Origin of the sequence: Roseateles sp. NT4, from assembly GCF_051857475.1 — a bacterium.
Taxonomy (GTDB): domain Bacteria; phylum Pseudomonadota; class Gammaproteobacteria; order Burkholderiales; family Burkholderiaceae_C; genus Pelomonas.
This window is the reverse complement of the sequence record NZ_JBPZGZ010000007.1, coordinates 110087-164688: the sequence shown is the minus strand read 5'-3', so window position 1 is coordinate 164688 and position 54602 is coordinate 110087. Positions and strand designations below refer to the sequence as shown.

The 54602-nt window shown below is 70.0% G+C and carries 52 protein-coding genes (1 of these 52 cut by a window edge); 24 read left to right on the top strand and 28 right to left on the bottom strand.

All coding sequences use genetic code 11. From position 1 onward, the window contains the following. Positions 1 to 443: the final stretch of a pirin family protein gene (locus tag ACS5PN_RS29460; protein ID WP_439467580.1), read on the top strand. The gene continues 457 nt to the left of window position 1, outside the view; 443 of the gene's 900 nt are visible here — the last part of the coding sequence; its start codon lies off the left edge, out of view; it ends in the stop codon at positions 441 to 443. Between the two features lie 6 nt (positions 444 to 449). Here ACS5PN_RS29460 and ACS5PN_RS29455 read toward each other — a convergent pair whose 3' ends face one another. Then, complete coding sequence (locus tag ACS5PN_RS29455; RefSeq protein ID WP_439467579.1) at positions 450 to 1202, bottom strand: hypothetical protein; 753 nt, start codon at positions 1200 to 1202, stop codon at positions 450 to 452. Then, the gene (locus ACS5PN_RS29450; RefSeq protein WP_439467578.1) at positions 1199 to 2218 is read right to left on the bottom strand and encodes an STAS-like domain-containing protein; all 1020 of its coding nucleotides are present in this window, start codon (positions 2216 to 2218) and stop codon (positions 1199 to 1201) included. The genes ACS5PN_RS29455 and ACS5PN_RS29450 overlap by 4 nt, the downstream gene beginning before the upstream one ends. 146 nt (positions 2219 to 2364) lie before the next feature. Between ACS5PN_RS29450 and fba the strand changes: the two genes are divergently transcribed. The 7 genes from fba to ACS5PN_RS29415 all read left to right on the top strand — a co-directional run bounded on the left by fba (position 2365) and on the right by ACS5PN_RS29415 (position 11576). Further along, positions 2365 to 3429: a class II fructose-bisphosphate aldolase gene (fba, locus tag ACS5PN_RS29445; RefSeq protein ID WP_439467577.1), complete on the top strand. Its 1065-nt coding sequence runs from the start codon at positions 2365 to 2367 to the stop codon at positions 3427 to 3429. A gap of 7 nt (positions 3430 to 3436) precedes the next feature. Beyond that, a complete protein-coding gene (locus ACS5PN_RS29440; RefSeq protein WP_439467576.1) occupies positions 3437 to 3865 on the top strand; it encodes a gamma-glutamylcyclotransferase family protein in 429 nt (142 codons plus the stop codon). An 86-nt stretch (positions 3866 to 3951) separates the two neighbouring features. Continuing rightward, positions 3952 to 7065: a PAS domain S-box protein gene (locus ACS5PN_RS29435; RefSeq protein WP_439467575.1), complete on the top strand. Its 3114-nt coding sequence runs from the start codon at positions 3952 to 3954 to the stop codon at positions 7063 to 7065. A 170-nt stretch (positions 7066 to 7235) separates the two neighbouring features. Next, positions 7236 to 7616, top strand: coding sequence for a response regulator (locus ACS5PN_RS29430; protein WP_439467574.1), 381 nt, complete (start codon positions 7236 to 7238; stop codon positions 7614 to 7616). Between the two features lie 31 nt (positions 7617 to 7647). Further along, a complete protein-coding gene (locus tag ACS5PN_RS29425) occupies positions 7648 to 8544 on the top strand; it encodes a phosphoribosylaminoimidazolesuccinocarboxamide synthase (protein ID WP_439467573.1) in 897 nt (298 codons plus the stop codon). Beyond that, a complete protein-coding gene (locus tag ACS5PN_RS29420) occupies positions 8541 to 9707 on the top strand; it encodes a hypothetical protein (RefSeq protein WP_439467572.1) in 1167 nt (388 codons plus the stop codon). The genes ACS5PN_RS29425 and ACS5PN_RS29420 overlap by 4 nt, the downstream gene beginning before the upstream one ends. Positions 9708 to 9761: 54 nt before the next feature. After that, positions 9762 to 11576, top strand: coding sequence for a serine/threonine protein kinase (locus ACS5PN_RS29415; RefSeq protein WP_439467571.1), 1815 nt, complete (start codon positions 9762 to 9764; stop codon positions 11574 to 11576). Positions 11577 to 11610: 34 nt separating this feature from the next. On the opposite strand, the gene ACS5PN_RS29410 is transcribed toward ACS5PN_RS29415, so the two are convergent. Beyond that, positions 11611 to 12561, bottom strand: a complete 951-nt coding sequence (locus ACS5PN_RS29410; protein ID WP_439467570.1) for a tetratricopeptide repeat protein — start codon at positions 12559 to 12561, stop codon at positions 11611 to 11613. A 113-nt stretch (positions 12562 to 12674) separates the two neighbouring features. Between ACS5PN_RS29410 and purE the strand changes: the two genes are divergently transcribed. From purE to ACS5PN_RS29390, 4 genes are read left to right on the top strand one after another with little or no spacing between them, the layout of a single operon-like run. Beyond that, entirely contained in the window at positions 12675 to 13139 is a 465-nt protein-coding gene (purE, locus tag ACS5PN_RS29405; RefSeq protein ID WP_439467696.1) for a 5-(carboxyamino)imidazole ribonucleotide mutase, read from the top strand. Beyond that, positions 13139 to 14302 (top strand): 5-(carboxyamino)imidazole ribonucleotide synthase, encoded by a 1164-nt coding sequence (locus ACS5PN_RS29400; protein ID WP_439467569.1) that lies wholly within the window; start codon positions 13139 to 13141, stop codon positions 14300 to 14302. The genes purE and ACS5PN_RS29400 overlap by 1 nt, the downstream gene beginning before the upstream one ends. Further along, complete coding sequence (locus ACS5PN_RS29395) at positions 14302 to 15288, top strand: L-threonylcarbamoyladenylate synthase (protein WP_439467568.1); 987 nt, start codon at positions 14302 to 14304, stop codon at positions 15286 to 15288. Before ACS5PN_RS29400 ends, ACS5PN_RS29395 begins: the two co-directional genes overlap by 1 nt. 34 nt (positions 15289 to 15322) lie before the next feature. Further along, on the top strand, positions 15323 to 16279 hold the full coding sequence (locus ACS5PN_RS29390) for an SGNH/GDSL hydrolase family protein (protein ID WP_439467567.1): 957 nt from the start codon (positions 15323 to 15325) through the stop codon (positions 16277 to 16279). Between the two features lie 25 nt (positions 16280 to 16304). On the opposite strand, the gene ACS5PN_RS29385 is transcribed toward ACS5PN_RS29390, so the two are convergent. Then, positions 16305 to 18038, bottom strand: a complete 1734-nt coding sequence (locus tag ACS5PN_RS29385) for a long-chain-fatty-acid--CoA ligase (protein WP_439467566.1) — start codon at positions 18036 to 18038, stop codon at positions 16305 to 16307. 65 nt (positions 18039 to 18103) lie between these two features. Next, positions 18104 to 18805, bottom strand: a complete 702-nt coding sequence (locus ACS5PN_RS29380; RefSeq protein ID WP_439467565.1) for an FFLEELY motif protein — start codon at positions 18803 to 18805, stop codon at positions 18104 to 18106. A gap of 36 nt (positions 18806 to 18841) precedes the next feature. On the opposite strand from ACS5PN_RS29380, the gene ACS5PN_RS29375 reads away from it, so the two are divergent. Beyond that, entirely contained in the window at positions 18842 to 19705 is an 864-nt protein-coding gene (locus ACS5PN_RS29375) for an esterase/lipase family protein (RefSeq protein WP_439467564.1), read from the top strand. On the opposite strand, the gene hppD is transcribed toward ACS5PN_RS29375, so the two are convergent. Further along, a complete protein-coding gene (gene hppD / locus ACS5PN_RS29370) occupies positions 19657 to 20796 on the bottom strand; it encodes a 4-hydroxyphenylpyruvate dioxygenase (RefSeq protein ID WP_439467563.1) in 1140 nt (379 codons plus the stop codon). The genes ACS5PN_RS29375 and hppD overlap by 49 nt on opposite strands. A 119-nt stretch (positions 20797 to 20915) precedes the next feature. On the opposite strand from hppD, the gene ACS5PN_RS29365 reads away from it, so the two are divergent. The 3 genes from ACS5PN_RS29365 (at position 20916) to ACS5PN_RS29355 (ending at position 22684) form a co-directional block, all read left to right on the top strand. Next, the gene (locus ACS5PN_RS29365) at positions 20916 to 21398 is read left to right on the top strand and encodes an Lrp/AsnC family transcriptional regulator (protein WP_439467562.1); all 483 of its coding nucleotides are present in this window, start codon (positions 20916 to 20918) and stop codon (positions 21396 to 21398) included. Positions 21399 to 21443: 45 nt separating this feature from the next. Continuing rightward, entirely contained in the window at positions 21444 to 21962 is a 519-nt protein-coding gene (locus ACS5PN_RS29360; RefSeq protein WP_439467561.1) for an RNA polymerase sigma factor, read from the top strand. A gap of 77 nt (positions 21963 to 22039) precedes the next feature. Further along, positions 22040 to 22684: a PEP-CTERM sorting domain-containing protein gene (locus ACS5PN_RS29355; RefSeq protein ID WP_439467560.1), complete on the top strand. Its 645-nt coding sequence runs from the start codon at positions 22040 to 22042 to the stop codon at positions 22682 to 22684. Here ACS5PN_RS29355 and ACS5PN_RS29350 read toward each other — a convergent pair. The 4 genes from ACS5PN_RS29350 to ACS5PN_RS29335 form a co-directional block, all read right to left on the bottom strand. Then, entirely contained in the window at positions 22669 to 23511 is an 843-nt protein-coding gene (locus ACS5PN_RS29350; protein ID WP_439467559.1) for an HDOD domain-containing protein, read from the bottom strand. The two genes, ACS5PN_RS29355 and ACS5PN_RS29350, sit on opposite strands and share 16 nt — an antisense overlap. 235 nt (positions 23512 to 23746) lie before the next feature. Further along, complete coding sequence (locus tag ACS5PN_RS29345) at positions 23747 to 23983, bottom strand: hypothetical protein (protein WP_439467558.1); 237 nt, start codon at positions 23981 to 23983, stop codon at positions 23747 to 23749. Positions 23984 to 24061: 78 nt separating this feature from the next. Next, on the bottom strand, positions 24062 to 24253 hold the full coding sequence (locus ACS5PN_RS29340) for a hypothetical protein (protein ID WP_439467557.1): 192 nt from the start codon (positions 24251 to 24253) through the stop codon (positions 24062 to 24064). 437 nt (positions 24254 to 24690) lie between these two features. Next, complete coding sequence (locus tag ACS5PN_RS29335; RefSeq protein ID WP_439467556.1) at positions 24691 to 25269, bottom strand: hypothetical protein; 579 nt, start codon at positions 25267 to 25269, stop codon at positions 24691 to 24693. Between the two features lie 142 nt (positions 25270 to 25411). Between ACS5PN_RS29335 and ACS5PN_RS29330 the strand changes: the two genes are divergently transcribed. Next, a complete protein-coding gene (locus tag ACS5PN_RS29330; RefSeq protein WP_439467555.1) occupies positions 25412 to 25846 on the top strand; it encodes a nuclear transport factor 2 family protein in 435 nt (144 codons plus the stop codon). A gap of 2 nt (positions 25847 to 25848) precedes the next feature. On the opposite strand, the gene fusA is transcribed toward ACS5PN_RS29330, so the two are convergent. Beyond that, positions 25849 to 27900 carry an elongation factor G gene (gene fusA, locus ACS5PN_RS29325; protein ID WP_439467554.1) on the bottom strand — a complete coding sequence of 684 codons (2052 nt, stop codon included), beginning with the start codon at positions 27898 to 27900 and terminating at the stop codon, positions 25849 to 25851. 70 nt (positions 27901 to 27970) lie between these two features. Here fusA and ACS5PN_RS29320 point away from each other — a divergent pair, with 70 nt between their 5' ends. Continuing rightward, a complete protein-coding gene (locus ACS5PN_RS29320) occupies positions 27971 to 29377 on the top strand; it encodes a M28 family metallopeptidase (protein WP_439467553.1) in 1407 nt (468 codons plus the stop codon). On the opposite strand, the gene ACS5PN_RS29315 is transcribed toward ACS5PN_RS29320, so the two are convergent. The 4 genes from ACS5PN_RS29315 to ACS5PN_RS29300 form a co-directional block, all read right to left on the bottom strand. Next, the gene (locus ACS5PN_RS29315; RefSeq protein WP_439467552.1) at positions 29374 to 30789 is read right to left on the bottom strand and encodes a DUF1501 domain-containing protein; all 1416 of its coding nucleotides are present in this window, start codon (positions 30787 to 30789) and stop codon (positions 29374 to 29376) included. The two genes, ACS5PN_RS29320 and ACS5PN_RS29315, sit on opposite strands and share 4 nt — an antisense overlap. 10 nt (positions 30790 to 30799) lie before the next feature. Then, a complete protein-coding gene (locus ACS5PN_RS29310; RefSeq protein WP_439467551.1) occupies positions 30800 to 32569 on the bottom strand; it encodes a DUF1800 domain-containing protein in 1770 nt (589 codons plus the stop codon). Positions 32570 to 32748: 179 nt separating this feature from the next. Then, positions 32749 to 34593, bottom strand: a complete 1845-nt coding sequence (locus ACS5PN_RS29305) for a hypothetical protein (protein WP_439467550.1) — start codon at positions 34591 to 34593, stop codon at positions 32749 to 32751. A gap of 523 nt (positions 34594 to 35116) precedes the next feature. Further along, positions 35117 to 35566 (bottom strand): hypothetical protein, encoded by a 450-nt coding sequence (locus tag ACS5PN_RS29300; RefSeq protein ID WP_439467549.1) that lies wholly within the window; start codon positions 35564 to 35566, stop codon positions 35117 to 35119. 212 nt (positions 35567 to 35778) lie between these two features. Here ACS5PN_RS29300 and ACS5PN_RS29295 point away from each other — a divergent pair, with 212 nt between their 5' ends. Beyond that, the gene (locus ACS5PN_RS29295; protein WP_439467548.1) at positions 35779 to 38334 is read left to right on the top strand and encodes an EAL domain-containing protein; all 2556 of its coding nucleotides are present in this window, start codon (positions 35779 to 35781) and stop codon (positions 38332 to 38334) included. A 3-nt stretch (positions 38335 to 38337) separates the two neighbouring features. On the opposite strand, the gene ACS5PN_RS29290 is transcribed toward ACS5PN_RS29295, so the two are convergent. From ACS5PN_RS29290 to ACS5PN_RS29275, 4 genes are all read right to left on the bottom strand, one after another. Continuing rightward, the gene (locus tag ACS5PN_RS29290) at positions 38338 to 38736 is read right to left on the bottom strand and encodes a hypothetical protein (protein ID WP_439467547.1); all 399 of its coding nucleotides are present in this window, start codon (positions 38734 to 38736) and stop codon (positions 38338 to 38340) included. 120 nt (positions 38737 to 38856) lie between these two features. After that, positions 38857 to 40326 (bottom strand): CHASE3 domain-containing protein, encoded by a 1470-nt coding sequence (locus ACS5PN_RS29285; RefSeq protein WP_439467546.1) that lies wholly within the window; start codon positions 40324 to 40326, stop codon positions 38857 to 38859. Further along, entirely contained in the window at positions 40289 to 40702 is a 414-nt protein-coding gene (locus ACS5PN_RS29280) for a response regulator transcription factor (RefSeq protein WP_439467695.1), read from the bottom strand. Before ACS5PN_RS29280 ends, ACS5PN_RS29285 begins: the two co-directional genes overlap by 38 nt. 132 nt (positions 40703 to 40834) lie before the next feature. Continuing rightward, complete coding sequence (locus ACS5PN_RS29275) at positions 40835 to 41164, bottom strand: BON domain-containing protein (RefSeq protein WP_439467545.1); 330 nt, start codon at positions 41162 to 41164, stop codon at positions 40835 to 40837. Positions 41165 to 41352: 188 nt separating this feature from the next. On the opposite strand from ACS5PN_RS29275, the gene ACS5PN_RS29270 reads away from it, so the two are divergent. Beyond that, positions 41353 to 42003, top strand: a complete 651-nt coding sequence (locus tag ACS5PN_RS29270) for a response regulator transcription factor (RefSeq protein ID WP_310265335.1) — start codon at positions 41353 to 41355, stop codon at positions 42001 to 42003. Between the two features lie 44 nt (positions 42004 to 42047). Here the strand turns inward: ACS5PN_RS29270 and ACS5PN_RS29265 are convergent, their stop codons facing one another. Further along, the gene (locus ACS5PN_RS29265; RefSeq protein ID WP_439467544.1) at positions 42048 to 42233 is read right to left on the bottom strand and encodes a hypothetical protein; all 186 of its coding nucleotides are present in this window, start codon (positions 42231 to 42233) and stop codon (positions 42048 to 42050) included. Positions 42234 to 42358: 125 nt separating this feature from the next. Here ACS5PN_RS29265 and ACS5PN_RS29260 point away from each other — a divergent pair, with 125 nt between their 5' ends. Further along, positions 42359 to 43123, top strand: a complete 765-nt coding sequence (locus ACS5PN_RS29260) for a substrate-binding periplasmic protein (protein ID WP_439467543.1) — start codon at positions 42359 to 42361, stop codon at positions 43121 to 43123. Here ACS5PN_RS29260 and ACS5PN_RS29255 read toward each other — a convergent pair. Genes ACS5PN_RS29255 through ACS5PN_RS29230 form a run of 6 tightly spaced genes read right to left on the bottom strand, consistent with a single transcriptional unit; the run spans position 43120 to position 49639 of the window. Then, complete coding sequence (locus tag ACS5PN_RS29255) at positions 43120 to 44706, bottom strand: acyl-CoA dehydrogenase family protein (RefSeq protein WP_439467542.1); 1587 nt, start codon at positions 44704 to 44706, stop codon at positions 43120 to 43122. The two genes, ACS5PN_RS29260 and ACS5PN_RS29255, sit on opposite strands and share 4 nt — an antisense overlap. Continuing rightward, a complete protein-coding gene (locus tag ACS5PN_RS29250; RefSeq protein WP_439467541.1) occupies positions 44706 to 45863 on the bottom strand; it encodes a GGDEF domain-containing protein in 1158 nt (385 codons plus the stop codon). Before ACS5PN_RS29250 ends, ACS5PN_RS29255 begins: the two co-directional genes overlap by 1 nt. After that, on the bottom strand, positions 45860 to 46324 hold the full coding sequence (locus ACS5PN_RS29245) for a CreA family protein (protein ID WP_439467540.1): 465 nt from the start codon (positions 46322 to 46324) through the stop codon (positions 45860 to 45862). The genes ACS5PN_RS29250 and ACS5PN_RS29245 overlap by 4 nt, the downstream gene beginning before the upstream one ends. A 9-nt stretch (positions 46325 to 46333) precedes the next feature. Then, entirely contained in the window at positions 46334 to 47449 is a 1116-nt protein-coding gene (locus tag ACS5PN_RS29240) for a lactonase family protein (RefSeq protein WP_439467539.1), read from the bottom strand. Then, positions 47449 to 48735, bottom strand: coding sequence for an alanine racemase (locus ACS5PN_RS29235; protein WP_439467538.1), 1287 nt, complete (start codon positions 48733 to 48735; stop codon positions 47449 to 47451). The genes ACS5PN_RS29240 and ACS5PN_RS29235 overlap by 1 nt, the downstream gene beginning before the upstream one ends. A 10-nt stretch (positions 48736 to 48745) precedes the next feature. After that, positions 48746 to 49639: a diacylglycerol/lipid kinase family protein gene (locus ACS5PN_RS29230; protein WP_439467537.1), complete on the bottom strand. Its 894-nt coding sequence runs from the start codon at positions 49637 to 49639 to the stop codon at positions 48746 to 48748. 111 nt (positions 49640 to 49750) lie between these two features. On the opposite strand from ACS5PN_RS29230, the gene ACS5PN_RS29225 reads away from it, so the two are divergent. Further along, positions 49751 to 50941, top strand: coding sequence for a GGDEF domain-containing protein (locus ACS5PN_RS29225; RefSeq protein WP_439467536.1), 1191 nt, complete (start codon positions 49751 to 49753; stop codon positions 50939 to 50941). A 118-nt stretch (positions 50942 to 51059) separates the two neighbouring features. Here the strand turns inward: ACS5PN_RS29225 and ACS5PN_RS29220 are convergent, their stop codons facing one another. Both ACS5PN_RS29220 and ACS5PN_RS29215 read right to left on the bottom strand, forming a co-directional pair. Further along, positions 51060 to 51656, bottom strand: coding sequence for a YdeI/OmpD-associated family protein (locus ACS5PN_RS29220; RefSeq protein WP_439467535.1), 597 nt, complete (start codon positions 51654 to 51656; stop codon positions 51060 to 51062). Positions 51657 to 51658: 2 nt separating this feature from the next. Continuing rightward, entirely contained in the window at positions 51659 to 52240 is a 582-nt protein-coding gene (locus ACS5PN_RS29215) for a TMEM175 family protein (protein ID WP_439467534.1), read from the bottom strand. Positions 52241 to 52288: 48 nt separating this feature from the next. Between ACS5PN_RS29215 and ACS5PN_RS29210 the strand changes: the two genes are divergently transcribed. Both ACS5PN_RS29210 and ACS5PN_RS29205 read left to right on the top strand, forming a co-directional pair. Then, complete coding sequence (locus ACS5PN_RS29210) at positions 52289 to 53272, top strand: transglycosylase SLT domain-containing protein (RefSeq protein WP_439467533.1); 984 nt, start codon at positions 52289 to 52291, stop codon at positions 53270 to 53272. Between the two features lie 103 nt (positions 53273 to 53375). Further along, positions 53376 to 54527: a GGDEF domain-containing protein gene (locus tag ACS5PN_RS29205; protein ID WP_439467532.1), complete on the top strand. Its 1152-nt coding sequence runs from the start codon at positions 53376 to 53378 to the stop codon at positions 54525 to 54527. The last annotated feature ends 75 nt before the right edge of the window (positions 54528 to 54602 follow it).

The following is a 54602-nucleotide window of genomic DNA, read 5'->3' as shown; positions in this document are numbered from 1 at the left end:
TCGGTGGCCTGCGCTCGCCGGTGCCCAGCTTCACGCCGCTGCTGGGCGTGGACCTCGTGGCCGACGGCCCGGCCGATGCGGTGCTGAAGCTGGATGCCGGATTCGAGCACGGGCTGATGCTGCTGGAAGGCGAGATCGAGGCCGCGCCGGCAGGCCATGATGCCGTTGAGACGATCGCGCCCGGCACCCTGCTCTACATCGGCCCGGGCTGCGAGTCCGTCGAGCTGCGCTGTTCGGCCGCGTCGCGCCTGCTGCTGCTGGGCGGCGAGCCCTGGGCGCAACCGCCGCTGCTGTGGTGGAACTTCGTCGCCCGCGAGCCTGCGGAGATGCAGGACTGGGCCATGGACTGGGCCCGCGAGGATGGCGGGCGCTTTGGCGTGGTTGAGGGCTACAACGGCCCGCGCATCGCAGTGCCGCCGGTGCCGGCGCTCAGGAAGCCCTGAGCGGGCTCACCAGCTCACCGCGCAGCAGTAGTTGCTCCAGAACGGCGCCGGGTCGGCGTTCAGGCGATAGGCCTTGCCGTCGTAGCGGTAGGTCCATCGGCGCGGCCGGCGGCTGGCACCTTCGTGGTCGTCGGTGTCGGTGACGACGATGTCGGCCCATCCCGCAGGGCCGGGTCGGCTCATGGCCAGGGAGAGTTGAGCGCCTTGCCATTCGTTCTCGTCGTTCTCGAGCCGGGCCCGGGCATGTGTCGCGACGCCAAACACCTGGCGCAAGCGGCCGCCGTCGGGCACGAACAGCATCAGCTCATTGCTCCAGATGGCCTCGGCGTACTGTGAGCCATGGACCGTGGAATGAAAGCGCAGCCCCAGCGCGCGCAGCTGTGGCGTCAACTGCCAGGCCGCGGTATCCAGTTTGAAGCTGTATTCGCCGACGCCGGTGAGCGCGTCCGAGTCGACATGGGTCCAGCGCATCTGCAGAGGGCGCAGTGTGCGGGCATCGAGCAAGGCGAGGACCACCTCCCAGGCGGCGTCGCCCTCGGGTGATTTGGCGGCGCTCTGGAAGGCCATCACGGCGGCGGAGATGCGGTCCGCGGCAGGCGGCCAGGGCTTGCAGTGCTGAGAGACCAGCTCGCCGAGCCCGACGGTGCGTGGCCGAGCCGCCCGCAGCGCCTGTTCGATCGCATCGCTGCAGCCCTGTCGGTCCTGGGCCTGTGCCAGGGTGCAGGCCATGCCCAGCGCAAGCAAGAGGGCCAGCTTCATCCGGCGCGAGCGCTCTTGACCAGGGCCTCAATGCGCGGCGTCGCGTTGATGGCCACCAGCTCGATCTGCGGATTGGCCTTGGCGAAGACGCGGAAGAGTTCGTCCGTGAAGCCGTGGCCGACGTCGGTGACGCCGTCGAAGTCGATCTCCGCGCGCCTGAAGGTCGACAGCCGCGAACCGACGCGCCGGGCCTGGGCACGTGAGTCCAGGGCCTGACCCTCGCCGGCCAGCAGGCGCAGCTGCACCCGGGTCTGGTCGAATTCGATGCCGTCGCCGCCGATGCTCCAGGCCTCCATGATGCCGTCCAGCGTGCGCGTCGTGTTCAGCGCGATGGCCATGTAGATGCTGCTGCCCTGGCGGGGCAGGGCGCGGCCCTTTTTCCAGCCCGCGCTTTCCCAGGCGCGGCGCTGGTAGGCGGTGTTGTTGGCGTGGATGTCGAAGACGTCGGCCAGCTGGCTGCTGAAGAACAGGCCCCGGCCGGTGTGGGCGTCGGGGGCGCTGGTCAGCCGCCCCTTGCTGAGCTCCAGCATGGCGTGCTGGGGGTCTTCCAGGGCGAAGGCGCTGCAGATCTTGTCGAAGACGCCGATGCCGTCGTCGCTGACGAGGAGCTGCACATGGGTGGGCGTCTGGCGCAGCGACACCGTGACGCTGCTGCCGCCGGAATGGTCGGCCGCGTTGTTGACCAGCTCGGTGAAGCCATGCTGCACCATGCGCTCGACATGTTTCGGCAACGCGAAGTGAGGCGCGAAGTCGCGCTGCCAGGGCAGGTCTTCCTGCAGGCCGTAGAGGGTGTAGCTGCGCGCCACCTGGCGCAGGGCGCCGGGGGCGAACACCGGGCGGCGGCTGGTGCCGGAGCGGGTCAGCCAGCCGGCGTCCACCAGGCGCTTCAGGGCCGCCAGCACGGCGCGGTGGCTGGCGCCCGTGCGCTCCTCGATGTGGGCCGGCAGCTCGTGCGAATGCTCGCTGGCCGCGGCGGTGATCCAGTTGGTGAGGTGGTCGAAGACGAGCCGGGTCATGGCGGGGCATTGTGAAGCGCCCGGCAAGCGAGGGGGGTGGGGCATCCCCGCGACTCCATAGAATCCCCAACCAGTTACGGCGCGGTTACAGCCTAGGGTGTGTGCCGCAGTCGGTCGAGATTTCTCAACTACACCGGGGACAACCCATGCCTCTCGTTTCCATGCGCCAGCTGCTGGACCACGCCGCCGAAAACGGCTACGGCATCCCAGCCTTCAACGTCAACAACCTGGAACAAGTGCAGGCCGTCATGGCCGCGGCCGACGAAGTCGGCGCACCGGTCATCCTGCAGGCCTCGGCCGGCGCCCGGAAATACGCCGGCGAACCCTTCATCAAGCACCTGATCCAGGCCGCTGCCGAGATGTACCCCCACATCCCCCTGGTCATGCACCAGGACCACGGCACCAGCGTCAAGGTCTGCGCCGGTGCCATCGACCTGGGCTTCGGCTCCGTCATGATGGACGGCTCGCTGATGGAAGACGGCAAGACGCCGGCCTCCTTCGACTACAACATGGACGTCACCCGCAAGGTCGTCGAGATGGCCCACCAGGTCGGCGTCACCGTCGAGGGCGAGCTGGGCTGCCTGGGCAACCTGGAAACCGGTGAAGCCGGCGAGGAAGACGGCATCGGCGCCGAGGGCAAGCTGGACCACAGCCAGATGCTGACCGACCCCGAGGAGGCCGCCGTCTTCGTCAAGGCCACGCAGCTGGACGCCCTGGCCATCGCCATCGGCACCAGCCACGGCGCCTACAAGTTCAGCCGCAAGCCCACGGGCGACATCCTGGCCATCGGCCGCGTCAAGGAAATCCACGCCCGCATCCCCAACACCCACCTGGTCATGCACGGCTCGTCCAGCGTGCCCGAGGAGTTGCTGGCCATCATCAACCAGTACGGCGGCAAGATGAAGCAGACCTTCGGCGTGCCGGTCAGCGAGATCCAGGAAGCCATCAAGCATGGCGTGCGCAAGATCAACATCGACACCGACATCCGCCTGGCGATGACGGGCGCGGTGCGCAAGTTTCTGGCCGAGAACCCCGACAAGTTCGACGCCCGCGAATGGCTCAAGCCGGCCCGCGAGGCCGCCAAGGTCATCGCCAAGGAGCGCTATGTGCAGTTTGGCTGCGAAGGCCAGGCCGCCAAGATCAAGGGCCGCACGCTGAGCGACATCGCCGGCGCCTATGCGCGCGGCGAGCTGGCGCAGAAGGTCCAGTAAGGGTGCAGTGACCCGTCACTGCTTCACCTACGGCTCGCTGATGTGGGCCGACATCATGGCCCGCGTCTGCGGGCATGAATTCGCCAGCGAGCCAGCCTCGCTGGCGGATCACCGGCGCCACCCAGTGCGTGGTCAGGACTACCCCGGCCTGCAGGCCGCGCCCGGCGGCCTCGTGCCGGGCCGCCTCTACCTCGATGTAACTCCCGACGCCTGGCAACGGCTCGATGCCTTCGAAGGCGAGGAGTACGAGCGCGCCGGTGTCGTCGTGGCCCGGGCCGACGGCACGACGCTGCCTGCCCAGGTCTATCGCTTCCGCAGCGCCTTCGCCGACCGCCTGCTGCCGGGCGACTGGGACGCCCAGGCCTTCGAACGCGAAGGCCGCGCGCGCTTCATGGCCCGCTATGGGGGCTTCGAGCTGCTGAACTCCCGGGAATAAGCCACATTCCAGAGGATGCACCCCCTGTTTGCGGGGCCACAATGCATCGGCATAACTTCCCAGTCGTTGGGGGGTGGGAGTGCGGGATGGACGAGCTGACCGGGATCGTCGCGCGGGCCGGGTTCCTGCCGCACGGCTATTGCTTCCAGTGGTCGCCGGGCCTGCTCTGGACCATGGTCAGCGCCGACCTCGCCATTGCGCTGGCCTATTTCTCCATCCCGTTGGCGATCGCCCGCTACGCGCGCCGCCGCCCCCAGGTCAATCTGGGCAGCATCGCGACGCTGTTCGCCGTCTTCATCTTTGCCTGCGGCATCACGCATCTGCTGGACGTCTGGACCATCTGGCGTCCCGACTATGGGCTGCAGACGGCTGGCAAGGTTTTCACCGCCTGCGCCTCGGTGCTGACGGCGGCGGTGGTCTGGCGACTGATGCCGACGCTGCTGGCCCTGCCGTCCATCGATGAGATGCGCACCGCCAACGAAGCCCTGCGCCGCGAGATGGACCGCCGCCACAGCGCCGAGGACCATCAGCTGGAGGCCGAGCAGAGCCTGGCCGCGACGCTGTCAGCCATCGATGCGGGCTTCATCTCGACGGATGCGCGGGGACGCGTGACCCGCATCAATGCGGTCGCCGAGCGCATCACCGGCTGGCCCGCTGCGGAGGCCCTCGGCCTGCCGGTCTGGGATGTGTTCGATCGCGAGGGCATGCCGGACGGCCTGAAGGCGCGCAACCCCGTCGAGGTGTTGCAACAGGGCGATCGCGATGCAGCCTTCCGCCGGCAGGCCGTTTGCCTGGCGCGCGACGGCAGCGCGCGTCCCGTCGAGGTCCATGCCGACCTGACCCACCATGCCGATGGCCGGGTGCGCGGCGTGGCCCTCGTGTTTCGCGACGTGGGCCGCCTGACCGAGGCCGAGGCCGAGGCACGCCGCCTGGCGGCCGTCGTCGAATCCTCGGCCGATGCCATCGTCGTCAAGACGCTGGACGGCCGCATCACCAACTGGAACGCTGCCGCTGAGCAGATGTTCGGCTACAGCGCGGCGGAGGCCGTCGGCCAGCCCGTGCAGATGATGATCCCGCCCGAGCGCGAGGCCGAGGAGATGGGCATCCTGAGCCGCATCGCCCAGGGCCAGCCCGTGCCGCCCTTCCGCACCGTGCGCATCGCCAAGGATGGCCGGCGCGTCGAGATCTCGGCCCAGGTCTCGCCGCTGCGCGACGCGGCCGGCCGCATCATCGGCGGCATCAAGTCGGCCCGCGACCTGACCCACCAGCGTCAGATCGAGGCAGCCCTGCGCCAGAGCGAGGCCCGGCTGCGCTTTGCGCTCGAGTCGGCCGCCATCGGCGACTGGGAGCTGGAGCTGGACAGCGGCGCCATCCACCGCTCGCGCCGCTACGACCAGTGCTTCGGCCTGGCCGACACGCGCGAGGCCTGGAGCCGCGAGCGCATGCTGGCCACCGTCCATGCCGAGGACCGCGCCATGGTCGAGGCCGGCCTCGCCGCCCTGCCCGAGGGGCACCAGCCCTGGCATGCCGAGTTCCGCGTCGTCTGGCCGGACGACAGCGTGCACTGGCTGCGCCTGGATGCCCGCGTCACCCATGACGACGCCGGCGCGCCGCGCCTGGTGGGCATCGTTGCCGACGTGACCGCCACGCGCACGGCCGAGCAGGCCCGCCAGCAGGCCATCTGGCTGGCCGCGGAAAACCGCCGCGTGCAGGAGAGCAGCCGGCTCAAGAGCCTGTTCCTGGCCAATATGTCGCATGAGCTGCGCACGCCGCTGAACGCCGTTATCGGCTTTGCCGACCTGCTGACCATGGGCAATCAGCCGGCCGACGCGGCACGCCAGCGCGAGTGGCTGCAGCACATTGCCAGCAGCGGCCGCCATCTGCTGAACATGATCAACGACGTGCTCGACCTGTCCAAGATCGAGGCTGGCAAGATGGATTTCCATGCCGAGCCGGTCGAGTTGCCGGCCCTGGTGGACGACGTGATGGCCACCGTCGCGGTGCTGGCCCGCCAGCGCGACCTCGGCCTCAAGTCCTTCATCGAGCCGGGCCTGCGCGGCCTCGTCCTCGACCCGGCGCGGCTCAAGCAGGTGCTGCTGAACTACCTGTCCAACGCCATCAAGTTCACGCCGGCCGGCGGCCATGTCGAGCTGCGCATGGTGGAGGAGGGGCCCAGGCTGTGGCGGCTGGAGGTCGAGGACAGCGGCATCGGCATCCCGCCGGACCGCATCGGCCAGCTCTTTGTCGAGTTCCAGCAACTGGACGACGGCCTGACCAAGCGCCACCAGGGCACGGGACTGGGCCTGGCGCTGACGCGGCGCCTGGTGGAGGCTCAGGGGGGCCGGGTCGGTGTCTACAGCGAACCCGGCCGCGGCAGCCGTTTCTACGCGGTGCTGCCGCGCCAGCCGCTGGACGCAGACGCGGCGTCGCCGCGGCCGGCTCACCAGCAGATGGTGGCGCTGCGCGACCACCCGCTGCGCGACGGTGTGGCCCGCGAGCTGTCCCGGGCCGGCGTGGCTGCCGACACCGCCGCCACGGCCGCCGAGGTGCTGCGCCTGGGGCGGGTGCGCCGCTACACCGAGCTGGCCCTGGACCTCGGCCTGCCCGACGCGCCGGGTCTGTCCCTGCTGGCCGCGCTGCGCAGCGGCGGGCCATCCATGCACGCGGCCGTCAAGGCGCTGGCATTGACGCCGGCCTCCGGCGCCGGCATCGCCTTCCCGGTGGCCGAGGTGCTGGCCAAGCCGCTGCGCCGCCCAGCCCTGGCCCGTGCCCTGGTGCCGCTGCGCGACCGCCTCGGCCCGGGGCGGCCCGTGCTGGTCGTTGACGATGAGGCCGCCTGCCGCGAGCTGATGTGCGCCGCCCTGCAGGCCAACGGCATCGAGGCCGTGGCCGCCGCCAGCGGCGCCGAGGCCTTGCAGCGCCTGCCCGCCCTGAACCCGGCGGCCCTGGTGCTCGACCTGATGATGCCGGGCATCGACGGCTTCCAGGTGCTGCACGAACTGCGCAGCGAGCCGCGCTGGGCGCCGCTGCCCGTCATCGTCTGGACGGCCTTGAACCTCGGCGCCCAGGACATCGAGAGCCTGGCGCGCTCGGCCACGGCCATTGCCAGCGCCGGTGAAGCCCAGGCCCTGGCCGAGGTGCGCGACGCGCTGCTGCGCGCCGCCCGCCAGGACCGGCGCGGCCGAATCACGGGGCCCTGATATGAACGTGCCCCTCGCCCACTCCTGCCCTGCTGAACGCGGGCACGCCTGGTCGGTCCCCCGAGGGGACGGCGATGCTTGCAGCATTGAGCCGCAAGCACATCGCCAGCGCGGGCCGGCTAGGGAGCGGCCCGTCGCTCGGCCCGCAGGACGCTCCATGGAGAGCTCACATGCCCAATAACCGCATCCTCATCGTCGATGACAACGAGCTCAACCTCGACCTCGCCCAGTACGTGCTGGAGGCCGATGGCTTCGTCGTCGACCGCGCCCTGCATGTCGACGAGGCCTGGGCCAGGCTGCGCGCCCGCCGGCCGGCCCTGGCCCTCGTCGACATCCAGCTGCCCGGCACCGACGGCCTGAGCCTGGTCAGGGCCATCAAGGCCACGCCCGATCTCGCCGGCCTGCCCGTCATCGCCTTCACCGCCTTTGCCATGCAGGGGGATGAACAGCGCTTTCGCGCCGCGGGTTGCGACGGTTACGTGGCCAAGCCCATCGACGTCCATAGCTTTGCGGCCACGGTTCGCCGCTATCTGGGTGGAGGCGGCACCTAAAATCCCGGCCTTCTCCCCGAGTCGCGCCGCCATGCCCCAAGCCCTGTACGAATCCAGCCTCACCTCCCTTCCCCTGCTCGGCCGCGGCAAGGTGCGCGAGAACTACGCCGTCGGCGAGGACCGCATCCTGATGGTCGCCAGCGACCGGCTGTCGGCCTTCGACGTCATCATGGGCGAGCCGATTCCCGGCAAGGGCGCGCTGCTGACCCGCATGGCCCTGTTCTGGTTCGACAAGCTGGACGGCATCGTCCCCAACCACCTGACCGGCGACGACCCGCTGTCCGTCGTCAGCGGCGACGAGCGCGAGCAGATCCGTGACCGTGCCATGCTGGTCAAGCGCCTCAAGCCCCTGCCCATCGAAGCCGTCGTGCGCGGCTATCTGGCCGGCAGCGGCTGGGCCGAATACCAGCAGAGCCAGAGCGTCTGCGGCGTCCAGCTGCCCGCCGGCCTGCGCAACGCCGACAAGCTGCCCACGCCCATCTTCACGCCCGCCACCAAGGCCGAGATGGGCGACCACGACGAGAACATCAGCTTCGAGCAGGCGGCCGGCATCATCGGTGCCGACCTCGCGGCCCGCGTGCGCGACATCTCCATCCAGCTCTACCAGCGCGCCGCCGACTTCGCGCTGACCAAGGGCATCATCATTGCCGATACGAAGTTCGAGTTCGGCCTGGACGCCGACGGCACGCTGACGCTGATGGACGAGGTGCTGACGCCTGATTCGTCGCGCTACTGGCCGGTCGAGAGCTATGCGCCGGGCAGCAACCCGCCCAGCTACGACAAGCAGTTCGTGCGCGACTGGCTGGAAGCCGTGCGCATCGACGGCCAGCCCTGGGGCAAGAAGGCCCCGGCGCCGGCCCTGCCGGGCGAGGTCATCGCCAACACGGTGCAGAAGTACGAAGAAGCCCTGCAGCGGTTGACCGCATGAGCGCCGTCGCGGGACCGGTCAAGCTGAGGAGCCGGCTGGCGCAGCGGCTGGATGGCGAGATTGCCGCCGCCGCGGCCATGCCGGCGCGCGTCGCCGTGCTGCAGGCCCAGCGCGCCATCCTGTGGCTGCGCCATGGCCGCGAGGCCGAGGCCCGCGAGGAACTGAACCGGCTGCAGGCCCGCGTCCTCGTCCATCCGCGCGCCGAGCTGGCCGCCTGGCTGCATCTGGCCGAGGGCCTGACGGCTTATTTCAGTGCTTTCGGCGGCGGTGCCCGTGAGCGTGTGCAACGGGCCCAGGTCATGGCCCAGGCCGCCAGGCTGCCGGCCCTGCAGGCCATCAGCGACGCCTGGCTGGCCCAGATGGCTTTTGTCGACCGCAACGTCGACCGCCTCGTCAGCCACGCGGCCGCCGTGCTGGCGGCCCCGGCCGACAACGCCGCAGGGTCTGTAGGTGCGGCGTCGAACGCCGCCGCGTGCCGTGTCGCCTCCGCCCTGGGCATGGCCTGGGACCTGGCCCAGGACGAAGCCGCCGCCTCGGCCTGGTATGCCTGGGGCCGACGTGCCGCCAGCGCCGACGGCGACGACGCCGGCCTCGCGGCCCTGCTCTACAACCAGATGCAGATGCGCGCGCTGCGCATCCGCCATGCCGCCCTGGCCGGCCAACCCGGCGAGGCGCCGGCAGTGCTGCTGGGTGTCGATTCCATCGGCCATTTCGACGACGCCGTCGGCGGTTCGGCCCGTGCCGACCTGACGCCGCTGCTGCGCGCCCAGCTGCTGACCGTGCAGGGCGACTATCCCGCCGCCGCCGCGCTGCTGGAGGCGCATCTGCCCGAGGCCGTGGCTGCGGGCCTGGCCCGCACCGGCGTCAGCCTGCTGGCCGACCTGGCCTGGTGCTGGGCCAACACCGGCGACGTGCAGCGCGCCCGCGCGCTGGCCGACCAGGCGGCCATCGAGGTGCTGGCCGAGGACGCTGCCCACTGCGACCTGGACGAATGCGCGGCCCTGCATGCCCGCCTGGCCCAGGTCTACGCCAAGCTGCGCGAGGACGCGCTGGCTGCCCGCCATGGCGACGAGGCCCAGGCGGCCTGGGGCCGTGACACGGCCCAGCGCCGCCATTGGGCCGAGCGCCTGAGGTCCTCAGGATTGGGTACTCCGCCACGCTGACCGGGCATTCTCCCGAGTCTCGGCACGGCCTGGCTGCGGTACCCTCGCCGGCCTATGACCGCCGACTTCCGCGACGACGAAGCCATCAATGCCCTGCCGGTGGGCACCCGCTTTGGCGAGCTGGAAATCACCGGCACCCTGGGCGTGGGCGGTTTCGGCATCGTCTATCTGGCGCGCGACCACTCGCTGGAGCGCGAGATCGCGATCAAGGAGTACATGCCCAGCCAGTTCGCACTGCGCGATGGGCAATCGCATGTGTCGGTGCGTTCGGTGTCCATGAAGGAGACCTTCGATCTCGGCCGGCGCAGCTTCGTCAACGAGGCCAAGCTGCTGGCGCGCTTCGACCATCCCTCCCTGCTCAAGGTCTACCGCTTCTGGGAGGCCAATGGCACGGCCTATATGGCCATGCCCCGCCTGGTGGGCCAGAACCTGCGCGAGGCCCGCAAGGCCCGCCCCACGCCGCCGCCCGAAGCCTGGGTGCGGCGCATCTTCGACGCCGTCCTCGGCGGCCTCGAGACCCTGCATGCCCAGCAGGTCTGGCACCGCGACGTCGCGCCCGACAACATCTTCATGCCGGCCGACGGCAGTGCGCCCATCCTGCTGGACTTCGGTGCCGCCCGCCAGGCCATCAGTGACAAGACCCAGGTCTTCACGGCCATCCTGAAGCCCAGCTTCGCGCCCATTGAGCAGTACGCCGAGGCGACGACGCTGCGCCAGGGCGCCTGGACCGACTTCTACGCGCTGGCAGGCTCCGTGCACGAGCTGCTCACCGGGCGTCCGCCGCCGCCGGCCACGGCCCGGGCCATGGGCGATGAGCTCGCGCCGCTGGACATTCCCGGCTACTCGCCGGCCTTCCTGGCCGGCATGGACTGGGCCCTGCGCGTGGCCCCTCACCAGCGCCCGCAAACGGCGGCCGCCTGGCGCGATGCCCTGGATGGCCGTGCCGCCGTGCCTCCCCTTCATGCGGCGCCGCCGCGGACCATCGCCCCGACGCCGTCCGTGCCCGTCGCGCGCCCGCCCGCCGAGGCCCTGGACCTGGATTTCAGCGACACCGTCGAGGGCCTGCCGCCGGACGAGGACGACTCCACCGTCGTCGTGCCCAAGCGCAAGCCGCCTCCGCCGCCCCCACCGCCGCCCCAGCCGCCGTCACCCAAGCCGCCCAAGCGGGCGCCTGGCCCCCCGGCGCCGGTGCCAGCCCCTGCCGCGCCGCGCTCCTGGCGCGGACCGGCCCTGGCCGGTGGCGGCGTGCTGGTCTTGGCATTGGTGGGCCTGGTCGTCATGCAGATGCGCGGGCGTCCGGCGGCGCCTGAAACGGTGGTGCCTGAGCCCGCGGCTTCGTCCGTTGTGGCCCCTGTCGAGGCGCCCGCATCCGCGCCTGCTCCCGAGCCAGCACCCGCACCTGCGCCTGCTCCCGCGGAGCCCGCGCCCGCGCCGCCCAGCGCGCCGGCCAGCCAGGCGGTCGTGGTGCCACCGCCGCAGATCAAGCCGGGCCCGCCGCCCGCCGCATCAGCTGCTGTACCGCGGCCGAACCCGGCTTCGGCGGCGACGCGCCGTGAGCCGACGCCAAGGCCCATCACGACGGAAAGGCCCGGCGAGGTTCGCCCGGTGCCGCGCAGCCCGGTGCAGGTGGCACCTGAGCCGGCAGCGCCCAGCCCCGCCACGGCCCCGCCCAGCAAGCCGGTGCCCGCGTCCACCGCGGCGGCGTCCAATGAGCCGCGCACGGCCAGCGAAGCCTGCGGCGGCCGGGTGCTGTTTGCCCGCGCCTGGTGCATCGACCGGCAATGCGAAAAGCCGATCTATCACAACGATCCCGAATGCGTGAGACTGCGCGACGTCCGCAGCAACCGCGGCAACAACGGCGTGCCTTGACCGCAAGGCGGGTCGCAGGACCCGCCCCCGGGCCTCAGAACAAGGCCATCGACAGCTTGCGCCGGTACTGGTCGATCAGCGGGTCGCTGTGCACGACGGCGGCCTTGCCGGCCAGTTCCAGCGTGCCGCTCTTGGCCTCGGCGGCCGGCTTGGGAGCCGGCTTGGCCAGCAGCTCCAGGATGGCCACATAGGTCTTGCGCGCCGCCTCGCCGTTCCAGGCCTTGTCGCGCATGATGATTTCCAGCAGCTCGTCCATGGCTTCGGTGAAGCGCTGGCCGGCCAGGTGCAGCTGGGCTAACGTGAAGCGGGCGTCGAAGTCGCGCTTGTTGGCCGCGATGGCGGCCTGCAGGGCGGCCGGGTCGGCGCCGGTCGCGGCTTCGAAGGCGCTGAGCCAGATGGCCAGCGCCGCCAGGCGCGGCGAGGGCACCAGCGTGTCGGCGGCCTTGGCGGCCACCGGCGCGAAGGCGGCCTGGGCGTCGTTCAGCAGGCCCAGCTCCAGCAGGGCCTTCACATAGTCGAAGCGGGCGTTGTCGTTGCCCGGATCGGTCTGCACCGCATGGGCCAGCTTGGCCAGGGCCGCCTCCAGGTCGCCGTCGGCCATCAGCTCTTCGGCTTCGGCCAGGTCGGCCTCGGCTTCCAGCTCCTCGCCGGGCGGTACATGCTTGTCCAGGAATTCGCGGATCTGGGCTTCGGGCAGGGCGCCGACAAAGCCGTCCACCGGCTGGCCGCCGGCGAACATCACGCAGAAGGGGATGCTGCGCACGCCGAACATCTGGCTGAGCTGGGAGGCGATCTCGGGCACCTCGTCGCTGTTCAGCTTGGCCAGCGTGAAACGACCGGCGTAGGCGGTTTCCAGCTTTTCCAGAATGGGGCCGAGGGTGCGGCAGGGGCCGCACCAGGGCGCCCAGATGTCCAGCAGCACGGGCTGGGTCTGGGAGGCATTGATGAGTTCGGCTTCGAAGTTCTGGAGGGTGATGTCGATCATGGCTGAGGGTAGTTGCGGACGCGCCACCTACAATTCAAGGCTTTTCTGAGCCCCGGAGCGCGACCTTGTCCACCCCAGCCCCCCAGAACCCTGATGCCGTCATCGGCATCGTCATGGGCTCCAGCAGTGACTGGGAGACGATGAAGCAGGCGGCCGAGATTCTGACCGAGTTCGGTGTCGCCTTCGAGGCGCGGGTCGTGTCGGCCCACCGCATGCCGGACGAGATGTTCGCCTATGCCGAAGCGGCCAGTGGCCGCGGGCTGAAGGCCATCATCGCCGGCGCCGGCGGCGCCGCCCACCTGCCGGGCATGCTGGCCGCGAAGACGACGGTGCCGGTGCTGGGCGTGCCGGTCGCCAGCCGCCATCTGCAGGGCGTTGATTCCCTGCACTCCATCGTGCAGATGCCCAAGGGCATCCCGGTCGCGACCTTTGCCATCGGCAATGCCGGGGCGGCCAATGCGGCGCTGTTCGCGGTGGCCATGCTGGCGACGGGCGACGCTGCCCTGCTGGACAAGCTGAACGCCTTCCGCGCCCGGCAGACGGCCGTGGCCCAGGCCATGAGCGAGGAACTCCGCTGATGCCGGCGCTGCTTCCCGGCGTCGCAACCCTCGGCGTCCTCGGTGGCGGCCAGCTCGGCCGCATGTTCGTCCATGCCGCCCAGGCCCTGGGCTACCGCTGCATCGTGCTGGATCCGGACGCCATCAGCCCGGCCGGCGCCGTGGCCGAGAAGCACATCAAGGCTGACTACCTCGACCACTTCGGCCTGGCCCAGCTGGCGCGGGACTGCGACGGGATCACGACCGAGTTCGAGAATGTGCCGGCGCTGGCGCTGGAGACCCTGGCGGGCATGCGCACCGTCGCGCCGTCCGGCGCAGCCGTCGCCGTCTGCCAGGACCGGGCCGTCGAGAAGGCACATTTCGAGGCGGCCGGCGTGCCCTGCGCGCCGCATGCCGTCATCACCAATGAGATCGAGCTGGCGGCCGTCGACCCCGGCCTGCTGCCCGGCATCCTGAAGACCAGCCGCATGGGCTATGACGGCAAGGGCCAGATGCGCGTGTCGACGATCGCAGAGCTGGCTCTGGCCTGGGCCCACCTCAAGCGTGTGCCCTGCGTGCTGGAGCAGCTGCTGCCGCTGAAGTTCGAGCTGAGCGTGCTGGTCGCGCGCGGTGCCGACGGCCAGATCGTCAACTTTCCGGTGCAGCAGAACCTGCACCGCGACGGCATCCTGGCCGTCACCGAGGTGCCGGCGCCCGATGTGCCGGCCGAGGTGGAGAAGCTGGCCATCGCTGCCGCCCGCCAGGTTGCCGAAGCGCTGGACTATGTCGGCGTGCTGTGCGTCGAGTTCTTCTGGCTGGAGGACGGCCGCCTCGTCGTCAACGAGATGGCGCCGCGCCCGCACAACTCCGGCCACTGGACCATGAACGGCTGCGACGTGTCGCAGTTCGAGCTGCAGGTGAGGGCGCTGGCCGGCCTGCCCCTGCCCGAGCCGCGCCAGCATTCGGCGTCCATCATGCTGAACCTGCTCGGTGATCTGTGGTTCAAGGCGGACGGCGGTCCCACGCCCCCGGCCTGGGACCGCGTGCTGGCCCTGCCGGGCACGCACCTGCACCTGTATGGCAAGACCGACGCCCGCCACGGCCGCAAGATGGGGCATCTGAACGTCACGGCTGAGACGCCCGCAGCGGCCCATGCCGTGGCTTTGCAGGCCGCGGCGCTGCTGGGTCTGCCGACCGATTTCTGATGCTGGTCCTGCCCGGTCACGACCCCGAAGCCGTGCAGGCCGCCGCGCGCCGCCTGGCCGACGGCGAGCTGCTGGGCTTGCCGACCGAGACCGTCTATGGCCTGGCGGCACGGGCCGACCGGGACGAAGCCGTGGCCAGGATCTTTGCCGCCAAGGGCCGGCCGAGCGACCACCCACTGATCGTCCATGTGCTGGACGCCGCCGGCGCCGAGCCCTTCGCCGACCATCTGCCGGCCACCGCGCGCCGGCTGATGGACGCCTTCTGGCCGGGACCGCTGACCGTCATCGTGCCGCGCCGGGCCGGCATGGCCGAGGCCGCGGCCGGCGGTCACGCCACCGTGGCCCTGCGCTCGCCCGCGCATCCGGTGGCCCGGGCCGTGCTGGCCGCGGCGCGCGGCCTGGGCGTCGACGGCGTCGCCGCGCCCAGCGCCAACCGCTTTGGCCGCGTCAGCCCGACCTTGGCCAGGCATGTCGTCGAGGAATTCGGCCCCGAGCTCATGGTGCTGGACGGTGGCGCCTGCGAGGTGGGCATCGAATCCAGCATCGTCGACTGCAGCCGGGAGCGGCCCGCGCTGCTGCGCCCCGGCTTGATCAACCGTGCCCGCATCGAGGCGGTCCTCGGCGAGGCGCTGGCCGAGCCGGATGCCGCGGCGCCCAAGGCTTCGGGCACGCTGGCTGCGCATTACGCGCCCAGTGCCCATGTGCGCCTGCTGGACGCCCAGGCACTGGCTTTACGTTTGGCCACAGCGGCCGCGAGCGGGGGCCTGGAGGGGGTGGCTGTATATTCACGCGCCCGATTGCCAGCCTGGCGTTGGCAGGCCCTGCCGGCCGACCCGGCGGCAGCGGCCCACGAACTGTTCGCGGTGTTGCGGGCCCTGGATGCGGCCGGCGCCCGTGAAATCTGGGTCGAGGCGCCACCGCGCGACCCCGCCTGGGATGGTGTGCGTGACCGGCTCAGCCGGGCCGCCGCCGCCTTTGCCGATTGAGTTTGTTGTTGTTTCCTGTCCTGAGTTGATCGTCATGCAACGTGTCCTGTCCCAGAAATTCAAGCGCGGCCTGGCCCTCGCCACGGTCGCGGTGGCCGCGCTGATCGCCGGCTGCGGCGGCGGCACCTCGCAGATCGATCCCTTTGCACCGACCCGCGTCATCGCCTTCGGTGACGAGATGGGCACCATCCTGTCGAGCGGCAAGAAGTACGGCATCAACGGCCTGAACGCCGACACCAAGCTGGTGGACTGCAAGACCAATCCGAACTGGGCCCAGATCCTGGCCAGCGGCTTCGGCTTCGTCTACCCGCAGTGCAACAGCGACTTCGTGGCCCTGCCCCAGGGCATCATGTACGCGACCGCCGGCAACAAGGTGGGCGATGTGCGTGACCAGATCGACCGGCATCTGTCCAACGACCGCTTCGGCCCCAAGGACATCGTGTCCATCATGGTCGGTGTCAACGACATCCTGGAGCTTTACCGCCAGTTTCCGGCGCAAAACCGCGACTCGCTGATCAACGAGGCCAAGGCGCGGGGCAAGCTGCTGGCCGACCAGGCCAACCGCATCGCCAATGCCAACGGCCGCGTGCTGGTCGGCACCATCTTCGATGTCGGCCTGACGCCCTTCGGCCAGAAGGAGAAGGTCAGCCAGCCCGACATCGACCGCGCCGTCTTCCTGAACGACCTGAGCGCGGCCTTCAACACGGCTCTGCGCCTGAACCTGCTCAACGACGGTCGCCTGGTCGGCCTGGTGCTGGTGGACGAAACCATCCAGCAGATCGCCCGCTTCCCGACCGCCTTCGGCTACACCGACGTGACCAATGCCGCCTGCCGCACGGATGTCGCGCCGCAGGATTGCACGACGGACACGCTGGTGCAGGACGCCAACATCACGCAATGGCTGTGGGCCGGTGACGTGCTGCTGAGCCCGAGTGCGCAGCAGCGCATCGGCGCCGCCGCGCTGCAGCGCGCCAAGAACAACCCGTTCTGACGGCCGCTGGCGGCCGGCAGCGGCTTCAGGCGGTTGCGGTGCGCAGTTCGCGGCGCAGGATCTTGCCGACGTTGCTCTTGGGCAGCTCGTCGCGGAACTCGATGAACTTGGGCCGCTTGTAGGCCGTCATCTGCTGGTTGCAGTAGGCGGCCAGGTCTTCCTCGGCCAGGGCCGGGTCGCTCTTGACGACGAAGAGCTTGACCGCTTCGCCCGACTTCGAGTCCGGCACGCCGATGGCGGCGCACTCCATCACGCCGGGGTGCATGTTGACGACCTGCTCGATCTCGGTCGGATAGACGTTGAAGCCGCTGACCAGGATCATGTCCTTCTTGCGGTCGACGATGCGCACATAGCCGCGCTCGTCCATGATGCCGATGTCGCCACTCTTGAAGTAGCCGTCGGCGTACATGACGTTGGCGGTCTCGTCCGGGCGCTTCCAGTAGCCGGCCATGACCTGCGGGCCGCGGATGCAGATCTCGCCGCGCTCGCCGATGGCGAGGTCGTTGCCGTCGTCATCGCGGATGGCGATCTCGGTGGACGAGATGGGCAGGCCGATGCTGCCGTTGAAGGCGCGCTGATCCAGCGGGTTGATGGTGGCGGCCGGCGAGGTTTCGGACAGGCCATAGCCCTCGACAACCGGGCAGCCGGTGACCTTGAGCCATTTTTCGGCCGTGGCCTGCTGCACGGCCATGCCGCCGCCGTTGGAGATGACGAGCTCGGAGAAGTCCAGGCGCGAGAAGCCGGGTTCAGCGGCCAGCGCATTGAACAGTGTGTTGACGGCCGGGAAGATGTGCACCTTGTGGCCGCGCAGGGTCTCGATGAAGCCGGGGATGTCGCGCGGGTTGGGCACCAGGATGTTGAGGTGACCCATGCGGGCACCCAGCATGAAGCAGGCCGTCAGCGCGAAGATGTGATACAGCGGCAGCGCGCAGACGTTGGTGAACTGCATGTTCTGGTCGGGCAGCCGGGCCAGCATGGGCTGGAACCAGGCCTCGACCTGCAGGATGTTGGCGACGATGTTCCGGTGCAGCAGCGTGGCGCCCTTGGACACGCCGGTGGTGCCGCCCGTGTATTGCAGGAAGGCGACGTCGTCGGGGCCGAGCTCGGGCTTCTTCAGGTGCAGGCGGTCGCCATGGGCCAGGGCCTCGTTGAAGCGCACGACGGTGCGGCCCTCGCCGACCGGCAGACGGAACTCCGGCACCATCTTCTTCAGGTGGCGCACGGCGAAGTTGATCAGCGGGCCCTTCCACCAGTTCAGCAGGTCGCCCATGGAGGCCAGCACCACATGCTTGACGTCGGTCGCTGCGATGACCTCGGACAGGGTGTGGGCGAAGTTCTCCAGCACGACGATGGCGCGGGCGCCGGAGTCCTTGAGCTGGTGCTCCAGTTCGCGCGGCGTGTACAGCGGGTTCACGTTCACGACGACGAAGCCCGCGCGCAGGATGGCCGCGATGGCCACGCCGTACTGCAGCAGATTGGGCATCATGATGGCGACGCGGTCGCCCTGCTTCAGCCCCTGGGCCTGCAGCCAGGCGCCGAGCTGCATCGACAGCTGGTCGATCTCGGCGAAGCGCATGCGCTGGCCCATGCAGATGGCCGCGTCGCGCTGGGCGTGCTTGCGAAAGGCCTCGTTCAGCAAGTCGACCAGGGAGCCGTAGACGCTGGTGTCGATCTGCGCCGGCACGCCGGCTGGATAGCTGGCCAGCCAGGGCTTGGCTCGGGATGTCACTTCGGTGACTTCGGCAAGGACGGCGGTCATCGGCGGGCCCTTCTGGCGTGCGCTGCGTGGGAGCCGATGATGTTGGGACGCGCAGTTACATCAAGCTAGGGGAGTTGCCCTAACGCAGAGGCATCAGCCCGAAACAAAGCGCGCGCAAGTGTGTCTTCGCGCTGTCGCACAGTGGACAGGAACTCGCCCGCACCACGCATGGCGCGGAAGGTGTCGAAGCCGCTTTCGAGGAAGTTCTGCAGGGCGCCCAGACCGGCCATCTGAGCGGGGCCGCGCATCAGCTTCAGGGTCTGGCGCAGCAAGGGCTTGCGGGTCAGCTTGTCCAGAGCTTCGCCGACCGCCATGGTCAGTTCGATCTGGCGCTGGCGCGATTCCGGCTCGCCGCAGGCACGCCAGGCGGTGGCGTAGTCATGCGCCGTGATGTCCTGCGACGGCAGCCGCTCGGCCATGCGGGTGTCCAGGCGTTCGGACAGGGCATGCAGGCGGGCCAGGCGGGCCACGGTATCGACCACCTCTTCGGGAAAGAGGCGGGTCAGCGTCGGGATGACGCGGGCGAACTGGGCGTCGCGCTGGCGGTAGTCGTCCGGGCCGTAGAGCTCGTGCAGGAAGAAGCGCGTGGCGGCCTCGTAGCGCGGGTTGGCCAACAGGTCGGCGTAGCTGGCGGCGAAGCGGCGCTGCTGGTAGGTCTTGAGGGCCTGGACGCGTGCCTCGAGCGCGGGGTCGGCGGCGCGGCGGGCGCGCTCGGCATCGACGGCGCGCAGCTCTTTCAGCAGGGATTCGGCACTCAGTTCTTGCATGGGGCTGGGCAGATTTTGCCCGCTTAGACTGGCGCGATGAACGGGAGGTTGCAGAGGATCTGGGGGCTGTTGCGGCTGGCCGTGGCGCTCTGGGTGGGTTGGCGCTTGGGCTGGGCCTGGGGCTTGCTGACGCTGGGCCTGCATGCCCTCGTGCTGGCCGGCGGCTTCCTGCAGCTGCGCTGGGTCAACCGCCCCGCCCCGACCTGGGGCGAGTTGCTGAAGGCCTGGGCCGGCGAGGTCGTCGCCAGCGAGCTGGCCTTTTCCTGGCGCCAGCCCTGGCGGGAATGGGCCGAGCCCGACCAGCTGCCGGTCGGTGCCCAGACCGGCGTGCTGCTGGTGCACGGGTTTGGCTGCAACCGGGGCCGCTGGAATGGCTGGCTGAAGCGGCTGCGCGAGCAGGGTGTGGCCTTCATCGCGCCGTCGCTGGAACCGGCCTTCGGCAGCATCGACGCCTATGCCGACGAGATCGAGGCCGGTGTGCAGAAGCTGAAGGGCCACACGGGCCGCATGCCGGTGCTGTGTGCCCACAGCATGGGCGGCATCGTGCTGAGGGCCTGGTGGCGCCGCTACGGTGCCGGCCATGAGGCGCCGCGCGTCATCACGCTGGGCTCGCCCCACCAGGGCACGCGCATGGCAATGAAGGCCCTGGGCATCAACGCGGCCCAGATGCGCCGTGGCAGCGCCTGGCTGGCCGGGCAGCCGGGGTTCGCGGACATCGACTGCTTCTGGACGCGCTGCGACCAGATCGTCAACCCGGCCGAGACCGCCGTGCTGCCGGGCTCACGCGAGCACCGGTTGGACGGCGTGGGCCATATGGGACTCGTCCATGCGGACGAGTCCTGGGCCTGCCTTCAGACGGCCTTGGCCGGCTCGTCCTTGAGCACGCCGCGGCGGATCTGATCGAGCTCGATGCTCTCGAACAAGGCCTTGAAGTTGCCCTCGCCGAAGCCCTCGTTGCCCTTGCGTTGGATCAGCTCGAAGAAGATCGGGCCGATGACTTCCTTGGTGAAGATCTGCAGCAGCAGCTCGTTGTCCACGCCCAGGTGGGTGGCGCCGTCGATGAGGATGCGCAGGCGGCGCAGCTCGTCGACTTTCTCGCCATGGCCCGGCAGACGCTTGTCGATGAGATCGAAATAGGTGTCGATGGTGTCCTGGAACACCACGCCCGTGCCCTTCATGCCTTCGACCGATTGGTAGATGTCGGTCGTGCCCAGGGCCACGTGCTGGATGCCCTCGCCGTGGTACAGGTCCAGGTACTCGGCGATCTGGCTCTTGTCGTCCGAGCTCTCGTTGATGGGGATGCGGATCTTGCCGCAGGGGCTGGTCATGGCCTTGGACTTCAGGCCGGTCAGCTTGCCCTCGATGTCGAAGTAGCGCACTTCGCGGAAGTTGAAGAAGCGCTCGTAGAACTCCGACCATTCCTTCATGCGGCCGCGGAAGACGTTGTGCGTCAGGTGGTCGATCTCGATCAGGCCATGGCCGACCGGGTTCGGGTCGACGGGCTGGCCGGCGGCGTCCAGCAGGGGCACGAAGTCGACGTCGTAGATGCTGATGTTGCCGATGGCGCCGGCCTTGGCGCCGTGCTTGCCCTGCCAGCGGTCGACGAAATAGATCAGCGAGTCGCCGATGCCCTTGATGGCCGGGATGTTCAGCTCCATCGGGCCGGCCTTGTTGTCAAAGCCCCAGGCGCCCAGCTCCAGCGCGCGCTGGTAGGCATGGGCGGCGTTGTCGACGCGGAAGGCGATGGCGCAGATGGACGGGCCGTGCAGGCGGGCGAAGCGCTGCGCGAAGGAGTCGGTCTCGGCGTTGATGATGAAGTTGACACCGCCCTGGCGATAGAGCGTCACGCTCTTGTGGCGGTGCTTGGCCACGGCGGTGAAGCCCATGGTCTCGAACAGGGCGCCGAGCGCGGCCGGGTCCGGCGCTGCGAACTCGATGAACTCGAAACCATCCGTGCCCATGGGGTTGTCCCAGGGAGTGAACTTGGCCATGTCTGCCTCGCCGCAAAGCTGTTGGAAGACACAAATTCTGCGGCGCGTCCTGCGCAGTTTTCATGCAAACATCGGCGCTGATTTTCAAGATCACGCAGTAAAACTGCAAAATACAGGCCATGGAAGCCGCCATCGAGCTTGACGCCATCGACCGACGCATCCTGCGAGCGCTGCAGCAGGACGGCCGCGTCACCTACGACACGCTGGCCGGCGAGGCCGGCCTGTCCTCCTCGGCCGTGCTGCGACGTGTGCGTCGGCTGGAAGAGTCGGGCGTCATCGCGTCCTATGTCGCTCTCGTCGCGCCGGAGCGCATCGGGCTGGGCCTGACGGCCTACATCAATGTCCGGCTGGAAAAGCAGACCGACAACCCGCTGCGCAATCCGCGCGACCTCTTCCGCGCCGCCGTGCAGACCTGGCCCGAGGTCGTCGAATGCGCGGCGCTGACGGGTGAGATGGACTATCTGCTGCGTGTGCTGGTGCAGGACATGCAGCACTACGCCCGCTTCATCAGCGACACCCTGCTGATGCATCCCAGCGTGCAGGACTGCAAGACCAGCTTCGTGCTGGAACGGCTGAAGAACACGACGGCCGTACCGGTTTGAACCGCTGAATTGAACCGCTGAGGGGCCGGCCGGCATTCACCGGCCATGGCCGGCCTGCAACCCCCCTCGTCGTCGCCCGACGCCGGCACGGTGCTGGGTTGCCTGCCCCGTCTGCGCCTGTATGCGCGCGCCCTGCGTCGCAACCGCGAGGACGCCGACGACCTGGTGCAGGACACGCTGGAGCGCGCCTGGTCGCGCGCCGGGCTCTGGCAGGGCGTGGGCGACATGCGCACCTGGCTGTTCAGCATCATGCACAACCTGCACGTCGACGCGTTGCGGCGCGGCCGGCTGGAGCTTGTCGAGCTGGACGAACACATCCCCGAGGTGCCGGTCGCCGCGACCCAGGCCGAACGCCTGGCCCTGCGGGACCTGAACAAGGCGCTGTCCACGCTGCCGCAAGAGCAACGCGAGGTGCTGCTCCTCGTCGCGCTGGAGGGCATGGCCTATGCCGAGATCGCCCAGGCCCTGGACATTCCCATCGGCACCGTGATGTCGCGGCTGTCGCGCGGCCGTGATCGCCTGCGCGGCGTGATCGCGGGCGAAGCCCGGCGCCCGTCCTTCTAGGGGGGCGGGGAATATGCCGCCGCGCCAAGCGTCCATCCAGGGTCACTGATCTTCTTCACGCACCTTCTGGAGCCCCCATGCGCCTGCTTGTTTCCGCCTCCGCCGCCCTGGCCCTGCTCGGCCTGCCGCTGGCCAGCCATGCCCTCGATGGCATCACCGACTCGAAAGGCGACTTCCTCGCCACTTTCGCCGGCAGCAGCGCCAGCCATGATCTCGATGTGCTGGCCGCCAGCGTCTTCTACAACCCGACCACCGATGTCTTCACGCTGACGGCGACGCTGGACGGCGCGCCGGGCAGCACCGCGACGGGCTTCTATGTGTGGGGCGTCAACCGCGGCGCGGGCACGGCCGGCTTCGCCAGCATGGGCATCACCGGTGTGCGCTTCGACCGCGTCATCATCCTGCGCCCCGACCTGACCGGCACCATCGGTGGCGTCGGCGCCCTGCCGGCGGGCTCGGTGACGGTCAGCGGCAATGTCATCACCGGCACCATCAGCGGCAGCCTGCTGCCCAGCACCGGCTTCACCAACAAACTGGACTACACCTTCAACCTGTGGCCTCGCGACGGTGCGTTCTCGGGAACAGCCGCCATCTCCGACTTCGCGCCCAACAACGCCAATTTCACGGCCACGCCGGTGCCCGAGCCGGCGAGTGCGGCGCTGCTCCTGGGTGGGCTGGGCCTGGTCGCCGTCCTGCGTCGGCGCCGTCAGTCGAATTCGTGAAGCAGCTTCAGCGCATGGGCTTCGCTGAGATTCAGCAGCTCGGCGATCTCGTGCAGATCGTCGGGCACGCCGGCGTCGTCCCAGCCGCGCGCGGTGTGGCGGGCCAGGCGCACGGCCAGGTGGACGCAGCGCACCTGCGGGTCGCGGCCATCCTTCTCGCTGGTGATGCGCGTCAGCAGCTCGGGCAGATGCCAGCGCTTCATCAGCGCCTGCTCCAGGTCGGGCAGCTCGATGCCCAGCACCTGGCGCTGGGCCACCGCGCTGCGCAGGCGGTGGTCGGCTTCCTGCAGTGAGGCGATCTCCAGGGCCAGCGCGGGGGCATGCACCCACAACAGCATCTCGGCGAAGTCGTGCAGCAGTGCGGCGCTGTGGATGACAGCGGCGTCGGGGTCGGCGCGGTGGGCGGCGAAGCCCAGCGCGAATCGTGAGGCGCGTTCGGCGCGCTGCATGACGCGCGACAGGCCGATCAGGGCCTCGTCGTTGTCGGCCAGCACGGTTTCCAGCGTCGGCTGGGGGCCGAAGTCGCGGAAGAAGGGGGTGATGCCCATCAGCACGATGGCGGCGGTCACCGTCTCGGCGTCGGCGCGCAAGCCCGAGCTGCTGCCGCGGCGCTGCTCGCTGGCGTGGGCCAGCACCTTCAGCGTCATCAGCGGGTCGGTGGCGATCATCTCGCCCAGGCCGTGGGCGTCGACATCGTCCTCGGTCGCGCGCATGTGTTCGAGCGACTCGGCGGTCTCGGCCAGCACCGGGATTTCGGCCCGCGCAAAGGTGTCCACCCAGGCTTCGAGGCGGGGCAGCGGGGCGGTCAGGCGCAGACGATCGGCCATGGTGCCCCGATGCTAGAACTGGACGGGGCCGCCTGCTCGTCGGAGGCGGCCCCGTTTTGCCAACCATTTCGGTTTTCAATGGCGCGCCTTTCGGGCCGAGCGCTGGGCCGCTCCCGAGCCGGCCCCCATGGCGATGTACTTGCGGCTCAATGCCGCAAGCATCGCCGTCCCCTCGGGGGACCGTTCGCACTTGCCGGCGTTCAGCCGGAGCAAGAGCGAACGAGGGGCGCCATCCTTACAGCCGGCGCACACCTTCCAGCTGGGCGGTCAGCTTGCCGTCGACATAGAGCGCCCCTTCGGGCGCGCCGGCTTCGGCGTAGAACTCCAGATGGTTGCGGCCTTTGCGCCGGCGGTAGGCCGGCGAGAACACCAGGCGGATGGCGCGGGCGGCGCGCTTGACGCGCTTCCAGCGTTGGGCCCAGGCGGCGTGGGTTTCGGCGGCGTCGGGGCCGCGCACTTCGATCAATCTCATGAGGGTCTCCTTGGCACCTTGGCCGGCGGCCCTCATCACATGGATCGACTGTGGATGAGGCGCGGCGGTGCGCTTGATTCAGGGGCTGTCGTCGGGGAAGCGGTCGCGCAGCAGGCGTCGCAGTTCGAGGCGGGCTTGCTGGCGCTGGGCATGGGCGCTGTGGGCGCTCTGGTGGGCGCCGGCCTGGCGTTTCATGGCGGGCGCGACCAGCGGGTTGCGCGGCTTGAGTGCCTTGATCTGCAGGGGGCGGGGAGAGGTGAATTGGGGCATGACGTGCTCCGGTGGTTGCCGCGCTGGGGCGGCGGGCAATGCAGCGGCTCGGCCCGGGACAGGCCAGCGTTTGCAGTGATGCTTGGGGTGCCCGGGGCTTGCTGCTCGAGGCAAGCGGGCCGGGCGGTCAGAGGGGCTTGGGGTGTGCGACCTCGCCGTGATGCGGGGACTTCTGCATCACGACTTGCGCAAATGATAAACAAACGTTGCTCTTGCGCAAGCGGTTTTTATCCAACACCCCTAACGTGCGGGAGCGCCTGCGTCCAATGACGGATGCGCAGATCTACGGCTTCATGCCCGCCGGCTTGCAGGCCGGCGGTCCTTCGGCAGGCGTCGAACAGCGCGCAGGGGCTGAGCGTGGACTCAAACAGTCCGGTGGACTGTTTGTGCCTCGCGAAGGACAGGGCCACTGGCCCTGGCATGTCCTCGGTCCGGCCTCAGCGCTTCTTGGGCTTGAGCGGCGCGATGCCGGCCTGCAGCTTGCGCCACTCGTCCAGTTCGGCCTGCGGACTGGGTGCGGGCTTGGGTACCGCGCGGGGCGGGGCCACGGGCTCGGGCGTCAGCACCTCGCCGAGCAGGTCCAGCAGCCGCGTGCGGGCGCGCTGCGGGTGGCGGCGGTAGTAGGTGAGGACGAGGCCGATGATGAAGCGCTCGTCGTCGTCCTGCGGCAGACTCGGGGAAGGCTCTGCGGGTGCGGCGGCGGGCGCCATTGCCGCGGCCATGGAGGTCAGCGGGGGCGGCGCGGCGGCGGGGCCATGCTCCAGGTCCATCCAGCCCGGCGGCTTGTGGCAGAGCTGCTCGAACTGGCGCGCCAGCCGCTCGCCGATCTGGCGCGAGCGGCCCTTGATCTGGCTCCAGTAGCTGGGCTGGATCTGCAGGCGTTCGGCAAAGCGCCGCTCCAGGCCACGCAAGGTGGCCGCATCGGCATGTTTGACGGTGGCGCTGACGAACTCTTCGAACAGGCGCATCGCGTTGTCCAATCGGATCTGCGCGACGTCGCGGGGGGCGGCAGGCATGGGGCGCAATGATAAATGAGCCTTAACCAAGAGGTTTTCGACCGTAGGAAGCCACCGACCGGGATGCGGTCGTAGTTCCTACGGCGGGTCAATCCCTGGGCGCCCATATTGGTCAGACCCCCACCCGATCAGGAGATTTCCCATGCCCACCGCCGACACCACCCTCATCGCCCTGGAAAAGAAGTTCTGGCAATCCATGGTGGACGAGGACACCGACACTGCCCTCGGCATGCTGGCCGAGCCGTCGCTGATGGTCAGCTCCCATGGCGCCATGCAGTTCAGCCACGAGCAGTACCGCGAGATGGCCGAGAAGGGCAGCATGGTGCTGAAGTCCTTCGAGCTCAGCGACATGCAGGTCATGCACCCGAACGAGGATACGGCCGTGCTGACCTACCGCGTCAAGCAGGAAATGGCCCCTCGTGATGGCGACGCCAAGCCGCTGGCCCAGGAGATGGCTGATTCCTCCGTCTGGATGCGCAAGGACGGCGAATGGCAGTGCGTGATGCACACCGAGACCGAACTCGAGGCCAAGAAGAAGCCGGTCGCCAAGAAGGCGGCCAAGTCAGCCTCGCACTGAAGCTATTCCTCCTCACCGGCCTTGTAGGCGCCTACGAGGCTGGCCTGCGTGTTCGGCGGCACCGGCTCGTAATGCGACAGCAGGACGGTGTAGCGCCCTTCGCCGGCCGTGATCGCATTCAGCCGCGACTGGTAGCTGGCCAGCTCGGCCAGCGGCGCCAGGCCCTGCACGATGAGGCTGCCCGGCACGGCGGCGCGCGTGCCATTGACCTGGCCGCGCCTGGAGGCGAGGTCGCCGGTGATGTCGCCGATGCTGTGCTCGGGCGCCGTGATCTCGACCTGCACGATGGGCTCCAGCACCAGCGGCCGGGCCTCGCGCACGGCCTCGATGAGGGCGCGGCGGCCGGCGGTGACGAAGGCGATTTCCTTGCTGTCCACCGAGTGATGCTTGCCGTCGTAGACGACCACGCGCAGGTCCACCAGCGGGTAGCCGGCGATGGCGCCGCTGGCCAGGGCCGAGCGCACGCCCTTTTCGACGGCCGGCATGAACTGGCCCGGGATGGTGCCGCCCTTGACCGCGTCGACGAACTCGAAGCCCGCGCCGCGCTCCAGCGGCTCGATGCGCAGATAGACCTCGCCGAACTGGCCGGCGCCGCCGCTCTGCTTCTTGTGGCGGTAATGGCCCTCGGCCGGCGCCGAGATGGTCTCGCGGTAGGCGATGCGCGGCGGCTGGGTGACGACTTCGCCCTTGTAGAGCTCGCGCACGCGGTCCAGCAGCAGGCGCAGATGCAACTCGCCGAGGCCGTATACCAGGGTCTGGTGGGTCTCGCCGGCCTGCTCGATGCGCAGGCAGGGGTCTTCGTCCACCAGTCGGGCCAGCACCTCCCACAGCTTCTGCTCGTCGCCGCGGCGCGCCGGGCTGATGGCGACGCCATGCACCGGTGTCGGAAAGGCCAGCGGCTTCAGGAAGATGTGCTCGTCCTCCTGGGCGTCGTGTAGCACAGCATCAAACGCAATGTCGTCGACCTTGGCCACGGCGCAGAGGTCGCCCGGCAGCGCCTCGTCCACCTCCACATGCTTGGCACCCTGCTGCATGAAGAGATGGCCGACGCGGATGGGCTTGCGCGCATGGCCGACGAACAGCATGCCGCCCTTGGCGACGCGGCCCTGGTGCACCCGCAGCATGCCCATCTTGCCGAGGTAGGGATCGGCGACGATCTTGAACACATGGGCCAGCACATGGGCCGCCGGGTCGGGTTTGGCGGGGTAGGGCTGAGGCTCGGGGCCCTTGCCTTCCAGGAAGGGGGGCGGGTTGCCCTCGGCCGGGTTGGGCATCAGCGCCTCGATGGCGCTCAGCAGTTCACCGATGCCGGCGCCCGTCTTGGCCGAGCAGAAGCAGACCGGGATCAGATGGCCTTCGCGCAGGGCCTGCTCCAGCGGCGCGTGCAGCTCCTTGGGGTCGACATCGCCGTCGGTCAGGTAGCGGTCGACAAAGGCCGCGTCGACCTCGACGACCTGTTCCACGAGGGCCTGGTGCGCTTCGGCCACGGACGAAAAATCGGCGTCCCCAGACGCCGCGAAGAAGCAGTCGGCGACGCGCTTGGCGCCGTCGGCGGGCAGGTTCAGTGGCAAGCACTCCTTGCCGAAGACCTCGCGGATCTGGCCCAGCAGACCAGGCAGATCGACCTCCGGGCAGTCGATCTTGTTGACGACGATGAGGCGGGTCAGCCCGCGCTCGCCGGCCGAGCCCAGCATGCGCTGGGCCATCAGTTCGATGCCGTTCTGGGCATTGATGACGACGATGGCCGTGTCCGCCGCCTCCAGCGCCGGCAGGGCCTGGCCGACGAAGTCGGGCGCCCCGGGCGTGTCGATGGCATGCACGCGGATGCCGCCATGGGTGAAGTGGGCCAGGCTGGACTGCAGCGAATGCCCGAGGCGTTTTTCCAGAGGATCGTGATCGCTGACCGTGCTGCCACGCTCGATGCTGCCGGCCTGGGGGATGGCGCCGGCATGGGCCAGCAGCGCATCCAGCAGCAGCGTCTTGCCAGAGGCCGCCGGGCCAACCAGCGCCACCGTGCGGATCGCGCTCACTCGTGAATCCAGGCTCTCGCTCATCGGACTCTCCTCGGTTGTTGGGGCCAGGGTAGAAGAAGCCGCGCCACCCGGCAAGGGCAGAATCATTTCCATGCATGCCCGCCTCGCCACACTCGCCCTTGCCCTGATCGCTGCTTCGGCGCAGGCCCAGACTGCCCCGGCCGACGATCTCAAGGCCATGCTGGCCGAGGTCAGCCCGGCGCGCATCGAGGCGCGGATTCGCAAACTGGTCGGTTTCGGCACCCGCCACACCCTGTCCGACATCGGCTCCGACACCCGCGGCATCGGGGCCGCGCGGCGCTGGATCACGACCGAGCTGTCGGCCTGCTCGAAACAGGCCGGGGGGCGGCTGCAGGTGGAGGAGCAGAGCTTCATCGAGCCGGCCGGCACCCGCGTCAACCAGCCGACCGAGCTGGTCAACGTCGTCGCGACGCTGCCCGGCCGCGGCGTCAGCAAGAGCCGCGTCCTCGTCGTCAGCGGCCATTACGACTCGCGCAACAGTGACGTGATGGACGCCCTGGGCGAAGCCCCCGGCGCCAACGACGACGCCTCGGGCACGGCCGCCGTCATGGAACTGGCCTGCGTCATGGCCAGGCGCCAATTCGACGCGACGCTGGTCTTCATGACCGTGCCGGGTGAGGAGCAGGGCCTGCTCGGCGCCGCGCAATGGGCCCGCGAGGCACGGGCAGCCAACACCAATGTCGAGGCCATGATCACCAACGACATCGTCGGCAGTTCGCGCGGCGATGCGGGCCAATACGACCCGAAGCGGCTGCGCCTGTTCGCCGACGGTCTGGACCCGCTGGTGCGCCTGCTGACAGCCGCCAACGCCAACCGCCCGCCCAGCGAAGCCGACGCCAAGTCCGTCACCGCCATGCAGGCCGAGCTGCTGCCGCTGCTGCAGGCCGGCGCCAACGAAGACCTGCCGACGCACCAGCTCGGCCGGCATATCAAGTCAGCCGCCGAAGCCGCCATGCCGGGCTTCACGGTCCAGCTCATCCAGCGCCGCGACCGCTATCTGCGCGGCGGCGACCACATCCCCTTCCTGGAACGCGGCTATGCGGCGGTGCGCATCAGCGAGCCCTTCGAGAACTTCGCCCACCAGCACCAGAACCCGAGGACGGAAAACGGTGTCGTCTATGGCGACCTGCCCGAGTTCGTCGACTTCGCCTATGTGGCCGATGTGGCCCGCGCCAACCTGGCCGGCCTGGCCACGCTGGCCTGGGCGCCGGCACCGCCCAAGGCGGTCAAGCTCGACGCCCGCGAGCTGACCAATGACTCGACGCTGGAATGGCAGGCCAGCGATGACCCCGAGGTGGCTGGCTATCGCATCGTCTGGCGCGACACCGACTCGGCGGCCTGGCAGCAGTTCAAGGACGTCGGCAAGGCCACGCGCGTGACGCTGCCGGTGAGCAAGGACAACGTCGTCTTCGGCGTGCAGGCGGTGTCGAGGAAGGGCTATGCCAGCCTGGCAAGCTATCCGCTGCCCAGACGTTAGAGGAAGCCCAGCGACCTCGCGCTGCCAAAGTTCGCCAGGTTGGGCAGCACCGTATTGAGCTGCCCGGCGCTGGCGCCCATCCATCCCAGCAGGGTTGCCGCGTACTGGTCCACCGAACTGGTCGGGATCCACCGCCCCTGCTGCTCCCAGCTGTCCACGCCGACGTCGTCGGGGCCGCCGAGGGCCAGCGCCGGGTATTTGCCATAGAGCCCGCCTTTCACGGCACCGCCCAACACGAGATGGTGGCTGCCCCAGGCGTGGTCGGTGCCGCCGCTGTTGTTGGGCTTGAAGGTGCGGCCGAAGTCGCTCTGCGTGAACGTGGTCACCGACTCGGCCAGGCCGAGCGCCGCCAGCGCCGCCTGGAAGCAGGCGAGGGCGTCGCCCAGTTCCTTCAGCAGCGTGGCATGCAGGCCCGACACGACATCGCTGCCGGCCTGCCCGCCATGCGTGTCGAAGCCCCCCATCTGCGCGAAGTAGATCTGTCGCGTGCCGCCGAGCGTGGCGCGCACTTCCAGCAGCTTGGCGGCCTGGTAGAGCTGCTTGCCCAGCCGTGTCGTCACGTTGCCGTTCGCGATCAGCGGCGCAAAGGCGGCGTCGATGGCGCTGTTGCTGCCCGCCTCGCCGGGCTTGCGCTTCACCAGCGGGCCGAGCTGTTCGGACAGCGCCATCGCATCGCGCTGCTGCTTCTGGAAGGCGCCGGCCAGGTCGGTGTCGCCGCTATGCTCGGCCAGTGCCTTGATGGCGTCCAGCTTCAGCGCATTCGGCCGCCAGGTGATGTCGGCGGCGGCCAGGCCCGCGGCGCCGAAACCCTCGCCGGGGCCGGGCAGGACCAGGGGCACGGCGAGCTCCGACAGGCCGAAGTGGCCGTTGCCGCCGACGCTGATGACCGGGCTGGCCATGCCCAGGGCCAGCGTGCTGCGGCCGCCCCAGCCGGTGCGGCTCTGGGCGTCGCTGCTGGCGCTTTCCCACAGCACCTGCTGGTCGCTGTGCGAGAACAGGCTGGGTGGCGTCAGCACGGCCTGGCCCGCATCGGCGCGGTACTGGGCCTTGGTCAGCGGCGCCACCAGCGGGCCGACGTTGAACTGCACGGCCAGCTTGCCGGCGGCATAGAGCGGGTTCAGTGCGGCCAGCGCCGGGTGCAGGCCGAAGTCCGTGGCCCCAAGGCGCCCCAGGCTACCCTGCGGCAGGGCCAGCGCGGCGCGGACCCGGGCGTAGTCGGCGTAGCGGCTGCTGTCCATGGGCACGACGGTGTTCATGCCGTCGTTGCCGCCGTACAGGAAGACGCAGACCAGGGCCTTGAAGTCGGCGGCCAGCGCCGGGCGCAGTGGCGCCAGGGCCGCCAGCGTGCCCAGGCCAAGGGCGCCGGCGAGTGCCTTGCGGCGGCTGAGGGCGGGGTGGTGATGGTGCGACATGAAATGACCCTCAGCGGACGATCTGGAACTGCGGCGCGGCGAACACCAGATAGGCCGCAGTGGCCACGCGGTTGCGCTGCCAGGTCTTGGCATCGGTCTTGTCCGTCCACCAGCCCACGGCGTCCAGCACCTTGGCGCGGGAGGCGGTGGGCAGCACCTCGCCATGGGCGAGCAGCGACAGGCGGTCCACCAGCTTGGCGGCGTCCGCCGCGTCGGCTTCAAAGCTGTCCAGCACGACCTGGGTGCCCACCGCATTCGGCACGTTGGCGGCGGGCTTGGAGCCGCCCCAGTTCAGCAGATAGGTCAGGTAGTTCAAGCGCTCCAGCGAGGTGTTGGCGTTGTGGATGCCGAAGGCGCTGCCCTGCAACTGGGTGCCCGGCACGGGATAGTCCGGCGGATAGAAGTTGAAGACCGACGGCGGGCGGAAGACATGCTGGCGCAGCGTCTCGCCCCACCACCAGCCCAGGGCATCGCCATCGGTCTTGCCGTTCAGTGCGCGCAGCACGCCGGCCATCATCAGCGCCGGCTCGCGCAAGCGGCCGCCAGATGACCCGGGCGGCGCGTCGCCGCGCGCATCGGCATCCAGCAGCACGGCGGCGACGGTCGCCGACAGGTCGCCGGCACGGCCCACGCCGAAGTTGACGCCGTCCTTGCTGAACTTGCCGGCCTGGAAGGCAGCGGCCACGCGGCCGACATAGGCCGGCGACGGGTTGGACCTGACCAGGGCCTGGATCAGCTGCCGGCCGATGAAGGGCGCCATGTTGGGGTGGGCCATCAGGCTGTCGAGCACGGCGTTCACCGCCTGCGCCGGCGTGCTGCCGGCTGGCACGCTGCCACCGGCTAGCAAGGTCCGGGCGTTGGCGTCGTGCAAGGCCGGCAGCGGCGCCATCTCGCCGTCGTAGAAGCTGCAGTTGGCGCCCTTGGGCCAGCAGCCCCATTTGCTGGCGCCGCCGGACGGATAGGTCCAGCCCGTCAGCGCGTAGGCATAGCTGCGCACCACGGTGTTGTCATAGGTCGGCTGGCACTTGCCGCCCTTCAGTCTGCCATCGGCTTCGAGCAGGCAGGTGCCCAGGCTGAAGAGCTGCAGCATCTCGCGCGCGAAGTTCTCATTGGGCGCGGCCTTGTCGTTGTTGACGCCGTTCAGGTAGTCGCCCATCACGGGGCTCAGCACCACGCCGCGCAGCACGTCGCGATAGTTGCCGAAGGCGCCGTCCAGCAGTGCGTTGTAGTAGCGGCGCAGGCCGTAGGTGCCTTCCACTTCCAGGTTGCTCACCACGACGATCTGCTGCAGCGCAAAGGCCACGCGCTGGCGCAGCTGGTCGGGCTGGTTGACGGCGTTGCGATAGAAGTCCCACAGCAGCGGCTGGCTGGAATACCAGTCGCGCCAGCAGACATCGCTCTTGTGGGCCGCCTGATCACAGAAACCCACGCCGGTGGTGTCGGTGTGGATGGCACTGCCGCCGCCCGAGGTGTAGCGCGACGCGGCCGGCAGCAGCATCTGGGCCTGTACCCAGGCCGCGGCGCTTTGCGTGCGCATCTGCGCGACGAGAGGCTCGGTCGCGCCGAAGCTGGCCTGCGAGGCCAGGCGCACGGCGTCGCGCTGTGTCATCGGCGGCGCGGCGGCGGGAGCCGGGGCCGGAGCGGGCGCCGGCGCTGGAATGTTGGGCTGATCGGCAGCCGGCGTGTTGCCGGGGCTTGCCGTGCTGCCGCCACCACCACCGCCGCAGGCGGTCAGCAGCGCGGCGCAGGCCAGGGTGGACAGGGCAAGGGACGAACGCATGGCAGGGCGGCGCAAGGTGATGGCCGCGCAGTGTGGCGAGGCGATGGCGGTCGCCGTAACGCCAGGTTGCCAGCGACACGTCTGCTTTACGGACAGCAACAAGCGTCGCCTTGAATTTCGCTGTGGCGTGACATTTGCACGCTCCGCCAACGGCGGCCGCAAGCGCTACCGTTGCCGCACTAGCAGGGCAGGCCGGAGGTCTGCGCCGAGCAGGACTGGCTGTCCAGCTGCAGCACCAGCCCGTCGGGCATGCGGCCGGTGATGCGCAGCAGCTTGTAGCTGTTGGCACTGACGGCGGTGTTGCCCACGGTGGCGCTCAGGCTGGCGGCCGTCGGGAAGGCGCCCTTGGTGGTGCCTTCCTTGGTGACGACACCCAGTTCCAGCTCGGCGAGCTTGCTGGCGCAGGCCACGTCGGTGCAGAGCTGGATGCGGTCCGGCAGCAGGCCGCCGCGCAGGGCCCAGGTCGGGCCGTATTTGACGCTGGCGTTGACGGCGCCCTTCAGGCCGGTCAGGTCGTTGACGGCCTTGGTGTCCAGCACCGGCCAGGGCTGGCCGCTCTGGCCGGCGGCCGTGATGGGCAGCTGGCCGGCCAGCTCGACGGCGATGCTGTCGCCGTCCAGGCCGCCGAGGGGCGTGGCGCAGGTGGCGTCCTTGAACAGCTCGATCTTCAGGCCATGGCCGGCGCGGACGAAATTGCGCGCCACGGCATCGCCGGCGGCACCCGCGGGCACCGGCAGGCTGACGATGTTGTTGCCGCGCGTGGCACCGCTGGCCGGGTCCAGGCTGGGAGTCGCGTCGCTGCTGCTGACGCTCCACAGGCTCAGGAAACTGCCATTGCCCGCCTTCTTGAACAAGGCCAGCGGCACATCGGCTCCGCTGGTGTCCTTCTGGCTGACGCGGGCGCACTGCAGCACGCCGCCGCCCGTGGCGGTGATGGTGGGAATGCTGATGTCGAGATAGCGCGCCAGGCTGTCCGGTGCCGCGCTGTCGACGCGGCGTGTCAGCACCAGGCGAGCGGCGGCCGTGGCCTGCACCTCCAGGCGGTTGCCGAGGAAGGTCCAGCCCGAAGGACGCTTCACCGCGGCCTGCTCCAGCCCGAGTCGGCGCTGGAAACCTGAGGTGTTCTGGTAGACGAAGCTGACGCGGCACAGCGGGTCGCCCGCACCGAAATCGCAGCGGCCTAGCAGGGAGGGCAGCAGCTTGCCGCCGAACATCTTTTCGCCTTCGCCCAGGATGCCGTTCATGCGCAGGCAGACCAGCTGGGCCGCGTCCTTGGGCCCGGTGAAGGGTGCGGAATTCGCGTCAACGCTGGACCGGGCGCTGGCATCGAAGATGGTCTCCAGGCCGATGGTCTTGCTTTGGCAGTTGTCGATGTTGGCCGTGGCCGTGACCAGCTTGGCAAACAGCGCGTCCAACCCGGTCAGGTCCACACCGCTGGCCGCGGCGTCGAGGCCCAGGCTGCCCTGGGTCGTGCCGGCCTCGAGATAGGCCACGCCCGTGCCGAGGCGTGACGTCAGCGTCACATAGGCCTTGCTGTCGTTGCCCAGGCCGACGGCGACACTGTCGAGCAGGCGGTCGTAGCCGGTGTGCGCGCCGGGCGTCAGCGCGCCGGCCAGCAGGTCGAAATCAGCGGCCAGCCCGGCGTCGGTCAGCGCCGGCGCGAGGGCGGTGCGCAGCTGCGTCTGGGCGGTGGCCAGCGCCGCGTCGGTCAGGCCCTGGGCGGCACCCGTCATCAGGGTCTCGGGCGGCTGGCCGCTGGCCAGCACGGTGACAGCGCTGGTCAGCGGCGTCAGATTCAGGGTGCCGCCGTTGTTGGTCGCACCCCAGACGCAGACCGGCCGGTCGCCGACGCTGCCGCAGGCCTCGACACGGAAGGGGCCGGGCCCGCTCAGCGTGATGGGCCCATAGGCACCCGTCGCGACGGTGACCACCTTGTCGCTGGCGATGACCTTGCCGGTGGCGTCCAGCACCCTGACCTTGGCACCGGCGTTCAGGGCCAGGCCGCTGGCGACGATGCCGGACACGGGCGGTGGCGGCGGTGGCGGCGGAGGGGGCGGCGTCGGCGTGGGCGCCGGTGCCGGAGAAGGAGCCGGCGCCGGCGAAGGACCGGGCGCAGGACTCGGAGCGGGGCTCGGGGCGGGACTGGGGCCGGGGGCCGGGCTCGGTGCCGGCGAAGGGCTGGGCGCGGGGCTTGGAGAAGGGGCGGGGCTGGGCGTCGGCACCGGTACCGGCATGGGCAGCGGGCTGGGCGTCGCGGCGGGCGGCGGCGGGCTGGTGGTGTCGCTGGCGGCGGAACCGCCACCGCCGCCACAGGCGGCCAGGGCCAGAGCCAGGGGCCAGGTGGTCCAGGCGCAGGCCGACAACCGGCGCGGGGTTGGCGGCCGGGTCAGGGGCGGAAGCAGAGAAGAGGAGGGGGCAGCGTCAAGCATCCGGGCCAGCCGCGGGGCGCGGCACAACGGTCAGGGTTGACCCGACTTTAGGCCGCGAGGCCCGTGAGTGGTGGCCGGAACTGCGGGGCCGGCGCGGCCTTTTGCCGGCTATCGGCGATCAGTCGCGGTGGCCGTGCCCATGCCCGTGGTCATGCCCGTGACCATGCCCGCGGCCGTGATCGTGGTGCCAGTCGTCGCGGCGCCAGTCGCGCTCGCGGTGCACGATGACGTTCTGGCGGTACCAGCCGTCCTCGACGAAATAGACGGGGGCACCGCAGGCACCGTAGTGGTAGCAGTGGCGGCGCCAGTCGCGGCGATGTTCGGGCGGCACCCACAGATAGACCGGCTGGGCGCGGTAGACCGGGCGGCCGACGAAGACCGGCTGCGGCGCGACCAGGACCGGCTGGGGATAGCGGCCGATGTCGACGCGGCCATAGACGCCGGGTTGGCTGAAACCAATCGAAACGCCGACGTCGGCAGCCTGAGCCGAGGGCAGGGCGGTCACGGCGGCCAGGCCCAGCAGGGCCGGCGCGATCCAGCGGTTCAGGGTTTGGCGGCGGGTGTTCATGAGGCTCTCCTGGGGAATGCGGCGTTGCCGCAGTGCCAGTGGAACGCTGCCCGCAGATGCCGGGTTGTCAGCCCGGCCGCGTCCGGCTTGTAGGACAGGCGGAAAGGGCGCCCGAATGCGGTCTCGTCCTACAAGATCCTGCCCGCCCTGCCGACGCCTGCGCGGGGCGTCGGGATCGAAGCTTGCATGTCTTGAAGTCGGAGCCAGCATCGATGAGCGAATCCCAGCAGTCGGGTGGGCCCGCGGACGAGGCACGGCAGGCCGGGCTGGCCGCCTCCGTCTCCGCCGCGCAGCTGGCACTGGCGCAGAACGCACGTTTCCTGGAGCGCTGCAGCCGCCTGGCCGGTGTCGGTGCCTGGGAATGGCAGGCCGATATCGAGAGATTGACGCTGTCCGACTCCGCCTGCGAATTGCTGGGCCTGCCCCGCGGGCAGGTGCCGACGCTGGCGGCCCTGTTGCAGCGCTTCGGTCCCGACGGTGCGGCCATGCTGGACGCTGCGCTGCAGCGGGCCACCCTGGATGGCGAGGGTTGGGATGTCGAACTGCCTTGCGACACCGGGCCCAACGGGCGCCGTGTGCTGCGCGTCGTCGGCCGCCACGACGAGGACGAGACGGGCCGGCGCGTCGGCGTCGTCATGCTGGACGTCAGCGAACCCGCCGAGGTGCGCGCCGAGCTGGAGCGCACGCTGGAGCGCCTGGCCCTGGCCACGCACAGCGGCGGCATCGGCGTCTGGAGCCTGGACCTGCAGGCCGCTCGCCATGGCGAACTGGCCTGGGACGACACGATGTGGAAGCTGCACGGCGAGCCGCGGCAGGGGCAGATCAGCCTCGCGCGCTGGCGCCGCCGCCTGCATCCGCAGGACCGCCGCCCGGCCGCGCAGGCGGTGCGCGCCGCGCTGCACGATCAGCCTCAGCTCGATGGCGAATGGCGCGTCTGCTGGCCCGACGGCAGCATCCATGTGTTGCGCAGCTCCGGCCGTGTGCTGCGCGACGCCGCCGGCCGGCCGCTGCGCCTGTCCGGCGTCTGCTGGGATGTCAGCGAGGCGCGGCGCCTGCAGCAGCAGTTGCAGGAGCAGCACGAGCTGTTGGAAGTGACGTTGCAGTCGATCGCCGACGCCGTGCTGACCACCGATGCCCTGGGCCGTGTGACCTGGCTCAACCCCGTGGCGCAACGCCTGACGGGTTGGTCCGCCGTCGAGGCGCGTGGCCAGCCGTCCAGCCTCGTCTTCCTGCCCCAGCGCGAGGAGAGCGGCGAGCCCCTGGGTGACCCGGTTCAGCGCTGCCTCGCCACCGGCCGGCCGACCCGCCTGCCTGCGGGTGCCATGCTGCTGAGCCGCGATGGCGAGCTGCGCGCCGTGGACGATTCGGTGGCGCCCATCCGCGATGCCGAAGGCCGCGTCCTCGGCGCCGTCCTGGTCTTCCGCGACGTGACCCAGCAGCGCCGCCAGTTCGACGAGATCCGCTGGCGCGCCAGCCATGACGGCCTGACCGGCCTGGTCAACCGCGTCGAGTTCGGCCAGCGCCTGGCGCGCACGCTGGAGCGGGCCAAGCGCGACGACAGTCACCATGCGCTGCTGGCCTTCGACCTGGACCGCTTCAAGCTTGTCAATGATCACTGTGGCCACGCCGCCGGCGATGAGGTGCTGCGCGAGGTGGCACGGCGCCTGGAAGCCGGCGTGCGCGGCCGCGACACGGTGGCGCGCCTGGGCGGCGACGAGTTCGCCGCCATCCTGGAGAACTGTTCGCTCGACGAGGCTCTGCATGTGGCGCAGAAACTCTGCGACGCCATGGACCAGTACCGCTATGTGCATGGCGAGCAGCGCTTTCGCATCGGCACCAGCATCGGTGTGGCACCGCTGGACGGCCGCTGGCCCGATGCCGACGCGGCCATGCGCGAGGCCGATGCCTGCTGCATGATCGCCAAGGAGCAAGGGCGCAACCGCGTGCAGGTCTGGGCGCCCGACGATGCCACGCTGCGCGCGCACCAGAGCGAGCACCGCTGGGCCACGCGGCTGCAGCAGGCCCTGGACGAAGACCGTTTCGAGCTCGACCTGCAGCGCGTCATGCCGGCCCAGGGCGAGGACGATGGCGGGCTGCGCGGCGAGTTGCTGGTGCGCCTGCGCGAGCGCGACGGCAGCCGCGTGATGCCGGGCGCCTTCATGCCGGCCGCCGAACGCTTCCATTTCGCGCCGCGCCTGGATCGCTGGGTGCTGCGCCAGGCCGTCGCCCTGCTCAAGCGCGAAGGCGAACCGCGCTTTGCGGCCCTGTCCATCAATGTGTCGGCCTTGACGTTGCAGGATGCGGCCTACCACCAGGAGGCGCGTGCCCTGCTGACGGAACTGGGGCCGGTGCGCGCCAGGTCGCTGTGCCTGGAGATCACCGAGACGGCCGTCATCACCCAGCTCGGCGAGGCGGTCCGCTTCATCCAGCAGATGCGGGCCCTGGGCGCGCGTATCGCGCTGGACGACTTTGGCGCCGGCGCCTCCTCGTACAGCTATCTGAAGGCGCTGCCGGTGGACCTGTTGAAGATCGACGGCCAGTTCGTGCGCGCGTTGCTGACCGACCCGCTCGACCAGGTGGCCGTGCGTAGCTTTGTCGACGTGGCCCAGACCCTGGGCCTGACGACGGTGGCGGAGTGCGTGGAGACGCCCGAGGTGCTGCTGGAACTGGTGCGGATGGGCGTCGGTGAAGTGCAGGGCTTTCTGCTGCACCGGCCCCAGCCGCTCGCCGACCTGCTGGCGATGACCGAAGACGCGATGCCGGCCTGAGGCCTATCGCGTGGGCTGGAGCTGGCGCGGCGCGACGTCGGCGCGGACGGGCTGATCGCGGCTGGCGTCCAGAGCCAGCACGGTCTCGTCGGCGGGCGCGGACGCCGCAGGCGCTGCGGCTTCGCGTCCGTCCGCGACAGCGCGCAGCGACACCTGCAAGCCGCGCGACAGCAGATCCTGCCAGCCGCGCAGGGTCTCAGCCGCCTTGTGCATCGACGCCGTCAACTGGACGTCCAGCGGGCGCGGATCATCGACCATGTCCAGGCCGGCGCTCGCGGCCAGGGCCGCAACGGCGACCAGCATGGCGGCCGCGTGGAAGCGGCGGCTGTGCAGGGGCGGTGAAATCGCATCGGCATCTCTCGACATCAAATGCTCGACATGCGTGGAGCGCGGGAATTGCATGGAGACCCTCCGGTGTCAGAAGCGGGTCGCCACGCTCTTTTCGACGAGGCGCCCTGACAGCAGTTTGGTCGGGCAACCCTGGCCGCCCTGTCGGTCCCCGCAGGCTTGGCCTGTAGGACTTCAGGAAAGGCTGGAGCCGCCCAGCTCGCCCGGCGCGGTCACCGGGGCGGGCTCGGGTTCGGGCTCGTCGCGCAGCGGCAGGCGGGCCAGCACCAGGGTGCCGCGGCCGGGGGCCGACAGCAGTTGCAGCGTGCCGCCCAGGCTTTCGATGCGGTAGCGCATGCCCAGCAGGCCGTGATGGCCCGAGCCGACGGCCTCGGGGTTGAAACCCTGGCCGTCGTCGCGGATGTGCAGCTGTATCCAGCCCTCGGCCTCGGCCAGCGACACGCGGACCTGCTTGGCCTTGGCATGGCGCATCACATTGGTCAGCGCCTCCTGCACGAGGCGGTACATGGCCAGGCGGCCGGCCTCGTCGGTGGGCGCCTCCATCAGCTCCAGGCTGAGCTGCAGGCCGGAGCGCTGGGCGAACTCCTGGGTCAGGATCTCCAGCGCCGGGATCAGGCCCAGGTTGGACAAGGCCGACGGACGCAGGTCCTCGATGATGCGGCGCTTGAGGGCGATGCCCTGATCGAGCAGCTCGCTCATGTGCTTGAGACGGTCGTCGATCTCGGGCGCGTTGTTGCGCGTCATGCGGCGGATGCGGGCGACGTCCAGCTTGGCTGCCGTCAGCAGGGCGCCGAGTTCGTCATGCAGCTCGCGGGCCAGGTGGGCGCGCTCGTCCTCGCGCACCGTCTGCAGGTGGCGGGCCAGCTCGGTCAGTTCGGCGGTGCGGCGGGCCACCTCGCGGTCCAGGCGGTCGCGCTCCTGGGCCAGCTCCTTGGCATGTTCGCGACGGGCCATGTGCAGGGCCTCGTTGCGGCGCAGGAAGATGGCCAGACCGAACAGGCTGATCAGCGTCAGGCCGTGCACGCCGATCCGGCCGTAGTTCAGCGAGCGCACCACGGCGTCGCGCTCGGTGGCGATCTGGGTCAGCTCGTGCTGGTCGAGTTGGGCGACGGCGTCGCGCACGGCCTGCATCTTCTCGCGGCCGATGTCGGATTCGACCAGGCCATGCCAGGCCGTGTCCTGGCCTTCGCGGTACAGCTTGACGACCAGCTGGATCTCGGAGAGTTTTTCGCTGGCGCGCCGGCTCGCGTCGGCCACCAGGGCTTCCCATTCGGAGCTGGCGTACTGACCGCGCAACCGGCTCAACACCGTGGGCAGCTCCTGCTCGGCCAGGTGGATGGGCGCAACATAGTCATCGCGACCCGTCAGCAGATAACCGCGCTGAGCGGTCTCGGCATCGGTCAACAGCTCGCGCAGGCGCAGACCGTCGTTGCGCGCCTGATGGCGAGCCTGGGATTGATTCAGGGCCTCGTCGGCGCCCCAGAACGCAGCTTCGCTGACGCCCATGACGGCGGCAGCGGCCAACGCGGCAAAGCCGACCGCCAGACCGCGTTTGCGGCTGGCACCTTCCAGCCAGGGATCGAGATGACGCAGCACCGCAAGCCGTTCAACTGGCTGCGGCGGCAGGGCGCGCTGATGGGGCATGTTCGGCCAGTTCTGCGCAATAGCTGATGAGGTCGTCGAGCTCGCGACTCTTGTCGAAAACGCGCTCGGCACCGAGGCTGGCGCAGCGGCGACGCATTTCCTCGGTGGCGTAGTTGGTCAGCACGACGCGGCGGGCGCGGATGCCGAGCTGCTGGGCGGCTTGCAGCACGCCCAGCCCGGTGCCGGAACGCAGAAAGACGTCGACGATGAAGAGATCAGCGTTGGCGTCGGGGTCCCGGCTCATCCAGCGCACCGCGCCGGCCTCGTCGGCCACCGATCCGACCACTTCCACCTGAGCCAGCTCCTCGAGCGTCGCAATCAGGTTCTCAAGGATCACCGGACTGTCTTCGACGATGAAGGCTTTGAGTGCTGGCATGGCCCGACGGCGGCGCAAGGATGGATGGACTGGAGTATGGACTGCTTCCGCATCGGGCCGGCAGTGTCGGCAGCGCATCACGCTGTAGGACTTCTCCTAGGAGGACCTAGGGGAAGTCCCTGAGAGGGCGCATTACTGCGGGTGGCGGACGGCGATGTCGTTGCGCACGGCGACGACACCCGAGGTCTCACGCGCCAGCTTTTCGGCCATGGCCTTCTCCTCGAAGGACTTGGCGAAGCCGGACAGCTGCACCGTGCCCTTCAGCGTCTCGACGCTGATGGCCATGGCGCTGACGGTCGGGTCGGCGGCGAACTTGCTCTTGACGCGGGTGGTCAGGGCGGCGTCGTCGACATAGGCGCCGACGGTTTCCTGGTTGCGGGTGACGGCGCAGCCGCTGGTGGCTGCCAGGGTGGCGGTGAGGGCAGTGGCGACGGCGAGGGTGATGATGGACTTGTTCAGCATGGTGGTTCTCCTTGGATGGCGGCTTCAAGGAGCCGCTGGAGTGACTATCGAATCCGGCCGCTGGCGCCGGAATAGTCCCGCAGCGCGGCGCCCTGTCGGACTCGGCCGGCGCCGATGTAGGACGGCGGGCTATCGCGGCACGTGCGGTGGACTGCTACGCTGACGGCACTCTCAACACCGTGTCCATCATGATCCGTATCGGCATCGTCGACGACCACGCCATCGTGCGCACCGGCCTGCGCCAGTTCCTGTCTGACCACGTTGACCTGCGTGTCACGGGCGAAGGCTCCAGCGGCCACGACGCGCTGGAGATGGCGCGCGGCGGCGAGGTGGACGTGCTGCTGCTGGACATTTCCATGCCCGACCAGAGCGGGGTGGACGCGCTGGCCGCCATCAAGGCCCGCTTCCCCGAACTGCCGGTGCTGATCCTCAGCGGCTTTCCGGAAGCGCATTACGCGACGACGTTGCTGCGCCAGGGCGCCAGCGGCTACTTGAACAAGGAATGCGATCCCGATGAGATCGCCAATGCCATCCGCCTGGTGGCGCGCGGCCGGCGCTACATCAGCCCGGCGGTGGCGGAGCAGCTGGCGGACAGCGTGGTCGGCGGCTCAGGTGCCGGCGCGGCACCCGACAAGCCCTTGCACGAGGCACTGTCGGAGCGCGAGTTCCAGGTCTTCCTGCGCCTGGCCCAGGGAGAGACCGTGGGCCATATCGCGGAGGCTCTGTTCCTCAGCGTCAAGACGGTCAGCACCTACCGCACGCGCGTGCTCGAGAAGCTCAAGCTGCAGACCAACAGCGACCTGACCTACTACGCGCTGAAGAACGGGCTGATCCAGTAAGTTCTGGGCCCGAAGGGCAGGCCGCCGGCCTGCCCATGCGCCAATCAGTGGGCTTCGCGGGACTCGGCCGGCGCGTCCTCGCCCAGCGTCCAGGGCAGGGCGGATTCGTAACCGAGTTCGGCCTCGTTGGCGACGGCGGCCGGAGACCACCAACGCGTCAGTGCCGACCACACCGGGCGATGCGGGTTGGTTTCGCCCAGGGGATTCTGCAGGGTGGCGTCGAGGGTCATGTGAGGCTCCGGCTTGAGGATGGCAAGAGCATCGCCGCGGGTCGTCTCGGCCAGTATCGGCCGTCGTCGCTGCGGCCTGTCAGAGTCTTCCGACAGGGTTGCCCCGCACCGTCCACAATGAGACCGTGCTGACACGCCGTTATCTGCTGGGTCTGATGCTGCTGGCTGCTGCCTTGCCGGCCGCGGCCTGCGAGCTGCGCGTGCGCTGGAACCCCGATCCGCCTTACAGCATGCGCGACGCCGACGGCCGGCTGGTCGGTCTGCAGACCGAGATGACGGAGCAGATCCTGCAGCGCCTGGGCTGCAAGGCGGTCTGGGTCGAACTGCCCTGGGCGCGCGCCCTGGTCGAGCTGCAGGCCGGACGCCTGGACGTGCTGCCGGGGGCGCTGCGTCGGCCCGAGCGCGAGGCCTATGCCTATTGGGTGGAACAGCATGTGTCGGTCGCCAACCGCCTCTTCGTGCGCGCCGGCCGCGCGGCCGATCTTGCCGGCGTGACGCGACTGCAGCAGGCCTGGCAGCCCGGGTTCAAGCTGGGCGTGCAGATCGGTGTCGTCTACGGGGCCGACTATGCCGAGCTGCTGGGCAACCCGGCCTTCCGCGCCACCCTGACCCAGGCCTCGGCGCGCCGCAACCTGTGGCAGATGCTGGAGATCGGCCGCGTCGATGGCGTGCTGGCCAGCGAGGTGACGGCACGCTGGGAGCTGGGCGAACTGGGGTTGGCGGGCCGCATCGTGCCGACGGCGGTCGTGATCACCCACGAGCCCGCCCAGACCATGTTCAGCAGGCGCTCGGTCGACGCCGGCCTGGTGCAGCGCTACCGCGAGGCGGCTGAAGCGCTGGAGAAGGACGGCACCCAGGCGGGCATCGTCCGCAAATACCTGGCCGACTAGCTCGCCAGCGCTGCGTCCAGGATGCGGGCCGTCTGCGGCACGGCCTGCGTGCCCACCAGTCGGCCGTCGCCACCGAAGCGGGTGGCGATGAAGGCATCGGCCGCGGCGGTGGACGACTGCTGGCGCATCAGCAGGCCCTGGGCGCACAGCACCAGGCCTTGCGCGACGCGGCGCCCCTGCGCTTCCAGCGCCGCCGGGTCGCCGGTCAGCAGGTTTTGCAGGGCCCGGGCTTCGGCCTGCACCGGCGCGTCGGGACTGGCGGCGAACTCTTCGAGCAGCGCCAGGGCGACGTCGGACTCGCGCGCAATGGCGCGCAGCACATCCAGGGCCATCACATTGCCCGAGCCTTCCCAGATGGAGTTGACCGGCGCTTCGCGATACAGGCGCGCCAGCACGCCGTCCTCGACATAGCCATTGCCGCCCAGCAGCTCCATGGCCTCGCCGCTGCATTCGATGGCGCGCTTGCAGACCCAGAGCTTGGCGGCCGGCGTCATCAGCCGCTGCCAGGCGGGCTCGTTGTGCTCGAAGCCGCGCGCCAGGCGCAGCATCAGCCGCATGGCGGCTTCGCTCTCCAGCGCGAGGTCGGCCAGCACCGTCTGCATCAGCGGCTGTTCGGCCAGGCGGCGACCGAAGGCTGAACGTTCACGCGCGTTGTGCAGGGCCTGCACGAAGCCGGCGCGCAGCAGGGCGGCGCTGCCGATGACGCAGTTAAGCCGCGTGTAGCCGGCCATCTCGATCAGCGTCGGGATGCCGCGGCCTTCGTCGCCGAGGCGGCGCGCCCAGGCGCCATGGAACTCGACCTCGCTGCTGGCGTTGCTTCGGTTGCCGAGCTTGTCCTTCAGGCGCATGACCTGGATGGCATTGCGCGCGCCATCGGGCGTGTAGCGCGGCAGCCAGAAGCAGGTGGGCCCCGCTTCGGTGCGGGCCAGCACCAGGTGGGCGTCACTCGTCGGCGCCGAGAAAAACCATTTGTGGCCGGTCAGGCGAAAGCTACCGTCGGCCTGCTCGACGGCTTCGGTCGTCACACGACGCAGGTCGGAGCCGCCCTGCTTCTCGGTCATGCCCATACCCACCCAGATCGACGGCTTCTCGGCCAGCGGCCGGTCCAGCGGGTCATGCTCGCGGCTGAAGAACTGGTCGCGCAGTGGCGCGAACAGCTCGGGCTGTTTGGCCAGCACGGGGATGGCGGCCTGGGTCATGGTCGCCGGGCACAGCGAGCCGGCCTCGACCTGGCCATGCAGATAGCAGCCGGCCGCGAACTGGGCCCAGCGGCCCGGCGTGTCGGTGGCGAAGACATCGGCCACCAGGCCCTGGCGGCGGTACATCGCCAGCAGCTGATGCCAGGCCGGATGGAAGTCGACGAGATCGACACGGCGGCCGCGGGCGTCGAGCTGGCGCAGCTGCGGACCGTGGCGATTGGCATCGCGCGCGAGCTGGGCGCTCTCGGTGCTGCCAAGTTCGGCGCCATAGCGCGTCAGCGGCTCGACGGCTTGCGGCGCAGCTTCGCGCAGCGCGGCCAGCAGGGCCGGGTCGCTGCTCAGCAGGTTGTGGCCGACCAACTCGTCGACGAGGTTGTCGCTCATCAATCTTGAACTCCGGGCTCGGCCATCAACTGACCCTTGCCGGCGCGCTTGGCTTCATAGAGGGCGGTCTCGGCGCGGCGTTGCAGATCGGGCAGGCCGCGGTCGCCGGGGCGCAGCTTGGCCCAGCCGGCACTGAAGGACAGCGGCATGCCGAGTTCGGCCGGTGCGCGTTCGGCCAGGGCCTTGCGCAGGCGCGCGTCCAGGGCCTGCGGGCCTTCGGGCAGGCAACGCGCCATCAGCACGCCGAACTGCTCGCCGGCCAGACGCCCGGCCAGGTCGCCCAGTCGGCCCTGGGCCTGCACGCAGCTGGCGAACAGGGCCAGGGCGCGGTCGGCGAAGTCCATGTCGTGCTCGGCCTGCAGCGTCGCGAAGTCGTCCAGGTCCAGCACCACCAGGGCCAGCGGCTCCTCGTAGCGGCGCGCCATGGAGATCAGGTCGATCGAGCGCTGGGTGAAGGCATGGCGGTCGATGAGGCCGGTCAGGCCGTCGGTCTGGGCCAGGCGGGCCAGCTCGGCCTCGGTCTGGCCGCGCCAGGCCAGCAGCAGCATGGGCAGGCTCAGCAGCAGGGCCAGCTGGCCGGCCAGGGCCAGCAGCAGGTCGGGCCAGGGGGCGAGGTCGCCGATCACGGTGACCCCGGCGCGGCACAGCATGGCGGCCAGCAGGGGCAGCACAGCGGCCAGGCCCAGCAGCCGCCAGCGCCGGCTGTTCAGGCCTTGCAGCACGGTGGCGCGCTGGGGCAGGGTCAAGGCCACGCCCAGCCAGGCCAGCTGGGCGCCCAGCACGACGTCGGCGAGGGTCTGGGCGACGGCAAGGTCGGCAACCAGCAGCGCATGGCCGATGGCCAGCACCAGCGGCGCCGCGGCCATGGCCCAGCGCCCGGGGCGCGGGGTCAGCCACAGGCCCAGGGCCCACCACAGGGCCGACAGGCCGACGCTGATGGCGGCCAGGCCCAGGCTGTGCAGCAGCAGGGGTGCCGCCATGCGGTCGCCGTGGGCCGGGCTGACCATGGCCAGGCCCAGGGCCAGCGCCGCCATGCCCACCTGGGCCCAGCGTCCGCCGGCATTGGCGCCATGCCAGCCGATCAACGTGATCAGCACCAGCGCCGCGGCCAGCGCCTGCATGGGCATCAGGGCAAACAGGGCGGCGGTGAAGCTCATTTCTTCAACGGTATCGGAGTTGCACGATCCACCGGCACGGCGGTGATGCTGTTCTGTGGCGAGCCGTCGATGAGGCGGTCGGAATAGGTCAGATAGACCAGGGTGTTGCGGGCCGGGTCCACCATGCGCACGATGCGCAGCCGCTTGAAGACCAGCGAGATGCGCTCGTTGAACACCTCTTCCTGATGCGGCAGGGCCTGCTGGATGCTGATGGGGCCGACCTGGCGGCAGGCGATGGAGGCCTCGGCCTTGTCCTCGGCCAGGCCGATGGCGCCCTTGATGCCGCCGGTCTTGGCCCGCGACACATAACAGGCGACGCCCTGCACCTTGGGGTCGTCGTAGGCGTCGACGACGATCTTGTGATCGGGGCCGATCAGCTTGAAGGCGGTGTCGACCGAGCCGATGGGTTCGGCCTGGGCCAGCGCCGTGGCGGCGAGCAGAACAAGTGCGGCTTGCTTCATCGAGGCAGTCTAAAGCGCGCAGGCGCCGGCTGGGGCGGGTACGGCGGTCTGCCGCCCGCTGAAGCGCGGGCTCTCGGGTCGGCCCAGATGGAAATGGCTGAGCTGGTCGCTGCGCTGGTTGCAGACATAGAGATGCTGGCCCGCCAGGCCCGCGCTGCGCGGGTAGCTGCCATGCACCCAGTGATGGTCGAGCAGGCGCGGGCTGTTGGGACGGGCCAGGGAGATGACGGCCAGGCTGTCGTGCAGGCGGTTCAGCGCATACAGATGCCGGCCTCCGGGGGCCACGATCAGATCGGAGGCGTAGTTGGTGCCGGCAAAGCCGGCCGGCAGCACCGAGATCTCGTCGCGCAGCTGGGGGCCGGCGGCCGTGAGCTCGACGGTCGACAGCGTGGACGACTCCTCCTGCAGCACATAAACCCAGCGCGGCTCATGCGGGTTGAAGGCGAAATGGCGGGGGCCGGAGCCCGGGCTCAGGCCCAGCTCCCGCGCCGGGGCCTGCGGCGCGCCGGGTGCCAGCGGCCAGACCAGCAGGCGGTCGCGGCCCAGGTCGGTGCCGAGCAGCCAGTGGCCGTCGGGGCTGGCCTGGATCATGTGGGCGTGCGGCGCGTCGTGGCCGCTGTTGGCTTGGCTGCCGGGCGGCGCTTTCACGGCCTTCTGCGGACCGGGTGCGCAGTCGGTACCGGCGCAACTGGGCCAGCTGTCGGCCGTGCCGAGGCGACCGTCAGGCTGCAGGGCCAGTGCGGCGAAGCGCGCATCGCCATAGTGGGCCACCCAGGCATGGCCGGCGCTGATCGACAGCTGGGCGGGGCTGCGGCCGCCGCTGGGTGTGCGCTGCAGCAGCTCGAGTCGGCCGGTGCCGTCCTGGGCATACACGGCGACATGGTCGCCGCCTTCCTCGGCGGCGTAGACGTGGCGGTCGTGGGCTGCCAGCCAGCTCGGGCTGTTGGCATTGGCCGTCAGGCCCAGGGGCTTGAGGCTGCCGTCGGTGGCGATGGCAAAGCTGTAGATCCCCTGGCCCAGCGGCGCATAGGTGCCGACGTGAAGAAAGCGGGGCGATGAAGGCGTTGCGGCAGTGGCAGGCATCAGGGCAAGGGCGGACAGGCTCAGCAGGTGGCGGCGTTGCATCAGCAGAACTGGGTGGTGATGGCATCGACGACGCGGTCGTCCTCGTCGACGACGGCCATCCAGGCCCATTTGTCGAAGGTGGTGCAGGGGTGGGAGGGGCCGAGGGCGACGCGCTCGCCGACGGCCGGGCCGTCGCATTCGGTCGGGTCCCAGCGCAGATAGGCATGCTGGTCGTTCAGGCCGGTGACGTGCCAGCCGGCGGGTGCCCTGACCCGCTCGCCACCTTGCCCATGCCAGACCGGCACCGGCCAGCCGGCGTCGAAGGACAGGTCGCGCCGGCCGGCGTTCAGCAGCGCCAGGCCGGGCTCGGGGCAGGACAGCACATGGGTCCAGACTTCCAGGGCCGGCAGCAGGCTGGGTGAGCTGAGCGGCGTGCCCATGCGCTCGTCCATGGTCTGCATATAGCGGCCGTAGTGCGCATGGTCGTGGCAGACATAGCAGCCCGAGCGCAGCAGGCCCAGGCGTGCTGACCCACCGGCCAGCACGGGCGCAACCAGATCGAAGGCGGCCGAGCCGCCACCGCTGAGCCACAGCGGCTGGGCGTCGGCGTCGAGCAGGCCTTCGGTCTCGATGGCATCCAGCAAAAGCTGCAGGCGGGCCTGCCATTGCTGCATCAGCGCGATGTCGGGCGCGCTGTCGCCCTGGATCTGCAGGCCCTCGTAGAAGCCGACGCCGCGCAGGCGCAGCGCCGGGTGGCTCTTGAGGGCGCGGGCCAGGGCCAGCGCCGGTTCGTGCTCGCGCACGCCACAGCGCGAGGTGCCGAGCTCGACCAGCACGTCCACTCGGGCTTCGTCGCGGCCGAGCTCGGCCCAGTGCCTGGCGATGAGGTCGAGCTGGGCCTGGGAGTCGACAAAGAAAGCCAGCTCCAGGCCGGCGTGGCGCCGCCGCAGTTCGAGCAGTTCGGCGAGTTCGGACGCGCTGATGAGCTGGTTGGCGATCAGCGCCCGCTTCGCCCCCGCGGCCAGGCCCAGGCGCAGCTGGTGGACGTTGGCGAAGGTCAGGCCCCAGGCGCCGGCCTCGAGCTGGCGCTGGAAGAGCTGGGGGCTCATCGTCGTCTTGCCATGGGGCGCCAGCTGCACGCCGTGGCGGGTCGCGAAGTCCTGCATCCAGGCGATGTTGTGGGTCAGGGCCTGCCGGCGCACGACGGCCAGCGGCGTGGGCAGATCGGGCAGTGTCCAGCCGCGCCGGGCCACGTCGGCCAGCGGCAGCGGCGGCTGCAGGGCCGGAAAGCCCTTCAGCCAGGGGCCCAGCCAGCCGGGGCGCGGGGTGTCGTCGGTGTCATCCATGTGCACATCATCAACGAACCACGTGAAGGGCTCGGGGCAGCACACGGACCGTGATGTCGTTGGACGAGGGCAGGGGCTCGCCATCGACGGCCAGCGGCACCGGCCGGGGCGAGGTCAGGCGCAAGGCCTTGAAGGCGCTCAGGTGCACCTTGCGGTTGCGCAGATGCTGGCCGGCCAGCAGCAGCGGCATCATGGCCAAGGCCCCCAGGCGGCCGAAGGCGCCGACGCGCAGCAGCTCGAGATGACCATCGTCGACACGCGCACCCGGCGCGGCCGGCATGCCGCTGCCGTAGCTCGGCGTGTTCAGGCTGGAGGCGAACAGCATGGGGCCTTCATGCAGCAGCTGGCCGTCGGCCTCGATGCGCAGCGGATAGACGCGCAGCCGGCCGATCTCGTTCAGCGTCGCCCACAAATAGCGCGGCTGGCCGCGCAGCCAGTTGGGCGCAGCCTGGGCGCGGATGGCGATGGCCGCGTCGAAGCCGGCCGTCAAGCTGGACATGAAGAGCTGGGCGCCCCCTTCGGGCGTCGTGATCTCGCCCAGGTCCATGGTTGTGGCCGGCGCGCTCTGGGCGTGGGCCAGGGCCTCGCGCCAGCCCATGCGGGCCAGGCCCAGAGCCCGGGCCAGGTCGTTGCCGGTGCCGCCGGGCAGGATGGCCAACTGCAGCTGGCGCGCGACCAGGGCCGGCAGCAACTGGTGCACGGTGCCGTCGCCACCGGCCACGATGACGCGGCTGCCCTCGGGCAGGGCCAGCAGGCGCCGGCGGGCGGCGGCGACGTTCTCGGGCAGCACCAGCGGGACCTGGGGCAGGGCCTCGCGCAGCGGTTGGGCGAGGGCGGCGCAGCGGCCGTTGGCGGCATGCGGATTCAGCAGGCACAGAGCCGGGGTCAGGGCAGGGGCGATCACTCCGGCATTGAATCCGTGAAGGACGGCGCGCGCCATCGGCGCAGACCCTGGCGACGGGCGGGGTGTCGCTGCCTACACTGGGCGCAAACCCTGGGAAGGGAGCCGCTGCGCATGACGCTGGATGTACCGACGCTGGTGCTGATGCTCGTCGTCGGCTTCGGACTGCTCACCCTGCTGCTGGAGCTGGCGGGGCGCGGCGGCCTGCAGCGCAGCGAGCTCAGGCGCCTGGGCGGCGGCGCGATGTCGCTGTGTGGCGGCTTCCTCTGCTTTGCGCTGCAGCCCTGGCTGCCCGGCTGGCTGACGCTGCTGGGCGGCAATCTGCTGCTGATGGCCGGACTGGCCCAGCTGGCCTCGGCCGTGTCCTGGCATCTGCTCAACCGCGGCCTGCAGGTCTGGCAGCACTGGCTGCTGGTGGGCGCGGCGCTGACGGTGCCGGCCATCCTCGATGTCGGCACACCGCTGCGGGCCGGCACCATGTCGGCGGCCATGGCCGCGCTGCTGCTGCCGGCCACCGTCATGGGCTTGCGCCGGGGCTGGCGTGGCGAGCTGTCGTTTCGCGTCGTCGCGCTGATGCTGCTGCTGGCCAATCTGGCCCTGGGATTGCGTGTGGCCTTTGCCGTCTGGTGGGCGGGCGGGGGCAGCCTGCCGGCGGGTACGCCCGGGTCCTGGAGCAGCGCCATCTTCATGCTGGCCTTCATGGCCGTGCTGGCGGCGGGCTTCGCCTTCGTGCTGGCGGGCTTCGAGCGCATGGCCGCGCAGATGCGCCAGCTGGCCAGCATCGACGGCCTGACCGGCGCGGTGAATCACAACACGGCGGTGTCGCTGCTGGCGCATTCGCTGGAGCGCGGCCGGCGCGAGAACCAGCCGGTCAGCTTTGTCATGCTGGACCTGGATCATTTCAAGCGCGTCAACGACCAGCATGGCCATGTCGTCGGCGACAACGTGCTGCGTGCCGTGGCGGCCTGCGCGCGCCAGCGCCTGCGCAGCTCGGACGTGCTGGGCCGCCTGGGCGGCGAGGAGTTCGGCCTGGTGCTGCCGGCCACCGGTGTGGTGGGCGCCAGGCATCTGGCCGAGCAGGTGCGCCTGGCCGTGGAGGCGCTGGAGCTCCAGGGCGACGGCGGCCAGCCGCTGCGCGTGACGCTGTCGGCCGGTGTCGCCGAGGCCTCCAAGGCCGACACGCCGGAGACCCTGATGCATCTGGCCGACAAGGCCTTGTATCAAGCCAAGCAGAAGGGCCGCAACCGCGTCATCGTGGCGGATGACTGGATGCGCAACTCGACGCTGCAGTCGGTGGTTGGCTGAGTCGCCCTATGCGCGTGGCGGCGAAGGAAGGCCGCCACAGAGGCACAGTGACACAGAGAGATTTCGATCCCAGGGCCTCCGTGGCTCTGTGCCTCTGTGGCTTTGTTCGGTTTTCACTTCAACAGCCCTCGTACTTCCAATTGCGAGACTTGCCCTCGGCCAACCATTCGACCGACTGGGCGATGCGCTTGGTCCGCGTCTCCTCGCGCTTGGCTTCCAGCACCCATTCCAGATAGTCGCGCTGCTTGCTGGGCGCGAAGGCCTCGAAGTGCTGCTTGGCCGCCTTGACCTTGGCCAGGGCCGCGGCGAAATCGTCGGGCATCTCGAGCTGGGGCCGCGGTTCTCGGTTGGGCTTGGTGGCGCGCGGTGCGCCAGCCTGCAGCAGCGCGGCGGCGGCCTTGATCTGCTTGCGCAGTTCGGCGCGGCTGGGCAGGTCCTTCAAACTGGTGATGCGTCCGAAATCGCCCATGGCGCCGCCCTGACCTTCGGCCGCGCCCTCGCGCTCCCAGAAGCCGAAGGCGCAATGGGCCTTGAAGGCCGACATGCCGCACAGCAGCTTGTCGTTGAGCGTGAAGTGGGGCCGGCTCCATTTGATGGTCTCGACGACGTCGGGGCAGGCCGCATGCACGTCCTCGCGCAGGCGCTCGAGGATGGGTTTCGCGAACTCCGGCACGCCGGCCAGATAGGTATCGATGCGCGGGTCGAGGGTGGGCATGGTCACTCGTGCTGGCTGAGGTGGTGTTCGATGCGGCGATCGGGGATCAGCCACAGCGCCGCCGCAATGGCATAGCCCGCCAGCGACAGGCCGACGTGCACGAAGGCCAGGGCGATGGATGCCAGGTAGATGACCGGCGAGATCTTGCCCTTCCAGTCCTTGCCCAGGGCCTGGGCCAGCACGGTGTTGTTGCCCGGGATGCAGACCAGGGCGCGCTGCAGCAGCACCCAGGCCAGCGCGGCCATGATCAGCACGCCGCCGTAGATGGCCACGGGCAGGGGCGCGAAATGGTTCTCGCCCATCCAGCCGGTGGCGAAGGGCAGCAGCGACAGCCAGAACAGCAGGTGCAGATTCGGCCACAGCACACCGCCGTTGATCTTGTGCACGGCGTGCAGCAGATGGTGGTGGTTGTTCCAGTAGATGCCGACGTAGACGAAGCTCAGCACATAGGACAGGAAGACGGGCCACAGCGGCTTCAAGGCTTCCCAGTCACTGCCGTGGGGCACCTTCATCTCCAGGACCATGATGGTGATGATGATGGCGATGACGCCATCGCTGAAGGCTTCGAGCCGGGTCTTGTTCATGCGATGAGTCTAGACTTCGCCCCCTTCGCCCTGCCTCCTGACTGACCCTTGCGCGCGCTGCTGCTCCCTCTGCTTTTCGTGGTCACGACGGCCGGCGCTCAAGTGCCCGCATTGACGCTGGAGCAGCTGCCCCGCCCCACCATGCCGCCCGGCGAGCGAGGTCCGGTCGTGCCGGCCCAGGTGGAGCGCTGGCGCCAGGAGGCCAAGGCGCTGGAGTACGGCGACGGCGTCAAGCGCGACGAGGTCGCGGCGGCCAAGCTCTACTGCCGTGCGGCCCGCTACGGTGATGCCGAGGCCCAGTACAGCCTGGGCTGGATGCTGACCAACTCGCGCGGCATCCAGCGCAACGATGCCGAGGCTGCCCACTTGTTCGCCGCGGCGGCCGAGCAGGGCATGGAGCAGGCGCAGAACATGCTCGAGCGCATGGGCGGCACGCCGCTGGGCGACCCGCCACCCTGCCTGCGCCCGCCCGAGACCGATCCACCGGTGGCCGTGGCGTCGCCGCCCGCAAAAGGCAGCAAGCCCGTGTCGCTGTGGGCGACGCTGCCCCTGCCCGAGCGCGCGCCGCCGGCCATCGTCAGCTATGTGAAGCTGGTGGCGCCTGAGTACCAGCTCTCGCCGGCCCTGGTGCTGGCCGTCATGGCCACCGAATCCAACTTCGACCCGCTGGCCGAGTCGCCCAAGCGGGCCCAGGGGTTGATGCAGCTGCTGCCCGAGACGGGGGCGCGCTTCGGCGTCGTGCGCCTGCGCGACCCCTCGCAGAACATCCGCGGCGGCATGGCCTATCTGCGCTGGCTGCTGGCCTATTTCGAGGGCGACGTGATGCTGGCGGTGGCCGCCTACAACGCCGGCGAGAAGGCCGTGGACCGCTACCTCGGCGTGCCGCCCTATGCCGAGACGCGGCTGTACGTGCGCAAGATCATGGCGGCCACCGGCGGCCAGCGCCTGCACCCCTTCGACGCCAAGGTGACCGGCGCCTCGCCCATGCTGATGCGGGTGAAGGCGGCGATGCAGAACATCCAGGGCCACTGAATCGGCCCGTCGCCGTGAGATCAATCACGTCGTGCTCGCGCTGCGGGCCGACAAGACGGCTGGTTGAAGGCATCGTGGCTGCTGCGGTTGAAGCCACCCCACGATGGAACCCCTGCACGCCGACACGCTGCTGCGCGTTTTCCAGCTCGTCACGACGATGCTGGCCCTGGCCACGCTCGGCGGCGCCTGGCATCTGAAGGGCGAACGTGCGCTGTGGTACTGGGCCGGCGCCTTTGCCGCCGCGGCCGTCACCCAGGCCATCCGCGCGACGCTGATCGCGCTGGAGGCGCCGCGCGTGCTGTGGGTGATCGGCCATCAGGGCAGCCTGCTGGCCGCACTGATGGTGCTGCTGGGCCTGCGCGTCTATCTGGGGCTGCCCTTGCGCGCCCGCTGGCCCATCGTGTTCACCGGCCTGACCTGCGTCGCCTCCTTCGCGCTGACGGCGTGGGTGGGCCAGTTCTGGCCTTCGCTGACGCTGACCCTGCTGGCCTCGGCCGTGCTGAACATGCCTGCCGCCCATGCCGCCCTGCGGGCCTGGAAGGAGCAGCGCGGCTTCCCGCTGGCCCTGCTGGCCGGCGACCTGCTCGTCAGCGCTGTCATCGAGGTGGCGCGGGGACTGGCCGTATCGCCGCTGATCGCCCAGTCGCGCGCCGAGCTGATGGCCTACAACTCCATCGGGCTGCTGGCCACCATCGCCCTGCTGATCGGCCAGGCCCTGGCCATGCTGTTGCTGCTGCAGGACCGCGCGCTGCGCCAGATCGAGCGCCTTGTCGAGATCGACGTGCTGACCGGCCTGCTGAACCGGCGCGGTTTCGACGAGCGCCTGCGCCGCCTGCTCAAGCGCGGGGCGCCGCGGCCACCGCTGCTGGCCGTGCTGGATGTGGACCACTTCAAGCGCATCAACGACACCCATGGCCATGCCGTCGGCGACGCGGTGCTCAGCGGCGTCGGCGCGCGCCTGCACGAGGCGCTGCGGCCGCTGGACCTGGCCGTGCGGCTGGGCGGCGAGGAATTCGCCGTCATCTGGCTCAACCCCGAAGCCGGCGGCGAGATGCGCCTGGGTGAGCGGCTGCGCGAGGTCATCGGCGGCCAACCCTTCGAGACCGTGGCGGGCGCGCTGACGATCACGGTCAGCGTCGGCGTGGCGCCGGCCGCCGGCCCCGACGAGGCGCCGGAAGCCCTGTTCAGCCGCGCCGACGCCGCCCTGTACGAGGCCAAGCGCGGCGGGCGCGACCGTGTCGTATTGGCGGCTTGACCCCGGTTCGAGGGAGTCTAGAGGCCGGCCCCGAGTTGAGGGTCCGGGTTTGAAAGGGGGCTGCTGCACAATCCG

Bases quoted from the DNA above. Each gene is read 5' to 3' on its own strand.
- ACS5PN_RS29295 (WP_439467548.1), top strand. From the start codon at position 35,779: ATGAGCGAATCCCAGCAGTCGGGTGGGCCCGCGGACGAGGCACGGCAG.
- ACS5PN_RS29455 (WP_439467579.1), bottom strand. From the start codon at position 1,202: ATGAAGCTGGCCCTCTTGCTTGCGCTGGGCATGGCCTGCACCCTGGCA.
- ACS5PN_RS29345 (WP_439467558.1), bottom strand. From the start codon at position 23,983: ATGAGATTGATCGAAGTGCGCGGCCCCGACGCCGCCGAAACCCACGCC.
- ACS5PN_RS29390 (WP_439467567.1), top strand. From the start codon at position 15,323: ATGCAACGTGTCCTGTCCCAGAAATTCAAGCGCGGCCTGGCCCTCGCC.
- ACS5PN_RS29400 (WP_439467569.1), top strand. From the start codon at position 13,139: ATGCCGGCGCTGCTTCCCGGCGTCGCAACCCTCGGCGTCCTCGGTGGC.
- ACS5PN_RS29280 (WP_439467695.1), bottom strand. From the start codon at position 40,702: ATGCCAGCACTCAAAGCCTTCATCGTCGAAGACAGTCCGGTGATCCTT.
- ACS5PN_RS29360 (WP_439467561.1), top strand. From the start codon at position 21,444: ATGGCCGGCCTGCAACCCCCCTCGTCGTCGCCCGACGCCGGCACGGTG.
- fusA (WP_439467554.1), bottom strand. From the start codon at position 27,900: ATGAGCGAGAGCCTGGATTCACGAGTGAGCGCGATCCGCACGGTGGCG.
- ACS5PN_RS29350 (WP_439467559.1), bottom strand. From the start codon at position 23,511: ATGGCCGATCGTCTGCGCCTGACCGCCCCGCTGCCCCGCCTCGAAGCC.
- purE (WP_439467696.1), top strand. From the start codon at position 12,675: ATGGGCTCCAGCAGTGACTGGGAGACGATGAAGCAGGCGGCCGAGATT.
- ACS5PN_RS29410 (WP_439467570.1), bottom strand. From the start codon at position 12,561: ATGATCGACATCACCCTCCAGAACTTCGAAGCCGAACTCATCAATGCC.
- fba (WP_439467577.1), top strand. From the start codon at position 2,365: ATGCCTCTCGTTTCCATGCGCCAGCTGCTGGACCACGCCGCCGAAAAC.
- ACS5PN_RS29430 (WP_439467574.1), top strand. From the start codon at position 7,236: ATGCCCAATAACCGCATCCTCATCGTCGATGACAACGAGCTCAACCTC.
- ACS5PN_RS29450 (WP_439467578.1), bottom strand. From the start codon at position 2,218: ATGACCCGGCTCGTCTTCGACCACCTCACCAACTGGATCACCGCCGCG.
- ACS5PN_RS29315 (WP_439467552.1), bottom strand. From the start codon at position 30,789: ATGTCGCACCATCACCACCCCGCCCTCAGCCGCCGCAAGGCACTCGCC.
- ACS5PN_RS29300 (WP_439467549.1), bottom strand. From the start codon at position 35,566: ATGAACACCCGCCGCCAAACCCTGAACCGCTGGATCGCGCCGGCCCTG.
- ACS5PN_RS29320 (WP_439467553.1), top strand. From the start codon at position 27,971: ATGCATGCCCGCCTCGCCACACTCGCCCTTGCCCTGATCGCTGCTTCG.
- ACS5PN_RS29385 (WP_439467566.1), bottom strand. From the start codon at position 18,038: ATGACCGCCGTCCTTGCCGAAGTCACCGAAGTGACATCCCGAGCCAAG.
- ACS5PN_RS29425 (WP_439467573.1), top strand. From the start codon at position 7,648: ATGCCCCAAGCCCTGTACGAATCCAGCCTCACCTCCCTTCCCCTGCTC.
- ACS5PN_RS29420 (WP_439467572.1), top strand. From the start codon at position 8,541: ATGAGCGCCGTCGCGGGACCGGTCAAGCTGAGGAGCCGGCTGGCGCAG.
- ACS5PN_RS29375 (WP_439467564.1), top strand. From the start codon at position 18,842: ATGAACGGGAGGTTGCAGAGGATCTGGGGGCTGTTGCGGCTGGCCGTG.
- ACS5PN_RS29395 (WP_439467568.1), top strand. From the start codon at position 14,302: ATGCTGGTCCTGCCCGGTCACGACCCCGAAGCCGTGCAGGCCGCCGCG.
- ACS5PN_RS29255 (WP_439467542.1), bottom strand. From the start codon at position 44,706: ATGAGCGACAACCTCGTCGACGAGTTGGTCGGCCACAACCTGCTGAGC.
- ACS5PN_RS29290 (WP_439467547.1), bottom strand. From the start codon at position 38,736: ATGCAATTCCCGCGCTCCACGCATGTCGAGCATTTGATGTCGAGAGAT.
- ACS5PN_RS29240 (WP_439467539.1), bottom strand. From the start codon at position 47,449: ATGCAACGCCGCCACCTGCTGAGCCTGTCCGCCCTTGCCCTGATGCCT.
- ACS5PN_RS29205 (WP_439467532.1), top strand. From the start codon at position 53,376: ATGGAACCCCTGCACGCCGACACGCTGCTGCGCGTTTTCCAGCTCGTC.
- ACS5PN_RS29245 (WP_439467540.1), bottom strand. From the start codon at position 46,324: ATGAAGCAAGCCGCACTTGTTCTGCTCGCCGCCACGGCGCTGGCCCAG.
- ACS5PN_RS29225 (WP_439467536.1), top strand. From the start codon at position 49,751: ATGACGCTGGATGTACCGACGCTGGTGCTGATGCTCGTCGTCGGCTTC.
- ACS5PN_RS29250 (WP_439467541.1), bottom strand. From the start codon at position 45,863: ATGAGCTTCACCGCCGCCCTGTTTGCCCTGATGCCCATGCAGGCGCTG.
- ACS5PN_RS29235 (WP_439467538.1), bottom strand. From the start codon at position 48,735: ATGGATGACACCGACGACACCCCGCGCCCCGGCTGGCTGGGCCCCTGG.
- ACS5PN_RS29265 (WP_439467544.1), bottom strand. From the start codon at position 42,233: ATGACCCTCGACGCCACCCTGCAGAATCCCCTGGGCGAAACCAACCCG.
- ACS5PN_RS29415 (WP_439467571.1), top strand. From the start codon at position 9,762: ATGACCGCCGACTTCCGCGACGACGAAGCCATCAATGCCCTGCCGGTG.
- ACS5PN_RS29215 (WP_439467534.1), bottom strand. From the start codon at position 52,240: ATGAACAAGACCCGGCTCGAAGCCTTCAGCGATGGCGTCATCGCCATC.
- ACS5PN_RS29355 (WP_439467560.1), top strand. From the start codon at position 22,040: ATGCGCCTGCTTGTTTCCGCCTCCGCCGCCCTGGCCCTGCTCGGCCTG.
- ACS5PN_RS29275 (WP_439467545.1), bottom strand. From the start codon at position 41,164: ATGCTGAACAAGTCCATCATCACCCTCGCCGTCGCCACTGCCCTCACC.
- ACS5PN_RS29365 (WP_439467562.1), top strand. From the start codon at position 20,916: ATGGAAGCCGCCATCGAGCTTGACGCCATCGACCGACGCATCCTGCGA.
- ACS5PN_RS29220 (WP_439467535.1), bottom strand. From the start codon at position 51,656: ATGCCCACCCTCGACCCGCGCATCGATACCTATCTGGCCGGCGTGCCG.
- ACS5PN_RS29270 (WP_310265335.1), top strand. From the start codon at position 41,353: ATGATCCGTATCGGCATCGTCGACGACCACGCCATCGTGCGCACCGGC.
- ACS5PN_RS29340 (WP_439467557.1), bottom strand. From the start codon at position 24,253: ATGCCCCAATTCACCTCTCCCCGCCCCCTGCAGATCAAGGCACTCAAG.
- ACS5PN_RS29380 (WP_439467565.1), bottom strand. From the start codon at position 18,805: ATGCAAGAACTGAGTGCCGAATCCCTGCTGAAAGAGCTGCGCGCCGTC.
- ACS5PN_RS29310 (WP_439467551.1), bottom strand. From the start codon at position 32,569: ATGCGTTCGTCCCTTGCCCTGTCCACCCTGGCCTGCGCCGCGCTGCTG.
- ACS5PN_RS29330 (WP_439467555.1), top strand. From the start codon at position 25,412: ATGCCCACCGCCGACACCACCCTCATCGCCCTGGAAAAGAAGTTCTGG.
- ACS5PN_RS29285 (WP_439467546.1), bottom strand. From the start codon at position 40,326: ATGCCCCATCAGCGCGCCCTGCCGCCGCAGCCAGTTGAACGGCTTGCG.
- ACS5PN_RS29435 (WP_439467575.1), top strand. From the start codon at position 3,952: ATGGACGAGCTGACCGGGATCGTCGCGCGGGCCGGGTTCCTGCCGCAC.
- ACS5PN_RS29335 (WP_439467556.1), bottom strand. From the start codon at position 25,269: ATGCCTGCCGCCCCCCGCGACGTCGCGCAGATCCGATTGGACAACGCG.
- hppD (WP_439467563.1), bottom strand. From the start codon at position 20,796: ATGGCCAAGTTCACTCCCTGGGACAACCCCATGGGCACGGATGGTTTC.